This window comes from Stenotrophomonas hibiscicola ATCC 19867 (assembly GCF_000382065.1).
Taxonomy (GTDB): Bacteria; Pseudomonadota; Gammaproteobacteria; order Xanthomonadales; family Xanthomonadaceae; genus Stenotrophomonas; species Stenotrophomonas hibiscicola.
The window spans coordinates 799181-853645 of the sequence record NZ_KB907498.1 but is presented as its reverse complement, the minus strand read 5'-3'; the positions used below and the strand labels follow the sequence as shown (position 1 = coordinate 853645).

The 54465-nt window shown below is 67.5% G+C and carries 59 protein-coding genes, 1 tRNA gene and 1 pseudogene (2 of these 61 only partly in view); 30 read left to right on the top strand and 31 right to left on the bottom strand.

The features are described from left to right. The 7 genes from fabF to G370_RS0104160 all read left to right on the top strand — a co-directional run. A protein-coding gene (gene fabF / locus G370_RS0104190) for a beta-ketoacyl-ACP synthase II (RefSeq protein WP_019659496.1) crosses the window boundary here: on the top strand, positions 1 to 347 show its 3' end. Its footprint begins 916 nt before the window's first position; 347 of the gene's 1263 nt are visible here — the last part of the coding sequence; its start codon lies off the left edge, out of view; the stop codon is at positions 345 to 347. A gap of 92 nt (positions 348 to 439) precedes the next feature. Further along, positions 440 to 1804 (top strand): aminodeoxychorismate synthase component I, encoded by a 1365-nt coding sequence (locus tag G370_RS0104185; protein WP_019659495.1) that lies wholly within the window; start codon positions 440 to 442, stop codon positions 1802 to 1804. Positions 1805 to 2014: 210 nt separating this feature from the next. Further along, on the top strand, positions 2015 to 3076 hold the full coding sequence (gene mltG / locus G370_RS0104180) for an endolytic transglycosylase MltG (protein ID WP_019659494.1): 1062 nt from the start codon (positions 2015 to 2017) through the stop codon (positions 3074 to 3076). Then, entirely contained in the window at positions 3073 to 3738 is a 666-nt protein-coding gene (gene tmk / locus G370_RS0104175) for a dTMP kinase (RefSeq protein WP_019659493.1), read from the top strand. The genes mltG and tmk overlap by 4 nt, the downstream gene beginning before the upstream one ends. Beyond that, complete coding sequence (locus G370_RS0104170; RefSeq protein ID WP_019659492.1) at positions 3735 to 4691, top strand: DNA polymerase III subunit delta'; 957 nt, start codon at positions 3735 to 3737, stop codon at positions 4689 to 4691. The genes tmk and G370_RS0104170 overlap by 4 nt, the downstream gene beginning before the upstream one ends. Then, complete coding sequence (locus G370_RS0104165) at positions 4688 to 5041, top strand: PilZ domain-containing protein (RefSeq protein ID WP_005412452.1); 354 nt, start codon at positions 4688 to 4690, stop codon at positions 5039 to 5041. The genes G370_RS0104170 and G370_RS0104165 overlap by 4 nt, the downstream gene beginning before the upstream one ends. Positions 5042 to 5174: 133 nt before the next feature. Then, positions 5175 to 5249: transfer RNA gene (locus G370_RS0104160), tRNA-Val, on the top strand. Positions 5250 to 5334: 85 nt separating this feature from the next. Here the strand turns inward: G370_RS0104160 and G370_RS0104155 are convergent. Continuing rightward, a complete protein-coding gene (locus tag G370_RS0104155; protein WP_019659491.1) occupies positions 5335 to 5898 on the bottom strand; it encodes a hypothetical protein in 564 nt (187 codons plus the stop codon). A gap of 52 nt (positions 5899 to 5950) precedes the next feature. After that, positions 5951 to 6358: a hypothetical protein gene (locus tag G370_RS0104150; protein WP_019659490.1), complete on the bottom strand. Its 408-nt coding sequence runs from the start codon at positions 6356 to 6358 to the stop codon at positions 5951 to 5953. Positions 6359 to 6493: 135 nt separating this feature from the next. On the opposite strand from G370_RS0104150, the gene G370_RS1000000121570 reads away from it, so the two are divergent. The 5 genes from G370_RS1000000121570 to G370_RS0104125 all read left to right on the top strand — a co-directional run bounded on the left by G370_RS1000000121570 (position 6494) and on the right by G370_RS0104125 (position 11675). Beyond that, positions 6494 to 6637 (top strand): hypothetical protein, encoded by a 144-nt coding sequence (locus G370_RS1000000121570; protein ID WP_019659489.1) that lies wholly within the window; start codon positions 6494 to 6496, stop codon positions 6635 to 6637. 286 nt (positions 6638 to 6923) lie between these two features. Continuing rightward, positions 6924 to 7304, top strand: a complete 381-nt coding sequence (locus G370_RS0104140) for a tautomerase family protein (protein WP_019659488.1) — start codon at positions 6924 to 6926, stop codon at positions 7302 to 7304. 191 nt (positions 7305 to 7495) lie between these two features. Continuing rightward, entirely contained in the window at positions 7496 to 7891 is a 396-nt protein-coding gene (locus G370_RS0104135; RefSeq protein ID WP_019659487.1) for a DUF2946 family protein, read from the top strand. Positions 7892 to 8019: 128 nt separating this feature from the next. Then, entirely contained in the window at positions 8020 to 10158 is a 2139-nt protein-coding gene (locus tag G370_RS0104130) for a TonB-dependent receptor (protein ID WP_019659486.1), read from the top strand. A gap of 11 nt (positions 10159 to 10169) precedes the next feature. Next, a complete protein-coding gene (locus G370_RS0104125; protein WP_019659485.1) occupies positions 10170 to 11675 on the top strand; it encodes a PepSY domain-containing protein in 1506 nt (501 codons plus the stop codon). Between the two features lie 9 nt (positions 11676 to 11684). Here G370_RS0104125 and G370_RS0104120 read toward each other — a convergent pair whose 3' ends face one another. Beyond that, positions 11685 to 12818 carry an MFS transporter gene (locus tag G370_RS0104120; RefSeq protein ID WP_019659484.1) on the bottom strand — a complete coding sequence of 378 codons (1134 nt, stop codon included), beginning with the start codon at positions 12816 to 12818 and terminating at the stop codon, positions 11685 to 11687. Positions 12819 to 12829: 11 nt separating this feature from the next. After that, the gene (locus G370_RS0104115; RefSeq protein WP_019659483.1) at positions 12830 to 13606 is read right to left on the bottom strand and encodes a DeoR/GlpR family DNA-binding transcription regulator; all 777 of its coding nucleotides are present in this window, start codon (positions 13604 to 13606) and stop codon (positions 12830 to 12832) included. Positions 13607 to 13766: 160 nt separating this feature from the next. Here G370_RS0104115 and smqnr point away from each other — a divergent pair, with 160 nt between their 5' ends. Beyond that, positions 13767 to 14414 carry a SmQnr family pentapeptide repeat protein gene (smqnr, locus tag G370_RS0104110; RefSeq protein WP_019659482.1) on the top strand — a complete coding sequence of 216 codons (648 nt, stop codon included), beginning with the start codon at positions 13767 to 13769 and terminating at the stop codon, positions 14412 to 14414. Between the two features lie 3 nt (positions 14415 to 14417). Here the strand turns inward: smqnr and G370_RS0104105 are convergent, their stop codons facing one another. After that, a complete protein-coding gene (locus G370_RS0104105; protein WP_019659481.1) occupies positions 14418 to 15092 on the bottom strand; it encodes a class I SAM-dependent methyltransferase in 675 nt (224 codons plus the stop codon). Between the two features lie 98 nt (positions 15093 to 15190). Next, positions 15191 to 16570 carry an aminotransferase-like domain-containing protein gene (locus G370_RS0104100; RefSeq protein ID WP_019659480.1) on the bottom strand — a complete coding sequence of 460 codons (1380 nt, stop codon included), beginning with the start codon at positions 16568 to 16570 and terminating at the stop codon, positions 15191 to 15193. 133 nt (positions 16571 to 16703) lie between these two features. Here G370_RS0104100 and G370_RS0104095 point away from each other — a divergent pair, with 133 nt between their 5' ends. Beyond that, positions 16704 to 17603 (top strand): DMT family transporter, encoded by a 900-nt coding sequence (locus tag G370_RS0104095; RefSeq protein WP_019659479.1) that lies wholly within the window; start codon positions 16704 to 16706, stop codon positions 17601 to 17603. Positions 17604 to 17628: 25 nt separating this feature from the next. On the opposite strand, the gene G370_RS0104090 is transcribed toward G370_RS0104095, so the two are convergent. Continuing rightward, positions 17629 to 18552 carry a LysR family transcriptional regulator gene (locus tag G370_RS0104090; protein WP_019659478.1) on the bottom strand — a complete coding sequence of 308 codons (924 nt, stop codon included), beginning with the start codon at positions 18550 to 18552 and terminating at the stop codon, positions 17629 to 17631. A 106-nt stretch (positions 18553 to 18658) separates the two neighbouring features. Between G370_RS0104090 and G370_RS0104085 the strand changes: the two genes are divergently transcribed. Then, on the top strand, positions 18659 to 20176 hold the full coding sequence (locus G370_RS0104085; RefSeq protein ID WP_026346964.1) for an MFS transporter: 1518 nt from the start codon (positions 18659 to 18661) through the stop codon (positions 20174 to 20176). 279 nt (positions 20177 to 20455) lie between these two features. Here G370_RS0104085 and G370_RS0104080 read toward each other — a convergent pair whose 3' ends face one another. After that, entirely contained in the window at positions 20456 to 20860 is a 405-nt protein-coding gene (locus tag G370_RS0104080; RefSeq protein WP_019659476.1) for a GFA family protein, read from the bottom strand. 170 nt (positions 20861 to 21030) lie between these two features. On the opposite strand from G370_RS0104080, the gene G370_RS0104075 reads away from it, so the two are divergent. Further along, positions 21031 to 22005, top strand: coding sequence for an Lnb N-terminal periplasmic domain-containing protein (locus G370_RS0104075; RefSeq protein ID WP_019659475.1), 975 nt, complete (start codon positions 21031 to 21033; stop codon positions 22003 to 22005). Beyond that, a complete protein-coding gene (locus G370_RS0104070; RefSeq protein WP_019659474.1) occupies positions 22005 to 24026 on the top strand; it encodes an esterase/lipase family protein in 2022 nt (673 codons plus the stop codon). Before G370_RS0104075 ends, G370_RS0104070 begins: the two co-directional genes overlap by 1 nt. Before the next feature lie 87 nt (positions 24027 to 24113). On the opposite strand, the gene G370_RS0104065 is transcribed toward G370_RS0104070, so the two are convergent. Then, on the bottom strand, positions 24114 to 25535 hold the full coding sequence (locus G370_RS0104065; RefSeq protein ID WP_019659473.1) for an MFS transporter: 1422 nt from the start codon (positions 25533 to 25535) through the stop codon (positions 24114 to 24116). 29 nt (positions 25536 to 25564) lie between these two features. Here G370_RS0104065 and soxR point away from each other — a divergent pair, with 29 nt between their 5' ends. Then, a complete protein-coding gene (gene soxR, locus G370_RS0104060; protein WP_005415534.1) occupies positions 25565 to 25999 on the top strand; it encodes a redox-sensitive transcriptional activator SoxR in 435 nt (144 codons plus the stop codon). A 78-nt stretch (positions 26000 to 26077) separates the two neighbouring features. Here the strand turns inward: soxR and G370_RS0104055 are convergent. Next, positions 26078 to 26707, bottom strand: a pseudogene (locus G370_RS0104055) (short chain dehydrogenase); the annotation flags it as partial. A gap of 71 nt (positions 26708 to 26778) precedes the next feature. Between G370_RS0104055 and G370_RS0104050 the strand changes: the two are divergent. After that, positions 26779 to 27654, top strand: coding sequence for a LysR family transcriptional regulator (locus tag G370_RS0104050; protein WP_019659471.1), 876 nt, complete (start codon positions 26779 to 26781; stop codon positions 27652 to 27654). Positions 27655 to 27713: 59 nt separating this feature from the next. On the opposite strand, the gene proC is transcribed toward G370_RS0104050, so the two are convergent. Both proC and G370_RS0104040 read right to left on the bottom strand, forming a co-directional pair. Further along, the gene (gene proC, locus G370_RS0104045) at positions 27714 to 28535 is read right to left on the bottom strand and encodes a pyrroline-5-carboxylate reductase (protein WP_019659470.1); all 822 of its coding nucleotides are present in this window, start codon (positions 28533 to 28535) and stop codon (positions 27714 to 27716) included. 18 nt (positions 28536 to 28553) lie between these two features. Then, a complete protein-coding gene (locus G370_RS0104040; protein ID WP_019659469.1) occupies positions 28554 to 29231 on the bottom strand; it encodes a YggS family pyridoxal phosphate-dependent enzyme in 678 nt (225 codons plus the stop codon). 87 nt (positions 29232 to 29318) lie between these two features. On the opposite strand from G370_RS0104040, the gene G370_RS0104035 reads away from it, so the two are divergent. The 3 genes from G370_RS0104035 (at position 29319) to G370_RS0104025 (ending at position 32763) form a co-directional block, all read left to right on the top strand. After that, a complete protein-coding gene (locus G370_RS0104035) occupies positions 29319 to 30356 on the top strand; it encodes a type IV pilus twitching motility protein PilT (protein ID WP_006422551.1) in 1038 nt (345 codons plus the stop codon). 99 nt (positions 30357 to 30455) lie between these two features. Further along, the gene (locus tag G370_RS0104030) at positions 30456 to 31598 is read left to right on the top strand and encodes a PilT/PilU family type 4a pilus ATPase (protein ID WP_019659468.1); all 1143 of its coding nucleotides are present in this window, start codon (positions 30456 to 30458) and stop codon (positions 31596 to 31598) included. Positions 31599 to 31779: 181 nt separating this feature from the next. Continuing rightward, positions 31780 to 32763 (top strand): aldo/keto reductase, encoded by a 984-nt coding sequence (locus G370_RS0104025; protein ID WP_019659467.1) that lies wholly within the window; start codon positions 31780 to 31782, stop codon positions 32761 to 32763. A gap of 62 nt (positions 32764 to 32825) precedes the next feature. On the opposite strand, the gene G370_RS0104020 is transcribed toward G370_RS0104025, so the two are convergent. Continuing rightward, positions 32826 to 33722, bottom strand: a complete 897-nt coding sequence (locus tag G370_RS0104020; RefSeq protein ID WP_019659466.1) for a LysR family transcriptional regulator — start codon at positions 33720 to 33722, stop codon at positions 32826 to 32828. A 484-nt stretch (positions 33723 to 34206) separates the two neighbouring features. On the opposite strand from G370_RS0104020, the gene G370_RS0104015 reads away from it, so the two are divergent. Together G370_RS0104015 and G370_RS0104010 are read left to right on the top strand one after the other, a co-directional pair. Next, positions 34207 to 34419, top strand: coding sequence for a DUF4287 domain-containing protein (locus G370_RS0104015; RefSeq protein ID WP_019659465.1), 213 nt, complete (start codon positions 34207 to 34209; stop codon positions 34417 to 34419). A gap of 110 nt (positions 34420 to 34529) precedes the next feature. Continuing rightward, entirely contained in the window at positions 34530 to 35237 is a 708-nt protein-coding gene (locus tag G370_RS0104010; protein WP_026346963.1) for a YitT family protein, read from the top strand. Positions 35238 to 35322: 85 nt separating this feature from the next. Here G370_RS0104010 and G370_RS0104005 read toward each other — a convergent pair whose 3' ends face one another. Further along, positions 35323 to 35868 (bottom strand): DNA-3-methyladenine glycosylase I, encoded by a 546-nt coding sequence (locus G370_RS0104005; RefSeq protein ID WP_019659463.1) that lies wholly within the window; start codon positions 35866 to 35868, stop codon positions 35323 to 35325. Beyond that, a complete protein-coding gene (locus tag G370_RS0104000; protein WP_019659462.1) occupies positions 35865 to 37670 on the bottom strand; it encodes a DUF4153 domain-containing protein in 1806 nt (601 codons plus the stop codon). Before G370_RS0104000 ends, G370_RS0104005 begins: the two co-directional genes overlap by 4 nt. Positions 37671 to 37761: 91 nt before the next feature. Between G370_RS0104000 and G370_RS0103995 the strand changes: the two genes are divergently transcribed. From G370_RS0103995 to G370_RS0103980, 4 genes are all read left to right on the top strand, one after another. Next, the gene (locus tag G370_RS0103995; RefSeq protein ID WP_019659461.1) at positions 37762 to 38328 is read left to right on the top strand and encodes a YqgE/AlgH family protein; all 567 of its coding nucleotides are present in this window, start codon (positions 37762 to 37764) and stop codon (positions 38326 to 38328) included. Then, positions 38321 to 38815 (top strand): Holliday junction resolvase RuvX, encoded by a 495-nt coding sequence (gene ruvX / locus G370_RS0103990; protein ID WP_005415547.1) that lies wholly within the window; start codon positions 38321 to 38323, stop codon positions 38813 to 38815. Before G370_RS0103995 ends, ruvX begins: the two co-directional genes overlap by 8 nt. Positions 38816 to 38831: 16 nt before the next feature. Next, positions 38832 to 39782: an aspartate carbamoyltransferase catalytic subunit gene (locus G370_RS0103985; protein WP_019659460.1), complete on the top strand. Its 951-nt coding sequence runs from the start codon at positions 38832 to 38834 to the stop codon at positions 39780 to 39782. 246 nt (positions 39783 to 40028) lie between these two features. Continuing rightward, a complete protein-coding gene (locus G370_RS0103980) occupies positions 40029 to 40520 on the top strand; it encodes an REP-associated tyrosine transposase (RefSeq protein WP_019659459.1) in 492 nt (163 codons plus the stop codon). 153 nt (positions 40521 to 40673) lie between these two features. Here the strand turns inward: G370_RS0103980 and G370_RS0103975 are convergent, their stop codons facing one another. The 16 genes from G370_RS0103975 to G370_RS0103900 all read right to left on the bottom strand — a co-directional run bounded on the left by G370_RS0103975 (position 40674) and on the right by G370_RS0103900 (position 54074). After that, on the bottom strand, positions 40674 to 41471 hold the full coding sequence (locus G370_RS0103975) for a carboxylesterase family protein (RefSeq protein WP_019659458.1): 798 nt from the start codon (positions 41469 to 41471) through the stop codon (positions 40674 to 40676). 70 nt (positions 41472 to 41541) lie between these two features. Then, positions 41542 to 41808 (bottom strand): hypothetical protein, encoded by a 267-nt coding sequence (locus G370_RS0103970; RefSeq protein WP_019659457.1) that lies wholly within the window; start codon positions 41806 to 41808, stop codon positions 41542 to 41544. A gap of 59 nt (positions 41809 to 41867) precedes the next feature. After that, positions 41868 to 43229 (bottom strand): magnesium transporter, encoded by a 1362-nt coding sequence (mgtE, locus tag G370_RS0103965; RefSeq protein WP_019659456.1) that lies wholly within the window; start codon positions 43227 to 43229, stop codon positions 41868 to 41870. A 193-nt stretch (positions 43230 to 43422) separates the two neighbouring features. Continuing rightward, positions 43423 to 45192 carry a phosphoenolpyruvate--protein phosphotransferase gene (ptsP, locus tag G370_RS0103960; RefSeq protein ID WP_019659455.1) on the bottom strand — a complete coding sequence of 590 codons (1770 nt, stop codon included), beginning with the start codon at positions 45190 to 45192 and terminating at the stop codon, positions 43423 to 43425. Between the two features lie 2 nt (positions 45193 to 45194). Continuing rightward, positions 45195 to 45464, bottom strand: coding sequence for an HPr family phosphocarrier protein (locus G370_RS0103955; RefSeq protein WP_005408385.1), 270 nt, complete (start codon positions 45462 to 45464; stop codon positions 45195 to 45197). Then, positions 45457 to 45849 (bottom strand): PTS sugar transporter subunit IIA, encoded by a 393-nt coding sequence (locus G370_RS0103950; protein WP_019659454.1) that lies wholly within the window; start codon positions 45847 to 45849, stop codon positions 45457 to 45459. Before G370_RS0103950 ends, G370_RS0103955 begins: the two co-directional genes overlap by 8 nt. Before the next feature lie 492 nt (positions 45850 to 46341). Further along, positions 46342 to 47226 (bottom strand): RNase adapter RapZ, encoded by an 885-nt coding sequence (gene rapZ / locus G370_RS0103945; protein WP_019659453.1) that lies wholly within the window; start codon positions 47224 to 47226, stop codon positions 46342 to 46344. Between the two features lie 27 nt (positions 47227 to 47253). Then, positions 47254 to 48204, bottom strand: coding sequence for an HPr(Ser) kinase/phosphatase (hprK, locus tag G370_RS0103940; RefSeq protein ID WP_019659452.1), 951 nt, complete (start codon positions 48202 to 48204; stop codon positions 47254 to 47256). Further along, positions 48201 to 48653: a PTS sugar transporter subunit IIA gene (locus G370_RS0103935; protein WP_019659451.1), complete on the bottom strand. Its 453-nt coding sequence runs from the start codon at positions 48651 to 48653 to the stop codon at positions 48201 to 48203. The genes hprK and G370_RS0103935 overlap by 4 nt, the downstream gene beginning before the upstream one ends. A gap of 21 nt (positions 48654 to 48674) precedes the next feature. Then, positions 48675 to 48992, bottom strand: coding sequence for a ribosome hibernation-promoting factor, HPF/YfiA family (gene hpf / locus G370_RS0103930; RefSeq protein ID WP_004147311.1), 318 nt, complete (start codon positions 48990 to 48992; stop codon positions 48675 to 48677). A gap of 58 nt (positions 48993 to 49050) precedes the next feature. Next, on the bottom strand, positions 49051 to 50472 hold the full coding sequence (locus G370_RS0103925; RefSeq protein ID WP_019659450.1) for an RNA polymerase factor sigma-54: 1422 nt from the start codon (positions 50470 to 50472) through the stop codon (positions 49051 to 49053). A 39-nt stretch (positions 50473 to 50511) separates the two neighbouring features. After that, positions 50512 to 51231, bottom strand: a complete 720-nt coding sequence (lptB, locus tag G370_RS0103920) for an LPS export ABC transporter ATP-binding protein (RefSeq protein ID WP_019659449.1) — start codon at positions 51229 to 51231, stop codon at positions 50512 to 50514. Beyond that, positions 51231 to 51782: a lipopolysaccharide transport periplasmic protein LptA gene (gene lptA, locus G370_RS0103915; protein ID WP_019659448.1), complete on the bottom strand. Its 552-nt coding sequence runs from the start codon at positions 51780 to 51782 to the stop codon at positions 51231 to 51233. The genes lptB and lptA overlap by 1 nt, the downstream gene beginning before the upstream one ends. Positions 51783 to 51885: 103 nt before the next feature. Beyond that, on the bottom strand, positions 51886 to 52461 hold the full coding sequence (lptC, locus tag G370_RS0103910; RefSeq protein WP_019659447.1) for an LPS export ABC transporter periplasmic protein LptC: 576 nt from the start codon (positions 52459 to 52461) through the stop codon (positions 51886 to 51888). Beyond that, positions 52458 to 53006: a KdsC family phosphatase gene (locus G370_RS0103905; protein WP_019659446.1), complete on the bottom strand. Its 549-nt coding sequence runs from the start codon at positions 53004 to 53006 to the stop codon at positions 52458 to 52460. The genes lptC and G370_RS0103905 overlap by 4 nt, the downstream gene beginning before the upstream one ends. A 66-nt stretch (positions 53007 to 53072) precedes the next feature. Further along, complete coding sequence (locus tag G370_RS0103900) at positions 53073 to 54074, bottom strand: KpsF/GutQ family sugar-phosphate isomerase (protein WP_019659445.1); 1002 nt, start codon at positions 54072 to 54074, stop codon at positions 53073 to 53075. A 54-nt stretch (positions 54075 to 54128) separates the two neighbouring features. On the opposite strand from G370_RS0103900, the gene G370_RS0103895 reads away from it, so the two are divergent. Together G370_RS0103895 and murA are read left to right on the top strand one after the other, a co-directional pair. Continuing rightward, positions 54129 to 54359: a BolA family protein gene (locus tag G370_RS0103895; protein WP_005408396.1), complete on the top strand. Its 231-nt coding sequence runs from the start codon at positions 54129 to 54131 to the stop codon at positions 54357 to 54359. A 21-nt stretch (positions 54360 to 54380) separates the two neighbouring features. Beyond that, positions 54381 to 54465, top strand: partial view of a UDP-N-acetylglucosamine 1-carboxyvinyltransferase gene (gene murA / locus G370_RS0103890; protein WP_019659444.1) — the 5' portion only. Its footprint extends 1187 nt past the window's final position; 85 of the gene's 1272 nt are visible here — the first part of the coding sequence; it begins with the start codon at positions 54381 to 54383; the stop codon falls past the right edge of the window.

The window sequence follows — 54465 nt, the reverse complement described above, 5'->3', positions numbered from 1 at the left end:
TGGGTTACCTCAACGCGCACGGCACCTCCACGCCGCTGGGCGACCTGGGCGAGACCATGGCCATGAAGACCGCCTTCGGCGACCACGCCTACAAGATGATGGTCAGCTCCACCAAGTCGATGACCGGCCACCTGCTGGGCGCTGCTGGCGGCGTGGAAGCGATCTTCTCGGTGATGGCGCTGCAGGACAACGTCATTCCGCCGACCATCAACCTGCAGCAGCCGGGCGAAGGCTGCGACCTGGACTACGTGCCCAACGAAGCACGCCAGGCCAAGGTCGACGTGGTGATGTCCAATGGCTTCGGCTTCGGCGGCACCAACGGCACGCTGATCTTCAAGCGCGTCTGACCGAGTTGTAGCGTCGGGCCATGCTCGATGCCGCGTTCTACGGAGCCGCCGCAAGGCGGCTTCCGTGCATCTGAACCCCCGACCTGGCCGCCATGACCCACGCACCGCTGATCCACCCGCTGCCGCACCCGATCGATCTGCTGGCCCTGCAGCAGCATGACCCGGCGCGCTTCCCGCTGCTGATGGAATCCACTGCCTCGGGCACCGCCCAGGGCCGCTGGAGCCTGCTGCTGGCCACGCAGGGCGAGGGCCTGCGGCTGGACGCCGATGGCCAGGTGCGCGACTTGCAGGGTGCCGTGCAGCCCGGCACGTTCCTGCAGGCGCTGGATCGCGCCTGGCAGCACGAACGTCTGCCGCACGACGGCAGCCACAGCCTGCCGTTCCGTGGCGGCTGGGCGCTGATGCTGGACTACGAAGTGGCCAGCCAGATCGAACCGGTGCTGCCGGCGCGCGCGCGCGAGGACGGCCGCCCGACCGCGCTGGCGCTGCGCTGCCCGGCCGCGGTGCTGCACGACCACCAGAACGACGCCAGCTTCGTCATCGCCGAAGCCGGTGAGCAGACCCTGCTGGAGGCGCTGATGACCTTGGCGTCGCAGGCATTGCCGGAGGCCGGGCAGGGCTGGCAGCCGCCGCAGTCGGTCGGCGAGGATGCGCCACAGCGCTTCACCGATGGCGTGCGCCGGGTGATCGACTACCTGCGTGCCGGCGATGTGTTCCAGGTGAACCTGTCGCGGCGCTGGAGCGCGCAGTTCGCCGCGCCGGTCAGCCCGCAAGCGTTGTATGCGCAGCTGCGCCGTGCCAACCCCGCACCGTTCGCCGGGTTGTTCAGCGCGCACGGCCGCCACGTGGTCAGTTCCTCGCCGGAACGGCTGGTGTCGGTGCATGCCGGCCACGCGCAGACGCGTCCTATTGCCGGCACGCGTCCGCGCTTCGAGGGCGACGATGATGCCGCGCGCATCCAGGAACTGGTCGGCCACCCCAAGGAGCGTGCCGAGCACGTGATGCTGATCGACCTGGAGCGCAACGACCTGGGCCGTATCTGCCTGCCCGGTACCGTGGTGGTCGATGAGCTGATGACCGTGGAGAGCTACGCGCATGTGCACCACATCGTCAGCAACGTCAGCGGCCACCTGCGCCCGGAGGTCACGCCCGGCGAGGTGATCGCCGCCACGTTCCCGGGCGGCACCATCACCGGCTGCCCCAAGGTGCGCTGCATGCAGATCATCAGCGAGCTGGAGCAGGTGCCGCGTGGTGCCTACACCGGCGCGTTCGGCTGGCTGAACCGCGATGGCGACCTGGACCTGAACATCCTGATCCGCACCGCCGAAGTGGACGGCCAGGAGGTGAGCTTCCGCACCGGCGCCGGCATCGTGGTCGATTCGGACCCGGACAAGGAACTGGACGAGACCCGCGCCAAGGCCCGCGGCCTGCTGCGCGCGCTGGGCCAGCAGGGCTAGGCGTGCACCGGTAGTGCCGGCCGCTGGCCGGCAACCTCATTCATCCACGATCCACGCGATTGCCGGCCAGCGGCCGGCACTACCGTACCGGTGGGTGCCAGTGTTGTGGTGGGTGCCGACCGTTGGTCGGCACGCAGGCGCGACTCCGGTCATGACCCCAATCCACCGGCACGGTATCCTGCACGACGGAATCGAGTTCAGAGGTAGTCCATGGCGGGAGCCAAGCGCGGGTGTCTGTTCGTGGTAACGCTGGTGGTGGTGCTGGCCGCCGTCGTGGCCGGCGCGGGCGCGTGGTTCTTCTACCAGCAGACCCGGTTCGCCGATGCCCCGATCACCCCGACCGCCGAGAGCGTGGTCATCGCCAGCGGCGATGGCATGAACAGCGTGCTGCGCAAGCTGCGCGATGCCGGCGTGGACGAGGGCCAGGACACCCAGTGGCAACTGCTGGCGCGCCAGCTCGATGCGGCCGGCAAGCTGAAGGTGGGCGAGTACGCGCTCAGTGGCGAGCTGACCCCGCGCGAGCTGTTGCTGCGCATGCGCGCCGGCAAGGTGTTGCAGCACCGCGTCACCATTGTCGAGGGCTGGAACATCCGCCAGCTGCGTGCTGCACTCAAGCGCGCCGAGCCGCTGCTGCACACCACCGATACCCTGGATGACGCCGCGTTGATGCAGCGCCTCGGCTTCGGTGGCCAGCACCCGGAAGGCCGCTTCCTGCCGGAGACCTACGTCTACCAGCGCGGCGACAGTGATCTGGACGTGCTCAAGCGCGCCCACGCCGCAATGGAAAAGGCGCTGGACGAAGCCTGGGAAAGCCGCGCGCCGGACCTGCCGATCAACACGCCCTACGAACTGCTGACGCTGGCGTCGATCATCGAGAAGGAAACCGCGCTGGCCAGCGAGCGCCCGCAGATCGCCGGCGTGTTCATGCGCCGCCTGAAGATCGGCATGCGCCTGCAGACCGACCCGACCGTGATCTACGGCATCGGTGCTGCGTATGACGGCAACATCCGCCGCCGCGACCTGACCACCGATACGCCGTACAACACCTATACCCGTGCGGGCCTGACCCCGACCCCGATCGCCATGCCCAGTCGCGACGCGCTGATGGCCGCCGCGCAGCCGGCCGCCGGTGACGCGCTGTACTTCGTCGCCGTGGGCGACGGCAGCGGCGCGCACGTGTTCTCGCCCAGCCTGGAGCAGCACAACGCCGCCGTAGCCCGCTACCTGCAGCAGCTGCGCCAGCAACGTACCCAGGAGATCCCGGCGCAATGAGTCCCGCGCTGCTTCGTCACCCGCGTTTCGTCAGCCTGGAAGGCGGCGAGGGCGCGGGGAAGACCACCGCCATCAATGCCATCCGTGACTGCCTGCGCAGCCACGGCCACGAGGTGGTGCTGACCCGCGAGCCGGGCGGTACGCCACTGGCCGAGCGCATCCGCGGCCTGGTGCTGAAGCCTGATGCCGAGATCGCTGCCGAGCCGCTCAGCGCCGAAGCCGAGTTGCTGCTGGTGTTCGCCGCACGCGCCCAGCATGTGCGCCAGGTGATCCGGCCGGCGCTGCAGCGCGGTGCCTACGTGCTGAGCGATCGCTTCACCGATTCCAGCTACGCCTACCAGGGCGGCGGCCGTGGCCTGGATCCGCAGTGGATTGCCGACCTGGAGCGCCGCGCGGTCGGCCTGCTGCCGGGCCTGACCCTGCTGCTGGATGTGGATGTGGCGGTGGGCCGCGCCCGCGCGAATGGCCGTGACCTGTGGCCGGACCGCATCGAGAGCGAGCAGGACGATTTCTTCCAGCGCGTGCGCGCCGTGTTCCGCAGCCGCGCACAGCAGGACCCGCAGCGCTTCGCGCTGATTGACGCCGGCCAGGTGCAGGAACGCGTGGCCGCCGATGTGGTCGCACGTATCGAGCGTTGGCTGCAGGACGGGGAGGGCGCATGAGCACGTTTTCGCCGTGGCAGCAGCGCGCGTTCGACCAGACCGTGGCCGCGCTCGACGCCGGTCGCCTCGGTCATGGCCTGCTGATCTGCGGCCCGGCCGGGCTGGGCAAGCGCGAGGTGGCGCTGGCGCTGGCCGACCACGTGCTGGCGCAGGGTGATGCAACGCACGCCACGCGCACGCGCCAGCTGATCGCCGCCGGCACCCATCCGGACCTGCAGCTGGTCAGCTTCATTCCGAACAAGAGCGGCGACAAGCTGCGTACCGAGATCGTCATCGAGCAGGTGCGCGAGATCACCGACAAGCTGGCGCTGACCCCGCAGTACGGCGTGGCGCAGGTGGTGATCGTCGATCCGGCCGATGCGATCAACCGCTCGGCGGCCAATGCGCTGCTGAAGACGCTGGAGGAGCCGCAGCCCGGCCGCTACCTGTGGCTGATCAGCAGCGACCCGGCACGCCTGCCACAGACCATCCGCAGCCGCTGCCAGCGCCTGGAGTTCAAGCTGCCGCCCCAGCACGATGCACTGGCCTGGCTGCAGCAGCAGGGCCACAGTGAAGCATCGGCGCGCGAAGCGCTGGAGGCCGCCCGCGGCCATCCCGGCCAGGCCGACAACTGGCTGCGCGAAGACGGCCTGAGCCTGCGCCGCGAAGTCGGTCGAGATCTGGAACAGCTGGCCGCCGGCAAGACCGGTGCGGTGGAACTGGCGCAGAAGTGGTGCGGCGATGAAAACGCGGCATTGCGCCTACGCTTTGCCGCCGACCTGGCGCTGGCCCAGGCCAGCACCGATGCCTTGACCACGCCGGAGCGATTGCACAAGCTTGCAGCCTGGTTCGATGCGGCCAACCGCACCCGCGACCTGCTGCGCACCACGGTGCGTGCAGACCTTGCGGTGGTCGAGTTGCTGCTGGCCTGGAACAAGGTGAACGAGCGGCCTGCCGCAAGGGGAAATCGATGAGTGCCAGCAACGCCCGCCAGGGCATCCTGTCCCTGGCCGTGAAGGACAAGGCCGCGCTCTACAGCGCGTACATGCCGTTCGTGAAGAATGGCGGCATCTTCGTGCCCACACCCAAGCGCTATTTCCTGGGCGACGAGGTGTTCCTGCTGCTGACCCTGCCCGATTCCAGCGAGCGCCTGCCGGTGGCCGGCAAGGTGATCTGGGTGACCCCGGCCGGCGCGCAGGGCAACCGCACCGCCGGCATCGGCGTGCAGCTGGCCGACGGTGCCGAAGGCGAGGGCGTGCGCCACAAGATCGAAACCCTGCTGGCGGGCCTGACCGGTTCGGATAAGCCGACCCATACGATGTGAGGCGGTGCGGCGCGGTCCTGTAGAGCCGAGCCATGCTCGGCTCCTGTTGCCCGAAGACACCCGTGAACACGAATGTGAAAAACTGTTGACGGCCTCTGAAAAGCCCCTATAATGAGCGGCTCAGCAACACACCGGGCGGTTAGCTCAGCGGTAGAGCATTGCCTTCACACGGCAAGGGTCACAGGTTCGATCCCTGTACCGCCCACCATGTTGCAGAACGAAAGAAGCCTCCAGAAATGGGGGCTTTTTTGTTACCAGCGATCCAGCAAGATCAGCTGGAAGCACACGCCCTTTCAGCCGTGCCGCTCCAGCAACTCGCGCGCGATCATCGCCGTGGCATCCAGCAGGTCATGGCCGCTACCCGCCTGCACCACCACCGCCAATAGGCTACGGCCCACCTCGGCATTGCCGCTGGTCAGTTCCATCTCGCCCTCAAAGCACAGATCGGCCAACCATTCATGGGCCTGCTGCAGCCCGCGCTTGCGGACGCGGCGGAACTCCGCGAGCAGCTTCGCCTGGCCGGCCTCACGCTCGCCATCGGCAAGCAGGCCGATGGCTCCGCCGTGCGCTGCGCGCCAGAGGGCCGGTAGCGGGCGACCGTTCGCGTCCACCACGTCCGGCGAGAACTGCGCGCAGTACATTTCGTAGCGTTTGCCCGCTGTGCTGCGGGGCACGATGCCGGCTTCGGCCAGCAGGCGTTCGGCTTCATCCAGTGTGCTGAACTTCAGGCGCAGCAGTGCAGGGCGGCTCAGCTGTTGTGCCAGCGCGTGCTGGTTGGCAGCGAACCAGACGTTCCAGCCCACGGTTGCGCGGCCTTCCAGTGCGGCCTTGAAGTATTCCAGGTGTTCGGCGTCCATTGCAGTCTCCTGCGCTCCCTGCGCGATTGTAGCGGGAGCATATCCGGGCCGGTCAGGCGTCGCCGCCGGAGAGGCAATGATGCGCCTCGCGCACCAGTTGTCGTGCGGCCACGATCAGTCCGTCGATATGGAAGGCGCCCAACTGTTCGTCCGGGCCGCCTTCGTTGCGCGCATGGTCGGCGGCCTGCAGCAGATCGAGTACTGCGCTGAGCCCAGACATCGAGCGGCGCAGGGAGGCGTGGTTGCTGGCACCGAGAGTGAGGCTGTTGCACGGCTGTCCGTCATCACCGTCGGCATGGTTGATCGCATTGAGACGGGCGAAGAACGTGGCCGACTGCGCCGGCAGGTTCTGTTCGTTCAGTGCGCACTCGATCTCGCGTGCGAGGTCTTCGGGCACATCGGCGGCGACGTCGCCGATCAGGGTATGCAGGCGGGAATGGACGGCGGTGTGGTTGGTCATGGCGAAACCCTCACTGGCATAGGACCACCTTCCGGAGTGAAGGTGGCGGACGGTGCGGGTTGGCGTACCAAGGCAAACGAACTCCCATCGAGAAGAAGGCCTGGCGGATCTGTCGATCCCCACGCACCGGCCGCCATGGAGGCAATCGATACATTTTCTCTGCTGCGGCGCAAACCGCAGCGATGGGTGTTCATTCGTTTATTCGAGACGCCAATCCCGGCCAAGGCGTCTTGCCTCGGCATGGCGATCTTCAAGCCGGGCAATCACATCGGTCTGTAAGGGAAATTCTCAACTGTCCCTAGGCAGGCCAGACGTTTCCCGTTGTGTGTCGTCCGACACCTGCAAGTAGTGCGGCCCATCACTGATGGCGCGCATCGCCGCCCCTGCCGACCGTGCACGAGACGACTCCAGAGCGGCGCCGCCACGGCAATCGCGTCACCCCGCGCGGCGGACGCGGGACCATGCCACGCGTGGAGCCAGAGGGTTCCATCCCTGTGCTGTCCCACCGCCCCGGGCAGGCGTAGTCTCAGCCTGTCGTCGTACCCATCCACTCTGGAGTGCCACCATGCCGCTCGCCCGCATCGATCTTCGCAAAGGCAAATCCGCCGACTACCTGCAACGCGTCGGCGAAACCATCTACCAGGCCATGCGCGCGGTGGGCGTGCCGGAAAATGATCGCTTCCAGATCTTCCAGGAACACGCGCCCGGCACGCTGATCTACGACCCCGGCTACCTGGGCGTGGATCGCACCGACGACTTCATCTGCATCCAGATCACCTGGAACGAAGGGCGCACGCTGGAGCAGAAAAAGGCGTTGTACCTGGGCATTGCCGATGGCCTGCATGCGGCAGTGGGCATCCGTCGCGAAGACGTGTTCATCAATCTGGTGGAAGTGAAGCGGGAAAATTGGTCGTTTGGTAATGGTGTGGCCCAGTACGTGAGTTGATGGGCGAAAAGCATCCACGCATGGCGTGGATCTACTGAATGGAGGGCGTGCGCGGGGGAGGGCAGTCCTGCGTCACCGTGTCGCAGGGGGTAAACCCTGAACGGGGTCCAAGGTTGGCCATGGCCCCGTAGAATGGCGACGTGCGCCGTTCTGTTCTCCACCGCCGGTTCCAGGCCCTGGCATGGCTTGCCATGCTGCTGGTGCTGCTTGCCCCGCTGGTGAGCCGCTGGCTGGCGCATGGTCACGTGGCTGCCGCTGCGCCGGTGGCGGCCATGGACCACGCAATGCAGGCAGAACATGCGCAGCACGCGTTGGAAGGGCACCACGACCATCACGCGATTGCGATGCCGCACGGCGAGGCTACAAAGAAGCCCGCTGCCGATCCACACGCCGATCATGAAATGGGCGTGGACTGCGATTACTGCCTGATCGCTGCACGGCTGATCACCCTGCTGGTGGCGGCCGTGCTGCTGTTGGCGCAGATGGCACCGGTGTGCCGCGCGTTGCGCGGTGCGGTGCAGGCGTTGCCGCAACGGATCAGCGGCACATTGGGAGCGCGTGGGCCGCCGGCCTTGATGGCCGTCTGAGCCGCACGCGCGTTGCACTGAACGTTCTTCCATGAGGTTGCCGGCCACGGCCGGTGCCCGCACGCGCGTGTCTGTCCGTTTCTGATTGCTGCCTGCCATTGCGGGGTGGCCTTGCATGCCGTGAAAAAATGAAAACGAACCCCAACCCCGCGCGCCCGCGCCGGGCGACGCTGCCTGTCCTGTGCGCGTTGCTCCTGCATGCCGCGCCCCTGCTTGCCGCCGACGCGGCACCCCCGACCACGCTGGAGACCGTGCGGGTGGTCGATACTCGCAGCGGCGAGCTGTCCTCCACCGCCAGCGCCGGCTCTGCATTGGGCCTGAGCGTGCTGCAGACGCCGGCCAGCCTGACGGTAATTTCGCGCGAACAGCTGGGTCAGCGCGGCGACAGCAACCTCAACGATGCGATCAGCCGAGCGGGTGCGATCAGTGCAATGCCGCATCCGGGCAATGGCCTGAGTGCGCTGTCCAGCCGCGGCTTCACCGACGGTGCTTCGGTGATGCGGCTGTACGACGGGCTGCGACAGTACGGCGGCGTGGGCATCACCTTCCCGTTCGATACCTGGTCGATCGAGCGCATCGAAGTGCTGCGCGGCTCGGCCTCTGTCATCCATGGCGATGGTGCGATCGGCGGGGTGATCAACATCGTGCCGAAGAAGCCCACGCGCGGCGCCATCGAAAACGAGATCAGCGTAACCGTGGGCAGCGAGGACACCGCGCGCCTGGGCTTCGGCAGCGGTGGCGCGCTGTCGCCCGAGCTGGCCTACCGGCTGGATGTGAGTGGCAACTACAGCGGTGGCTGGGTTGATCGTGGGCGCAACAGCGACGCGACATTCTCCGGTGCGTTGCTGTGGCAGCCACGTGCGGACCTGCAGCTGACGCTCACCCATGCGCAGGGCTACCAGCAACCCATGCGCTACTTCGGCACGCCGCTGGTCGAGGGCCGCCAACTGGAGGCGCTGCGCCACCGCAACTACAACGTCGATGACAGCGAGATCCGCTTCCGCGACCGCTGGACCCAGCTCGACGCGCTGTGGACACCGAACGCGAACGTGGAATGGCGAACCCGCGTCTACCAGATCGACAGCCAGCGTGATTGGCGCAATGCCGAGGCCTATGTCTACAACCGCGCTACCGGCTTGATCGATCGCTCGGGCAATACCGAGATCACCCACAACCAGGACCAGACCGGACTGACCTCGACGCTGCGCGTGCAGGGAACGGCGGGTGGCCTGCAGAACAACTTCGCGGTGGGCCTGGATGCCAACCGCGCGCACTTCAAGCACACCAACAACACCTATGCCGGCAGCTCGGGCCCGGTCGATCCGTTCGATCCGGTGCCGGGCCAGTTCGCCAGCGACGCGCCGAACCTGCCGCGCTACCGCAACCGTGCCGAGCAGTACGCGCTGTTCGTGGAAGACCGGCTGGCGCTGAGCGAGCGCTGGTCGGTGCTGGGTGGCCTGCGCCGCGACCGCGCGCGCATTGATCGCACCGATCTGATCAGCGGCCAGAACGCGTTCTCGAAAACCTACAGCAGCACCGGCTGGCGTGCGGGTACGGTATTCGCGCTGCAGCCGACGCTGAGCCTGTATGCGCAGTACTCGCAGGCGGCAGATCCGGTCAGCGGGCTGCTGATGATCAGCCCCGCGAATGGAGCATTCGATCTGGCCAAGGGGCGGCAGATCGAGGTGGGCCTGAAGCAGGCCTTCGACGGTGGCGAGTGGACGCTGGCGGCGTACTGCATCCGCAAGACCGGGCTGCTCAGCCGCGATCCGCTGGTGCCGGATCGCCGCGTGCAGGTGGGCGCGCAGACCTCGCGCGGTATTGAAGCGTCGTTGACTTGGAACGTCGCGCCGCACTGGACGCTGGATGCCAACGCGACGGTGCTGAAGGCCGAATTCGAGGACTTCCTGGAAACCACGGGTTCGCCGGCGGTGCTGGTATCGCGTGATGGCAACGTGCCGCCGAACGTAGCCGAGCGCCTGGCCAGTATGAGGCTGAGCTGGCAGTTCGCACCGGACTGGAGTGCGGCGGGTGGCGTGCGTTACGTCGGCAAGCGCTACGCCGACAACGCCAACACACTGGAGCTGCCCGGCTACAGCACCACCGACCTGGCACTGACCTGGCAGGCGGCACCGCGCACGCGGCTGTCCGCGCGGTTGTTCAACGTGTTCGACAAGGCGTACTACGCCACCGCGTACTACACCAGCACGCAATGGCTGCTGGGTGCGGACCGGCGCGTCGAATTCACCGTCGACCATCGCTTCTGAGGGCGCTGGCGATGACGTTGCGTTCCACCGCCAAGCGCTGGACCTACTTGGTGCATCGCTGGCTGGGCATCGGCGGATGCCTGCTGATGCTGCTGTGGTTCGTCAGCGGCATGGTGATGCTGTTCATTGGTTACCCGAAGCTGACGCCCGGCGAGCGGCTGGCGGCGTTGCCGGTGCTGGGTGAGGCCCGCGACCTGCAGGGGCTGTCTGTACTGCCTGCCGCCGTGCAGGCCGAGCCGGAGGCCGTGGCACTGACGACGCTGCGCGGCGAGCCAGCGTATGTGGTGCGAAGCGGCGGCAACGTGGGCGCCTGGTCTGCGCGCACCGGCAAGGTTCTGCTGCCGGTGTCGGCACAGCGCGCCGAAGCATCCGCTGCGCAGTTTGCTGGCGGCCAGGCGTTCGTCGGCGCGATGCGCGTGGATGAGGATCGCTGGACGCACTCGCGCGCGCTGGACGCGCACCGGCCGCTGTACCGGGTGGAGGTAGGGGGCGCGCAGCCGGGTGACCTGTATGTGTCCTCGCACACCGGCGAAGCGGTGCTGGACGCACCGCATGTGCAGCAGCGTTGGAACTATGTGGGTGCCTGGCTGCACTGGCTGTACTTCCTGCGCATGCAGTCGGTGGACCCGGTGTGGACGTGGGTGGTGATCGTGTTGTCCGCGCTGTGCACGGTGGCCGCAGTCAGCGGCATCGTGGTCGGTGTGTGGCGCTGGCGTTTCCGTGGTCACTACCGTTCGGGTGCGAAGACGCCATACGTCGAACCATGGATGCGCTGGCACCATCTGATCGGGCTGGTGGCTGCAGCGTTCGTGTTCACCTGGATCTTCAGCGGGCTGATGTCGATGAACCCGTTGGGCGTCTTGAGCAGCACGCGCGAGGCGATCGACGGCGGACGTTATCGTGGTGGCACGGTGGCGGTGGATGGCGCATTGGGTGAACCGACGGCGCTGCTGACGGCCGTCGAGGCCGAGCGGTTTATGCCCGTGGAGATCCAGTGGCGACGCATCGGTGGCGAGCTGTTCGCGGTGCTGCTGGACGGACAGGGCGAGACCCGTATCGTGTCCGGCAGCAATGGGCATCTGCAGGTTGCGCGGTTGCTGCCGGCCGGGTGGCTGCAGCAGAAGGTGCGGGCGCTGTCGGATGCGCCCATGCAGGGGTACTGGGTCCAGCACGCAGCGGATGCGTACTTCTACCCACGTGCACCTGAAGCCATGAACGGCGCAGCGGTGCGCCGCTTCCCGGTGGCGGTGGTCGACTTTGGCGATGCCGAGGCGACGCGCGTCTATCTCGATCTGGCGACCGGCGATCCATTGCTGACGATGGGGTATCGCGAGCGGGTGGGGCGTTGGCTGTTCTGCTTCCTGCACAGCTGGGACCTGCCTGCGATGCTGCGCTTCGACACCGCCCGGTTGGCTGTTCTGCTGCTGTTGAGCGTTGCGGGCACTGCGTTGTGTGCAACGGCCACGGTGATCGGCTGCCGCCGGTTGCGGATGAAGCTGCGGCGCAGGCGGCGTTGATGCCTTGGGCTACACCCGCAGCCAACGCGTGGACATCGCCACCAGCAACAAGGCCGTGGCAACGCCGATGAATGCGGCGATCAGGCCGAAATGGTTGGCGGCGAAGCCGATCAGCGCCGGTCCGGCAAGGATGCCGGCGAAGCCCAGCGTGGAAACGGCGGTGATCGCCAGCGCACCCGGCATGCGGGTCTGGTGGCCGGCCAGCGAGAACAGCGCCGGCGCGATGTTGGCGCAGCCAAGGCCGACCAGCACATAGCCCGCCAGCGACGCCTGCCATGGCGTGACCAGGGTCAGCACCAGCACGCCAGCGGCAGCAAGCAGAGCGCCGAGAACGATCGCGCGCTGGCGGCCCACGCGCGCCACCAGTGCATCGCCGAACAGGCGGGCGATGGTCATGGTCAGGGTGAAGGTCACATAGCCGACGCCGGCGAGGCTGGCATCGACGCGACGCACATCGCTGAGGAACACCGCGCTCCAATCCAGCATCGCACCTTCGCCGAGGAACGCAACGAACGCCAGTACGCCGATGAACAGCACGATGCCGTGTGGCAGGGCCAGCATCGGTGTGTCGTGCGGCATGCGTTCGCTGTGCCAGTACGCCGCTGACAGCAGCAACGCCAGCAGCATGGCGCCGACGCCGATCAGCACCGATGCCAAGGGCGGCAGCTGTGCGGACAGCAGCACGGTCATGGTGGCCGCGCCGAGGAAGCCACCGATGCTGAAGAAGGCATGGAAGCCGGACATCATCACGCGCCGTGCTTCGCGCTCGACGATGACGGCCTGTACGTTCATCGTGCAGTCCATCGCGCCCACGGCGGCGCCGAACACGAACAGGACCAGCCCGAGTGTCCAGGCCGAACCGGCCAGTGCCAGGCCGGGCACGGTCAGGCAGATCAGCAGGCTGCTGGCCACCATCACCCGGCGGCAGCCGAGGCGCGCGGCCAGCACGCCGGACAACGGCATTGCCAGCAGCGAACCGGCACCGAGGCAGAGCAGCACCAGCCCCAGCGTGGCGTCGTTGATCCCGGTGCGTGCCTTTGCGAACGGCACCAGGGTGGCCCACAGCGCGGTGGCGAAGCCGGGAATGAAGAACGCAGCGCGGGTCGCGTGCTGTTCGGCACGCGCGCGGTTGGCAACGGACATGAGCGGTACGGTCAGGGGGGAGTGGGGTGTACCGCGATGCCTGCGGCGCGGAAGCGTGCCGCCAATGCGGGCGGTGCGGTGGTGGTCAGCACCAGGTCGTCGATCTCGTCGAGGCTGGCAATCTGCCAGTTGCCGCGTGCACCCAGCTTTTCAGTCGTTGCGGCGACGATGACACGGCTGCTGCAGGCCACCATCGCGCGCTTCAGCGTGGCTTCTTCCGCATCCATTGCCCACACGCCGGTGTCGCCGTCCACCGCGCAGGGGCCGGGCAGGTACACATCGGCGCGCAGGCGCTGCACCTGGGCCAGTGCTTCGGCGCCGACCGCGCCGCCACCGCTGGCCAGGCGCCCGCCGATCAGCTGCACCGAGGTGCCTTCAAGCAGGCTGGCGGCCGTGGCGATCTGTGGCGCGTTGGTGATCACCGTCAAGCCGAGGGCGGCCGGCAACTGCTGGGCGATCACCAGGTTGGTTGAACCAGCGTCGAGCAGTACGACCTGGCCGGGTTGCAGCAACGCGCAGACGCGGGCGGCCAGCTCGGCCTTGTCGCCGCGGTCGCGGGTCAGCCGCTCGCGCAGCGGGCGTTCCTTGGGCGGTGGCAGTACGGCGCCACCGTAGACGCGCTGGCACAGGCCCTGCGCGGCCAGCTCGCGCAGGTCGCGGCGGATCGAATCTTCGGACACGGCATAGCGGCGCGCCAGCTCGGCGGCAACCACGCGGCCCTGCTGGCGCAGTTCCTCCAGGATCTGCCGGGTGCGCTGGGCGGGGAGGGGGCTGGGATCGGAGCTCATGCTGCAAGTCTGCACGTTCGTGCATTAACGTGCAACAACGTGCATGCTGCGTTGGGGGGACGCAGGGCGGCTGGACTGCCGGTGAATCCGCCCGCGCCCACGTCTATGGATCGCCCTCGCGGCCCGGCATGATGGCGGGGCACCTGGCAGGGAATCCCTGATGTCCCCCACCGTTCACCGCAAGCTGCGCATCGGCGCGGACCAATACACCGGCCACAAAGTGGTCGACCAGCAGTTCCATGAGTGCAATTTTTCCGGTGCCGACCTGACCGCCACCGAGTTCATCAACTGCAGCTTCTACGATGCCGACAGCCGCAGCGGCTGCCGCTTCAATGGCGCCACATTGAAGGAGGCCAGCTTCCGCAGCTGCGACATCAGCATGTGCCACTTCAACTTCATCAAGGCGCTGGGCCTGGAGATCAGCGAGTGCCGCGCGCAGGGTGCGGATTTCAGCAACGCCAGCTTCATGAACCAGATCACCACGCGCAGCTGGTTCTGCAGCGCCTTCATCAAGAAGTCGAACCTGCGCTATGCCAATTTCTCGCGGGTCACGCTGGAGAAGTGCGAACTGTGGGAAAACCGCTGGGACGGTGCAAACGTCAGCGGCGCCAGCTTTGCCGGCTCGGACCTGTCCGGTGGCCAGTTCGAGGGCATCGACTGGAACAGCGCCAACTTCACCGACTGCGACCTGACCAACTCGGAGCTGGGTGAGCTGGACCTGCGCAGCACCAACCTGCGTGGCGCCACGCTGGATGTCCAGCAGGTGGCGCTGTTGATGCAGCGCATCGGCATCACGGTGGTGCCGTAGGCATCAGCCGGCGTACGCCACCCAGCCCTTGAAGCTGAAGCCCGCATAGAACAGCTCCACGCCGTCGAAGCCGGCCTCCTGCAGCAGGGCGACCTCCTGTTCGGGGGCCAGCAGCGGCAGCCGCTCGGCAATGGCGTCGATCGCGCGCTGTGCATCGGCGTGGGCAACGCCGGAGGCTTCGGCGAACGCGGCGTAGCGCTGCAACCAGCGCAGCTTGCCGGCCGGATCCTGCGGCACGCTGTGGTGCGCCACCACCAGCGGTGCGCCGGGCTGCAGGCGCCTGTGCAGCTCGCGCAGCGTGTGCAGGCGCTGCGCGGCGTCGAGGAAGTGCAGGGTCAGCAGGCAGCTGGCACCATCGAAGCGCAGATCGGGGGCATCGTCGATGTAGCCTTCCAGCAACTGCACGCGCGACATCAGCTGGCCCAGTGTCTGTTCGGCCAGGGCCAGCATCGGTGCAGCCGGGTCCACGCCCAGCAGCTGCCAGCCCGGCTGCGCCTCGGCAAATGCCTTCAGCTCCAGCCCGCCACCGGCGCCCAGCACCAGCACGCGGCCCTGCGCAGGAACGTGTTCGGCCAGCAGCAGGCGACTCATCTGCTGCAACGCGAGGAAGCCCGGCACCTGGCGCAGCGGGCCCTCGGCATAGCGGGCAACGGCCTGCGGATCGGAGAACGAAGACATGCGTGCATTCCTGCAACAGGGACATACCACTGTACCGTGGCATGCAAGTGCCTTTGCCGCGGGTCGCTCCTGCCTGCGCTGACCGGCTTGCATCCAGCTCAGCGCAACGCCCGCGCCAGCACCTGCCAGATACTCGGGTCCTGGCACTGCGAGACGTTGAAGCGCAGATAGTCGGCCGCGCGCTGCGACTGGCTGAACGCGTTGCCCGGCGCCAGCACGATGCCCTCGCGCAGGCATTGCCGCGCCAGTGCGGCGGCGTCGCGGCCGTCGGGCAGCTGGCACCACAGGAACAGGCCGGCTTCCGGCTGCAGCCACGGCGTGATGCCCAGCGCCTGCAGTTTCCGCAGTGTGTGCCGGCGTACATCGGCCAGGCGCGAACGTATCGACTGCATGTGGCGGCGGTAACCGCTATCGGTCAGCGCGATGTGCATCAACTGCGCGGCCAGATGGCCGCCGCCAAAGCTGGTCGCCAGCTTCAGGTCGGTCAGTGCCTCTATCCAGTCGTGGCGCGCAGCGATGTAGCCGCAGCGCGACGCTGCCGACAGCGTCTTGGAGAAACTGCCGACGTGGATCACCCGTGACAGTCCATCGAGCGCGGCCAGCCGCGGTGCCGGCTGCAGTTCGAAGTCGGCGAAGATGTCGTCCTCGACGATGATCAACTCGCTGCGTTCGGCCAGGCCCAGCAGGCGGTGCGCGGTGTTGGCCGAAAGCACCGCGCCGGTCGGGTTGTGCAGGCCGGAATTGGTGATGTACAGCCGCGGCGAATGCGCCTGCAGGGCTTGCGCGAACGCCTCCAGGTCCGGGCCGCTGTGCGTGTACGGCACGCCGATGGCCTGCACCTGGTGCGCCTTGAGCAGCGCGTGGTAATTGAAGTAGCTCGGGTCATCGACCAGCACGCAGTCGCCGGGCTTGAGCAGGAAACGGCAGAGCAGATCGACCGCGTGCGTACCGGATTCGGTCAGCAGGATCTGCTCCATCGGTGCATCGATGCCAAGCGAGGCGCTGCGCCTTTGCAGCAGCTGGCGCAACGCGGGCAGCCCGAGCGGGCCGGCGTAGTCCACCAGTTGCATGGCATCGGCACGCGCCAGCCCGCGCAGGCCGCGGCGCACGCCATCGTGATACAGCCAGTCACTGGGCATCCAGCCGCACCCTGGCTTGAGATCGCCCGCGGGCGTTTCCAGCGATTGTCGTGATACCCACAGCGGATCCACCGCGCGATCCAGCCGCGGCTCCATTTCGGCCAGCGCCAGCGGTGCGGCCGGGCCACTGACGTAGAAGCCCGAGCCTGCGCGTGCACTGATCAGGCCTTCGGCCGCCAGGCGCTCGTAGGCCTCGACCACGGTGGAGACTGAAACTCCCATGGTCGCTGCCTGCGCACGTACCGAAGGCAGGCGGGAGCCGGGGCCATCCACCCGTGCACTGATGCGGGTGCGGACGGTCTGGATGACCGATTCGATGCGGGTGAGCGGGCGCGGCATGGTGGAACCGTAGTGGAAGTGTGGGCAGTACAGTTACTTGCGGCTGTACTGGATTGTAGCTGGGGTCGTTCCGCGCTGGATGCTTCCATACAGGTGCAGCCGGGCATCGTCCGGCACCTTCAGGAGTACAGGCGTGGAACGGTCGGCGAGTGGTTGGATCAATGGCTTCATTGGTGTGGTGATCTTCGCGGGCTCATTGCCGGCCACCCGCCTGGCGGTGCTGCAGCTGGATGCCGGGTTCGTCACCGCCGCACGCGCCACCATCGCCGCGGTGCTCGGCCTGGGCCTGTTGTTGATGCTGCGCCAACCGTGGCCGCGGCGCGGCGACCTGCCGGGCTTGGTGGTGGTCAGCCTCGGCGTTGTGGTCGGCTTCCCGCTGCTGACCGCGCTCGCCCTGCGCCATGCTTCGTCGGCACACACCATCGTGTTCCTCGGCCTGCTGCCGTTGAGTACAGCGGTGTTCGGCGTGCTGCGCGGTGGCGATCGGCCGCGCCCGGCGTTCTGGCTGTTCTCGTTGCTGGGCAGTGCCTGCGTGGTCGGCTATGCCGCGCGCAACGGCATCGAAGCCTCTTTGCAGGCCGACCTGCTGATGCTGGCGGCGATCGTGGTGTGCGGGCTGGGCTACGCGGAAGGTGGTCGGCTCGCCCGTCATCTGGGCGGCTGGCAGGTGATCAGCTGGGCACTGCTGCTGGCGCTGCCGGTGATGCTGCCGTTGACGGTGCTGATGCGCCCGGCCTCGTTCACTGCGGTCGGTGCCTCGGCGTGGTGGGCGCTGGGCTACGTGGCGGTGTTCAGCATGCTGATCGGCTTCCTGTTCTGGTACCGCGGGCTGGCCCAGGGCGGCATCGCCGCTGTCGGCCAGCTGCAGCTGCTGCAGCCCTTCTTCGGCCTGGCCCTGGCCGCGCTGCTGCTGCACGAATCGGTCAGCCTCAGCATGGTGCTGGTGACTCTGGTCGCAGTGATCTGCGTCGCCGGCGCGCGCCGCTTCAGCCGCCAGGAAAAAGGGGACGAAAAAGGGGACGGAGGGGGTTAAGTCGTTTCAGGCACAGCAGGACCAATTACGACTTAATCCCCTCCGTCCCCTTTTCCGGGGTGCTGCGGAAAAGGTGCGCAACGGCGTAGTCGATGAACACCCGCAGGCGTGCACTGGGATGGCGCCCACCGGGCCACAGCAGCGAGAACTGCCCCTGGTGCGTGGGCAGTGTGGGCAGCACCTGTTGCAGGCGGCCATCGGCCAGCGCGTCGGCTGCGAGGAAGTCAGGCATCCAGGCCAGGCCCATGCGTCCGATCGCAGCGGCCAGCACGGCTTCCATGTTGTTGCAGGTCATCGCCGTGGGAAGGCGCGCCCCGGCGTCGCCTTCGATGCCCGGCAGCTGCCACGGATGCAGCTTTCCGGTGGTGGGGTAACGGAAGCGCAGCGCGGTATGCATGCGCAGGTCGCCCACATCGCCGGGCGTTCCATGCATCTGCAGATAGCCCGGCGCCGCACAGAGGATGAAACGAAAACCACCCAGCCGCCGTGCGGTCAGGCTGGAATCGGCCAGTTCGCCACTGCGTATCACTGCATCCAGGCCTTCGCTGACCACATCGACGATGCGGTCGTTGAAGTCCAGTTCCAGCTGCACCTGCGGATAGCGTTGCTGGAAGCCGGGCAGCACCGGCAGCAGGAAGCGGTAGCCGATGGTGGGCAGGCCGATGCGCAGCAGTCCGCTGGGGGCGTGCTGTCGCTGCGCCAGGTCCGCCTGCGCTTCGGAAAGCTCATCCAGCGCACGCCGGCAGCGTTGCAGCAGCAGTTCGCCTTCGTCGGTGAGATGCACGCGGCGGGTGGTGCGCTGGAACAGGCGCGTGCCGAGTTCCTGTTCAAGCCGGGCGATGCGCTTGCCGACGGCCGAGGCTGACAGGCCGAGTACGCGGGCGGCACCGACAATGCTGCCTGCCTCCGCGGTGCGGACGAAGGCGAGCAGGGCGGAGATGGAGTCCATGCTTGGATGATTGCGGAACATCTCGCCGCAATCAACGTCCACCGAGCCTGTTTTTCTGGAATAGCGGCCTGTCCATCATCAATGCCCCTGATGGATGGAGGCCCGCATGGCCCCGGATTCGATGCTCCCTGTACCTGTCCGCGCGCAGCAGCGCTGGGCGCTGCTTGCGGTCTGCCTGGCCGCGCTGGCGTTGCCGTTGTCCTTCTCTGCCGGTGCAGTCGCGGTGCCGGCGCTGGCCCGTTCCGCGGCGGCATCGCCCACCGCGCTGGCCTGGGTGACCAACGCCTTCATGCTCACCTTCGGGAGTCTGTTCCTCGCTGCGGGCGGCTTGGCCGATCGATATGGCCGTCGGCGGCTGTTCCTGCTGGGCACGGCGGGCTTCACCACCGCCACCGCCGCCGTCTGCCTTGCTCGCACGCTGCTATGGCTGGATCTGGCGCGCGGGTTGCAGGGCGTTGCCGCGGCGGCGGCGCTGGCGTCCGGCACGGCGCTGCTGGCACAGGCCTGGCAGGGGCCGGCGCGTGCCCGTGTCTTCGCCCTGCTGGGCACCACGTTCGGCATGGGGCTGGCGTTGGGGCCCCTGCTCGCGGGCCTGCTGCTGCAGACATTGGGATGGCGCAGCGTGTTCGCCGCGGGCGGTGTGCTCACGTTGGTGGCCTTCGGCCTGGGGGCACGCGCGTTGCCTGAAAGTCATGGCGAGCACCGACCACTGGATATCGGCGGCATGCTGAGTTTCAGCCTGACGCTGGCGGCGTTGACCCTGGCGCTGCTGTGGTCGGGCGAGTTCGGCCTGCATGCCGCGTGCGTGCAGCTGGCGCTGCTGGCGACGCTGCTGTTGGGCGGGGTGTTCGTCTTCATCGAGCGGCGGCACCCCTCACCGTTGCTGGACCTCTCACTGTTCTCGCAACCGGCGTTCCTTGGTGTCCAGTTGCTGCCGGTGGCGACCTGCTTCGGCTACGTGGTGCTGCTGGTCGTGTTACCTCTGCAACTGCTGGGCGTGCATGGCCAGAGCGCGACGCTGGTGGGACTGCAGATGATGGCCCTGTCCGCGCCGATGCTGGTGCTGCCGATGCTGGCCGCGCGCTGGGCGGAGCGCGTTGGAAGTGCGCGGCTGTGCACGCTGGGCCTGCTGGTCTGTGCCTCTGGTCTGTACCTGCTGTCGCGCCACGCATCGCATCCGTCGCCGTCGCAGTGGGTGCCGTTGCTGATGCTGATCGGCGCAGGAACGGCCTTGCCGTGGGGCTTGATGGATGGGCTGTCGGTCAGCGTGGTGCCGGTACAGCGTGCGGGCATGGCCGCTGGCATCTTCGGAACCGTGCGGGTGGCCGGTGAAGGCATCGCATTGGCCGCAGTCATTGCCTTGCTTGCGCTGCTGATCGGCCATCAGCTGCAGGGCGCGTCGCCGGCATCGCTGGCGCGTGCCGGTGCCTATCTGGCCACGGGGGCGCGGGAACAGGCGCAGGCACTGCTACCGGCGATGAGCCGCATGCAGCTGCAGCACCCCAGTAGTGAGGCGCTGGCAACACTGCTGCGTGTACTGGCGCTGCTGACCGCCGCATGTGCTGCGTTGTTGCACCTGTTGCTGCGGAAACGTAAAGACGCGGTGGTCGGGCGTACTGCGTAGCAGGCTCATCGCCCGCCTTCGCCGTCATCCCGTTGTCGTCTTCCGCTCACGCCGCCCATGCCCACCCGGGTCTAGTGTTGATCGTCCCCGTCCCCCACGGAGACCCGCCATGTGGCTGCTCGACCATCTCTGGCCTGGCCGTCGACCGCTTCCTCCCCCGGCCGCGGATGCGCCGCAGGCACCGCCGCGCCGGCCCTGGCTGAAACGCCCTGCGCGGGCCGGGCGCAGCGGCATGGCGCCCTGGCAGAAGGTCGCCACGCCGCCGCGGCGCACGCGCCACTAGCCGGCGCGGTCTGACGGGTGGTTGACCCCGTCGCTGACCGGAATGACCCCCAGCGCGAACGGATCAATGCCCTCCAGGCAGGCCACGTTGTAACCGTACTGGTCCGGGTTGGAGCGGCGCCGGTGATGGGTGTAGATGCCGCACACGCCGCAGAAGTAGTGCTCGGCCACATGGGTGTTGAACTGGTACTTCTGCAGGTGATGCTGCCCGCGCACCACCTGCAGGCCCTGGCGGGGGACGCTGGCGGCGATGGCACCCCGGCGCCGGCACATCGAGCAGTCGCAGCGGCGGGGATCGACGATGCCGTCCGGCAGGTCCAGCAGCAGCTCGACCGTGCCGCAGTGGCAGGTTGCGCGGTGCCGGGGTTGGACCGGAACGCCGGCCACGGAAGTGATGCCCATCATTGCTCCTGTGTGATCCATCTGGCCGTGCGGCCGCCGGAGACGGTGCGCCGGCGTGCCTGAACGGGCCGTAGATGCCACGGTGAACCCGCTTGTGGCTAACTATGCGGCTTCGGGACCGCGACAGGATGCCAGTGAGAGCCGCAGGACGTTGGATGACAGGAAGTGCCATGGCGCTGGCGGCGTTGTGGGTGACCGGGCTGCTGGCCTATCAGGTGCCGGGGCCGGGCTGGCTGGCCAATGGCGTTGCGGCGCTGTGGCTGCTGGTTGCGCTGTGGGCGTCGTGGCAGGTCGCGCGTGGCCGTGGCCATCGTCGCCTGGGCATGGCGTTCGGCGCGTCGCTGGCGCTGGCCGGCCTGTGGTGGCTGCTGCTGACCCCGCGCCAGGACCGCGTATGGGCCGATGACGTGGCCCAGCGCCTGCATGTGGTGTCCTTCGACGGGCGCCACGTGGTGCTCGACAACGTGCGTGATTTCACTTGGCGCAGCGAAACCGACTACGACGCGCACTGGGTGCGCCGCGCGTACGACCTGGACCAGTTGCGCTCGGCCGACCTGGTGCTGTCGTACTGGATGGGCCCGGCGATCGCCCACACCCTCATCTCGTTTGGCTTCGAGGACGGTCGCCACGTGGTGTTCTCGCTGGAGATCCGCAAGGAACGCGGCGAATCGTTCTCGGCGCTGGGTGGCTTCTTCCGCAAGTTCGAGATGACCCTGGTGGCCGCGGAGGAGACCGACATCATCCGCACCCGCACCAATGCGCGTGGCGAGGATGTCTACCTGTACCGCCTGCACGGCATGGACCGTGCGCAGCTGAAGGAGCTGTTCGCCGCGTACATCGCGCAGGCGCGCGAACTGGATGCGAAGCCGGGCTTCTACAACACACTCACCAGCAACTGCACCACGATCGTCTTCGATCTGGCCCGCCAGATCGCGCCGCGCCTGCCGCTGGACTACCGCCTGCTGCTGTCCGGGTATCTGGCCGAGTATGCGCAGGAGGTCGGCGCACTCACCCCAGGCGTGCCTTATGCCGAGCTGCATGACAAGGGCCGCATCACCCAGCGTGCGTTGGACCTGGGCAGCGGCGACCACTTCTCCACCGTGATCCGCCAGGGCGTACCTGGCACCGAGCAGGACCCGCAGTAATGACTCGACTCCTCCTGATCCGCTGGCAGCGTGCGCTGCCGGTGTTGTTCGCCGCCTTCCTGCTGCTGGGCAGCAGTGGTTGCGCGATGGTCACCGTCAAGCAGGTCAAATCCAGCGATTCGCTGGTCAACAAGCGTGCCGACGTGCTCAATACCGGCAAGCTCAGCCCCGCTGCGCGCGAGACGCTCAGCGCGGCAGGCCTGGACGAATCGCAGTGCGAGAAGGACTTCCTGGTCTGCCGCAGCACGCTGCTGATGACCGACGATCTCAATGTCGAGCAGCGGCTGTCGGCGCTGTCCGAACTGTGGGTGAAGGCCGCGCTGGCGCTGACGCCGAAGAAGACCGCAGCCGGTGATCCGCCGATGAGCGACGCAGCGCTGGACGCCTGGCTGGAAGCCGCGCGCTACGCCTATGCCTACCTGTTCTACAGCGGCCGCTCGCCGTCCGACCGTGCCTTCGAGGACCGGCAGACACAGGTGCGCGACTACTACAACTACGCCGCCGAGAAGGCAGCGGTGGTGCTGTTCGTGCGTGCGCGCGCCGCTGCGTTGGCTGGCGAGGACTACACGAAGCCGATCGCGGTTGGCAGCTGGTCGCTGGCCTCCAACTACCAGCAGCTGAACCTGAAAAGCATTCCCGCGCAGCTGGTGCCGGCCGGCACGGTCAGCTTCGTTGGGCTGCGCAGTACTTATCGCCGTGATGGCTTCGGTGCCGAGCTGGTGATGGTGATGGACCCGCCGAAGCTGGTCGCACCCGTAGTCGCAGCGGATGGCCCGAAGGCCGAAACGGCAGCGGATGATGGCGATGACGAGCGCCGTGGCCGTCGCCACCGGCATGACGATTCGGTGCCCGAGTTCAGCGAGATGTCCTCGATCAACGTCACCGCGTTGCTGCGTTTCGAAGGCAGCAGCCTGGACGATGTGATGCGGACGCGCCGGGTTGAACTGGATGCCTATTCGCCGGAAGCCACCGAGCGCATCACCCTGCACGGCGAGCAGGTGCCGCTGGCCGGCAATTTCACCGCAGCCTACGGCCTGTGGCTTGCCCAGAGCGGCTTCGCCCGGCAGTCACTGCGCACCCTGTTCGGCATGAGCGAGGGCATCGGCGAGCCACACATCTACCTGATGCAACCGTGGGACCCGAACCGCCGCATCATCTTCATGCTGCACGGCCTGGCCAGCAGCCCGGAAGCCTGGGTGAACCTGGCCAACGAGATCATGGGCGACCCCGAACTGCGCCAGCAGTTCCAGGTGTGGCAGGTCTATTACCCGACCAACGCACCGATCGCGCTGAACCGCTACGAGATCGCCAACGCGTTCAACGACACGCTGAAGCACTTCGATCCCACTGGCAGCACGCGTGCATCGAAGGACATGGTCTACATCGGCCACAGCATGGGCGGCGTGCTCGCGCGGCTGCTGGTGAGCGAATCCGGTGACGTGCTGTGGAACGACCTGCTGGCCAACTATGACCTGAAGGGCGAGCGTCTGAAGCGCGTGCAGAACAAGCTGGGGCCGTTGCTGCATTTCAAGGCACAGCCGAACGTGGAGCGCGCGATCTTCATCGCCGCTCCCCACCAGGGCACGGACATCGCCGGCAACAAGGTCGGGCGCCTGCTGGGCCGGCTGGTGCGCCTGCCACTGACCATCCTCGGCAAGTTCGAGGACGTGTTCATGGCGCTGGCGCAGGCCGAGCAGCAGGTCGATGGCACGGCCAAGCCGAAGATTCCCAACAGCATCGACAACCTCAAGGCCAGCGATCCGTTCGTCAAGGCCGCAGCGCAGCTGCCGATCGAAGCGGGACTGAAGTACCACTCGATCATCGCCCAGCGCAAGCCGGAGCTGCCGGTGGACAAGTCCGATGACGGACTGGTGCCGTACTGGAGTGCGCACCTGCCGGGTGCACAGTCGGAGAAGGTGATCATTTCCGGCCACAGCGTGCAGGAGACCCCGCAAGCGGTGCTGGAAGTGCGGCGCATCCTGCACCGGGATATCGATGACGTGGGGACGGGGACCCGGTAGTGCCGGCCGCTGGCCGGCACTCTCCGCGCACGCGGGAATCCCGTGATGGTGCCGGCCAGCGGCCGACACTGCCGAAACCGGGCGACGCTACACCCGCCGCGCGATCACCGCGGCCAGCACCGCCAGGCCGAAGGTGATCGCCAGGCACAGCAGGTAGCCGGTGTGCGGCGCGCTTTCCACGAACAGCGCGAACAACGCACCGGAGACCGCCAGCGCGGTGGTCACCGACAGGGCCTCGCTCAGCTGCAGGGCCGACGTGTTGGCACCCTGCTCATGCGCTGCTGACAGCGAAAGCGTGAGTACCGAGAGGCTGGCGTAGATCATGCCCATGCCGAAACCGGTGACCGTCCAGCCCACCAGGGCCACCGGCAATGGCACTGCATTGAACAACACCGCAAGCGTTGCGGCGATGCCGACCGTCATCATCGCCGTGCCGACGCGCAGCAGATGCTGGCGTGACCAGCCGCGCTGCTGGTGACCCTGCAGCCAGGAGCCGGCGAACCAACCGAGTGCGCCGAGGCTGAGCACCGCGCCGGCCCAGCTGGGCGGGAGCCCGCGTTCGCGCTGCAGCAGCAGCGGCAGGTAGGCTTCGCAGGCGAAGAATGCGGCAGCGGCGATGCCGCGCAGTGCGATCACGCTGGGCAGGCCCCTGCGCAGGATCAGCGTTCCGGCCGGCAGCAGGCGATGCACGCATAGCAGCAGCGCCAGCATCGCCACGCCGATGCAGAGCAGGGCGGTCGGACCGTGCTGCTGGCCGCCGAAGTACAGCAGCAGCGCCGCCAGCGATGCACCACTGGCCCAACGTACGACGTTGCCGCGCCCCTCGTCGTCGTTGCTGTCGGCGGAGGGCTGCATGCGCGCCAGCGCAGGCCGCAGCAACAGGGCAGCAGGGACTGCCAGCAGCGGCACCGCCAGGAACACCCAGCGCCAGCCGAGATGCTGGACGATCAGGCCGCTCAGCGCCGGGCCGACCATCGAGGGCACCACCCAGCCCGCCGAGAATGCCGCGAACACCTTCGGCCGCAGGTGCTCGGGGTAGCTGCGGCCGACCATCACGTACAGCGAGACCGAAATCGCGCCCGCACCCAGGCCCTGCAGCAGGCGCCCGGCCACCAGCATGCCCATGCGCACGGCGAAGCCGGCCAGCAGCAGGCCCAGCACGAAGCAGGCCAGGCCGTACCACAGCGGCCGTGCCGGGCCCTGGCGGTCGGCCCAGCGTCCGGCCAGGGTCATGCCGATCACGCTGGTGGCCAGTGTGCCACCGAAGGCCAGCGCATACAGGCGCAGGCCGCTGAGTGCTTCGGCCACCGTGGGCATCGCGGCCGCGACGGCCAATGCTTCGAAGGCGTGCAGCGCGACCAGCGCGACCATGCCGAGGGTGGTGGCGCGGTAGCGCGCGGACAGGATCGATGTGTCAGCCGGCAGGCGGGTGTCGGCGGGAGAGAGGGTCGGGGTCATACCGGTCAGGGGCGGGCCGCGCTTGTCAACGGGCGGCGAAGATAGCAGCATGCCACCTCAACTATAGTTGAGGTCAAGCAATGGCATCCCAGGAACTCAGCGTTGGCGAGGTCTCCCAGCGCAGTGGCGTGGCCGTTTCCGCACTGCATTTCTACGAGCGCAAGGGGCTGATCAGCAGCCTGCGCACCTCGGGCAACCAACGCCGTTACAGCCGCGACGTGCTGCGCCGGCTGGCGGTGATCCGCGTTGCGCAGCGGGTGGGCATGCCACTGGAAGCGGTCGGCCGCGCCTTCGAGAGCCTGCCTGAAGGCCGTGCACCGACCAAGGCTGACTGGGCCAAGCTGTCCGCGCGCTGGCGCACCGAGCTGGAAGAGCGCATCCACATGCTGCAGCTGCTGCGCGATGAACTGACCGGCTGCATCGGCTGTGGCTGCCTGTCACTGCAGCATTGCCGCCTGGCCAATCCCGGCGACGTCCTCGGCGAACGCGGCGATGGCCCGATGCGCTGGGAATGAAAAAGGGGACGCGCTCCCGGTAGCGCCGGGCCATGCCCGGCGGACGAAAACGACTTGATCCCCTCCGTCCCCTTTTTCTTACCAGACCGTGATGGTTTCGCCGCTCTGGATGCCTTCCACCGCGCGCTGGAAGGCCAGTGCCGCGCGCTGTGCGCTTACCGCTTCGAAGCCCGGGAAGTAGGGGCCGTAGGCGGCCATCGATTCGATCAGTACGTTCGGGCTGACCACGTTGATGCGCAGGCCGCGCGGCAGCAGCTCCAGTGCGGCGGCGCGCACGAAGCCTTCCAGTGCGGCATTCACTGCGGTGGCGTTGACGCCGTCGCGGATCGGCTGCGCGCTGATGATGCCGCTGGTCAGGGTGATCGAGCCACCGGCATTGAGGTGGTGCTGCGCGGCCAGTGCCAGCCGCACCTGTCCCAGCAGCTTGTCCTGCAGGCCGATAGTGAACTGCTCGGGCGTCATCTCCTGCAGCGGTCCGAAATGCACCGAGCCGGCGGTGGAGATCACCGCATCGACTGCACCGGTACGCGAGAACAGTTCGGCGACGCTGGCGTCATCGGTCAGGTCCACGCGCAATTCGCCGCTGCTGCGGCCGGCGGCGAGAATCTGATGCTGTTGGCCGAGCTGGCGGGCGACTGCCTGGCCGAGGGTGCCGCTGGCACCGACGAGGAGGATCTTCATGGCGGTTCCTTGCGTGAGGGTGTGAGCGCAGTCTGCGCCGTCACATTGGGGTTAGGTAAGCGGCGTATGATTTGCAGATTCCTAACTTTGGATTAGCAATGGATACCCTTCGCTGCATGCAGGCCTTCGTCGCCGTGGCCGAGCGCGGCAGCTTTGCCGGGGCCGCCGAACAGCTGCAGGTGTCGGCGGTGATGGTGGGCAAGTACATCCAGCAGCTGGAGGCGCATCTGGGCACCGCGCTGCTGCAACGGAACACCCGCCGCCAGCGCCTGACCGAAGCCGGCAGCGCCTATCTGGCCGGATGCCGGCAGGTGCTGGAGCAGGTGCAGCAGGCCGAGGCCGATGTGGCCGGTCTGCAGGTACAGCCACGTGGCCTGCTGCGGGTCAGTGCGCCGACCACCTGGGGCAGCTGCGTGCTGGCGCCGCAGCTGGCCGGCCTGCTGCGCGCACAGCCGCAGTTGAATATCGAGCTGGACCTGAGCAACCGCCGCGTGGATCTGATCGAGGATGGTTTCGATGTGGCGATCCGGGTCGGGCCGCTGCCATCGCAGGAACTGGTGGCGCGGCCGCTGCCGCCGTATGCGATGAGCCTGTGTGCGTCACCGTCGTACCTGCGCAGGCGCGGCACGCCGCGTACGCCCGCCGATCTGGCAGGGCATGACTGCCTGAGCCATCTGGCCTGGCGCGGTGGCCACGGCTGGCAGCTGGCCAACGGTGAACAGGTGGACTGGGAAGCGCGCCTGACCTGCAACGATGGTTTCGCGTTGCGCGAAGCTGCCGTTGCAGGAGCGGGTCTGGTGCTGCAACCGACGGCGCTGCTGGCTGGCGAAATTGCTGCCGGGCGCCTGAAGCCGCTGCTGCGCGACTACCTGCCCGAGGCGCGGCCGATGCACCTGATCTACCTGCCCGACCGCAGGCCACGCCCGCGGTTGCAGTGCTTCGTGGATTTCGTCATGACCACGTTGGGGCAATGAGCATCCACGCCATGGGTGGATGATGGTAGGTGCCGACCGTTGGTCGGCACACATCGGGATCAATCATTCGCCGCAGACAATTCCTGCCCGCGCACCTGCGCGGCGCGCAGCGCCGTGTTCACCAGCGCCTCGAAGCCACCGGCCTGGAAGCTCTCGATCGCGGCCTGGGTGGTTCCGTTCGGCGAGGTCACGCGGCGGCGAAGCTCGGCCGGGCTTTCGCCGGCTTCAGCCAGCATCCGCGAGGCACCCAGCAGGGTCTGCACCACCAGCGTGCGCGCGGCGTCGGCCGGCAGGCCCTGGGCAATACCCGCCGCTTCCATCGCTTCGGCCAGCAGGAAGACATAGGCCGGTCCACTGCCGGAGACCGCAGTCACCGAATCCATCAGTACCTCGCTCTCGATCCACACCGTGCGCCCGGCGCTGGCCAGCACCTGTTCGGCCTGCGCGTGTTGCTGCGGATCCACCGAGGGCGTGGCATACAGGCCGGTCACGCCAGCGCCGAGCAGGGCAGGGGTGTTAGGCATCGCGCGCACCACTGCCAGGTCGCCCCCCAGCCAACGCTGCAGCTGCGCACTGGTGATGCCGGCAGCGATCGACACCACCAGCGGCCGGTGTGCCTGGGCCAGTGCCTGCAGCGACTGGCAGACCTCACGCAGCACCTGCGGCTTCACCGCCAGCAGCCAGGTGCTGCCCTGTGCGGCGGCATCGGTGGCGTTGTCGTGCACCTGCACGCCGAAGTCGGCAGCCAACGACTCGCGCAGCGCTGCAACCGGTTCGGCCACATGGATATGCGCGGCCGGCACGCCCTGGCGGATCAGGCCGGCGATCAGGCTGCGCGCCATGTTGCCGCCGCCGATGAAGGTGATGGAATCAGCTGCCATGGACGTCTCCTTTGAAAATCAGGCCGGGCGCGGGCGCGCGCCGAACAGGGCGGTGCCGATGCGCACCAGGGTGGCGCCCTCGGCGATGGCTTCGGCGTAGTCGCTGCTCATGCCCATCGACAGCGTGTCGACCTGCGCGTGCTGGGCGGCCAGCGACTGGAAAAGTGTGCGCATGCGCACGAATGCATCCCGACGACGCTCGGCGTCGGGCCATGGCGCGGGAATCGCCATCAGCCCGCGCAGGCGCAGGGCAGGCTCGGCGGCAATTGCCGCAGCCAATGCATCCACGTCTTCCGGTGCACAGCCGTGCTTGCTGGATTCATCGTCGATGTTGACCTGGATCAGCACATTCAGCGGGCCGCGTGCGGCCGGGCGATGGCGCGCCAGCGCCGTTACCAGCTTGGGCCGGTCCACGCTCTGCACCCAGTCGAAGTGGGTGGCCACGGCATCGGCCTTGTTCGACTGCAGGTGGCCGATCAGGTGCCATTCCAGCGCCAGGTGCTGCAGCGCCTGCATCTTTGCCAGCGCTTCCTGCACATAGTTTTCGCCGAAGGCCTGCTGGCCCTGTGCGGCCAGCGCGGTCACGGCCTCGGCCGGTTGGGTCTTGGACACGGCCAGCAGGCGCGGATCGGGCCGGCCGGCCGCCTCGGCGGCGGCATGCAGGTTGCTCAGGATCTGGGGCAGGGGAGTGGCCACGTAACGCGTTCCATTGAATCAGGAGGCTATACTGCCGCCCGGGGAAAGATCCTTCCAGTCGAAGCCGTTATTGGGGAGTAGCCGCTCATGGATATCGCCGAACTGCTGGCGTTTTCCGTAAAGAACAAAGCGTCCGACCTGCACCTGTCTGCAGGCCTGCCGCCGATGATCCGCGTGGACGGCGATGTTCGCCGGATCAACATCCCGGCCCTGGACCACAAGCAGGTCCACGCGCTGGTGTACGACATCATGTCCGACAAGCAGCGCCGCGATTACGAGGAATTCCTCGAAGTGGACTTCTCCTTCGAGATTCCGTCGCTGGCGCGCTTCCGTGTGAACGCGTTCAACCAGAACCGTGGCGCCGGTGCGGTGTTCCGTACCATTCCGTCCGAGGTGCTCACCCTTGAGGACCTGGCCTGCCCGCCGTTGTTCCGCGAAGTGATCCAGCAGCCGCAGGGCCTGATCCTGGTGACTGGTCCGACCGGCTCGGGCAAGTCGACCACGCTGGCGGCGATGATCGACTACATCAACAAGAACGAATACGGCCACATCCTCACCGTCGAGGATCCGATCGAATTCGTGCACACCTCGCAGAAGTGCCTGATCAACCAGCGCGAAGTGCACCGCGACACGCATGGCTTCAATGAAGCGTTGCGCTCGGCACTGCGCGAGGACCCGGACATCATCCTGGTCGGCGAACTCCGCGACCTGGAAACCATCCGCCTGGCACTGACCGCTGCGGAGACCGGCCACCTGGTGTTCGGCACCCTGCACACCAGCTCGGCGGCCAAGACCATCGACCGCATCATCGACGTGTTCCCCGCCGGCGAAAAGCCGATGGTGCGCTCGATGCTGTCCGAGTCGCTGCGTGCGGTGATCTCGCAGGCGCTGCTGAAGAAGGTCGGCGGTGGCCGCACCGCAGCGTGGGAAATCATGGTCGGCACGCCGGCCATCCGCAACCTGATCCGCGAGGACAAGGTGGCGCAGATGTACTCGGCGATCCAGACCGGCCAGCAGTACGGCATGATGACCCTGGACCAGCACCTGCAGGACCTGGTCAAGCGCAGCCTGATCACCCGCAACCAGGCCCGCGACTACGCCAAGGACAAGCGCCTGTTCGAGTAAGGCAGGGCAGCCACGGGCGGCGCGTGCAATGGCGTGGCCGCTCCGTGTTGTTTCCTCCACCGACCGTTACCTGGTAAACCGCTTTTCCGGGAGCCTGCCGTGAACACCACCGCGACCACCATCGATTTCACTTCGTTCCTCAAGCTGATGGCGCACCAGCGCGCCTCGGACCTGTTCATCACTGCGGGCATGCCGCCGGCGATGAAGGTCAACGGCAAGATCTCGCCGATCACGCAGACCCCGCTCACGCCGCAGCAGAGCCGCGACCTGGTGCTCAACGTGATGACCCCTGCGCAGCGCGAGGAGTTCGAGAAGACGCATGAATGCAACTTCGCCATCGGCCTGTCCGGTGTCGGCCGCTTCCGCGTCAGCTGCTTCTACCAGCGCAACCAGGTCGGCATGGTGCTGCGTCGCATCGAGACGCGCATTCCGACCGTGGAAGAGCTGAGCCTGCCGCCGATCATCAAGACGCTGGCGATGACCAAGCGCGGCATCATCCTGTTCGTTGGTGCCACCGGTACCGGCAAATCGACATCGCTGGCGGCGATGATCGGCTACCGCAACCAGAACTCGACCGGCCACATCATCACCATCGAAGATCCGATCGAGTTCGTGCACAAGCACGAGGGCTGCATCATCACCCAGCGCGAGGTCGGCATCGATACCGACAGCTGGGAAGCGGCCCTGAAGAACACCCTGCGCCAGGCGCCGGACGTGATCATGATCGGCGAGGTGCGTACCCGCGAAGGCATGGATCACGCCATCGCGTTCGCCGAAACCGGCCACCTGGTGCTCGCCACGCTGCATGCCAACAATGCCAACCAGGCGATGGATCGCATCATCAACTTCTTCCCGGAAGACCGCCGCAACCAGCTGCTGATGGACCTGTCGCTGAACCTCAAGGGCGTGGTCGCGCAGCAGCTGGTGCCGTCGCCCGACGGCCGCTCGCGCAAGGTGGCGATGGAGATCCTGCTGGGCACGCCGCTGGTGCAGGACTACATCCGCGACGGCGAGATCCACAAGCTGAAGGAAGTGATGAAGGACTCGGTCCAGCTGGGCATGAAGACCTTCGACCAGAGCCTGTTCGAGCTGTACCAGGCCGGCGAGATCAGCTACGAGGACGCACTGCGCTACGCCGACTCGCAGAACGAAGTGCGCCTGCGCATCAAGCTCAGCCAGGGCGGCGACGCGCGCACGCTGTCGCAGGGCCTGGATGGGGTGGAGATCTCCGAGATCCGGTGACCTGGCGATGTGTAGAGTCGACTGTCAGGAAGCGCAGTCGACTAACAGTCGACTCTACCCGTCGACTCTACTGGGCGCGTAGGCGATTGATGAATTCCAGTCATGACCGACTGTCGTCCAACCGGCTCAATCCATCGCCGCTGCAGGCGTATCGTCAGCACTCCCCCTCTGGAGTACGACGATGCAGACACGTGAACTCGGCCGCAGCGGCCTGAAGGTTTCCGCCCTGGGCCTGGGTTGCATGGGCCTGACCCATGCCTACGGCCAGCCGGTCGAACCGAGCCAGGGCATCGCCCTGCTGCACGCTGCCGTCGAGCGCGGCGTGACCTTCTTCGATACCGCCGAAGTGTACGGCCCGTACACCAACGAAGACCTGCTCGGCCAGGCCTTGGCGCCCTACCGCGACAGGCTGGTGATCGCCACGAAGTTTGGTTTCAGGGACGCGCGCACCGATGCCGGCCTGGACAGCCGCCCGGAGAACATCCGCGCCGTGGCTGAAGCCAGCCTCAAGCGCCTGCGTACCGACCATATCGATCTGTTCTACCAGCACCGCGTCGACCCGAACGTGCCGATCGAGGATGTGGCCGGCACCGTGCGCGACCTGATCGCCGAGGGCAAGGTCGGCCACTTCGGCCTGTCCGAGGCCAGTGCTGCCACCGTGCGTCGCGCGCATGCGGTGCAGCCGGTGGCTGCGGTGCAGAGCGAGTACTCGCTGTGGTGGCGCGAACCGGAGCGTGAACTGCTGCCGACGCTGCAGGAGCTGGGCATCGGCTTCGTGCCGTTCAGCCCGCTGGGCCGCGGCTTCCTGACCGGTGCGATCAACGCCGACACCACCTTCGACGCCAACGATTTCCGCAACAGCGTGCCGCGTTTCGAAGTGGAAGCGCGTCGCGCCAACCAGGCGCTGGTGGATCGCATCAGCACGATCGCGGCGGCGCGGGGTGCGACCCCGGCGCAGGTGGCGCTGGCCTGGCTGCTGGCACAGGCGCCGTGGATCGTGCCGATCCCAGGCACCACCAAGGTCCATCGCCTGGAGGAAAACCTGGGCGCGGCCGACCTGCAGCTGGCACCGGAGGAGCTGCAACGCATCGCACAGGCGCTGGACGAAGTGTCGATCGTCGGCGAGCGCTACAACGCGCAGCGCGCCGCCCAGGCCAAGGGCTGATCAACAGCTGGGTGCGGAACGTTGGTGGTGGGTGCGGACCGTTGGTCCGCACTCCTTGATCCTCACCCCATCGGCCCACGCAGCGCATCAAGCACCGTCCGCATCGCCACGGTCACGTGGCGGCGCGAGGGGTAGTACGCGTAATAGCCATCGAAGTGCGGGCACCAGTCGTCCAGCACCGAAAGCAGGCGGCCATCGTCCAGCATCGGCTGTACCTGGTCCTCCGGCAGCCAGGCCAACCCGCTGCCTGCCAGCGCGGCGGCGCGGGTCATGCCCATGCTGTTGAAGATCCACTGGCCGCTCACACGCACGCTCAGTTCATTGCCGTCCTGGCCGAAATCCCACGGCATCAGCCCGCCATGCGTGGGCAGGCGCAGGGTGACGCAGTTGTGCCCGGCCAGGTCGTCCGGGTGCCGCGGCACCAGGTGCTGGCGGAAGTAGCTGGGCGCCCCGACCACGCGCATGCGCAGCGGCGGGCTGATCGATACGGCGATCATGTCGCGCGCCAGCCGCTCGCCCAGGCGGATGCCGATGTCGTAGCGCTCGGCCACGATGTCGGCCAACCCGTAGTCGGCCGCCAGTTCCACCTTCAAATCCGGATACTGCTGCAGCAGCGGCGCCAGCCTGGGCCAGGCGATGTACTCGGCGGCGTGGCCGGTGGCATTGATGCGGATGGTGCCGGCCGGGCGTTCACGGTACTCGGTCAGCGCGGCCAGCCCATCCTCGATCTCGGCCAGGCGCGGGGCCAGCGTTTCCAGCAGGCGGGCGCCGGCTTCGGTGGTGGACACGCTGCGGGTGGTGCGGGTCAGCAGGCGCACGCCCAGGCGCTGCTCCAGTCCGCGCATGGCATGGCTGAGCGCGGACTGGGACACGCCCAGCTGGGCGGCGGCCTTGGTGAAGCTGCCCTCGCGGGCAACGTGGACGAAGGCCTGCAGGTCGTTGAGGTTTTCGCGGGGCATGAGGGGATGATACGGCCGGGCTGCGCCCGGCAGCTGCCGAATCAACGTCAACGGCAACGTCAAAAGCTGGCTTCCCGTGGGAGGCGGGGTGGCTCAGGTTGCGGGGGACGGCGCAAGTCCCCCTCCGGGGCCCGGCCCAGCCGCTGGCGGCTGTGGTTTCGGGCGCTTGCGAAGCAGTGCTTCGCAAGCAAAGCGCCCTCACCCATGTAGCCTCGGTCGCGCTTGCTCGTGTGCGCTGTCCTGCGCACACGGCAAGACCGGGGTTGGGCGTCCTGCCCAACCCGTCCGAGGCATGCCTCGGGCCCATGGCGCTCACGCCCCCGCAACCTGAGCCACCCCGCCTTCGACAATTTCCCGCGAGCTGTTGGAACGGCATTCTGCTTTGGTGGGTGCCGACCGTTGGTCGGCACTGGGTCGGACGTGAGGGGATGTCGATTTCAGGGACTGTGGTTCGTCGAATGAATGACTTCAACAGGAGCTGCAGATGAGCACTGACACCAAGCCGAAAGGCCCGGCCTCGTACTTCCCCTCCATCGAGAAGACCTATGGGCAGCCGGTCGCCCACTGGCTCGGGCTGCTGGCAGGGAAGAAGGGCCTGAAACACATGGAACTGGTCAGCTTCCTGAAAAGTGAGCATGGGCTGGGCCATGGCCATGCCAACGCGCTGGTGGCGCACCATCTGGCCGGCAAGGGCTGAGCAGCGGCGGGCCCGGGGCAGGGCGGGGCGCATTCAGCTGAACGATTTCATCTGCAACTGTCATGCAGTTCGTGTCTAATACCGCTCCCCACCCGCTGTTCCCCACCCGCATGTCCCTTCCTTCCCATGGCCCCGCGCCGTGCGACGACGCTGACGGCCACCTGGTCACCGCCGGTCCGCTGACCCCGCCGCCCGACAGCGCCGGCACCACCGCCGACGACAAAGCGCTGCGCCACTCGATCGCCGAGGACGTGCAGGGCATGGTGCTGGCCACGATGGTGGCCTCGCTGGGCCTGGCCATCTTCGCCAAGGGCGGGCTGATGATCGGCGGCATGGCGGGCATGGCGTTCCTGCTGCACTACGCGATGGGCTGGAACTTCGGCCTGGTGTTCGTGCTGGTCAACCTGCCGTTCTACTGGGTGGCGCTGCGGCGCATGGGTTGGGAATTCACCCTGAAGACCTTCGCTGCGGTCACCGCCTGTGGCGTGTTGACCGACCTGCTGCCGCGCTGGATCGACTTCTCGCACATCCACCCGCTGTATTCGGCGATCGTCGGTGGCGCGTTGTCCGGCCTGGGCATCCTGTTCTTCATCCGCCATCGTGCCAGCCTCGGCGGCATCGGCATCCTGGCGGTGTACCTGCAGCGCACCCGTGGCTGGAGCGCGGGCAAGGTGCAGATGTCCTACGACGCCTGCCTGATGGCGGCCGCGTTCTTCGTGCTGTCGCCTTCCAAGGTGCTGTACTCGGCCATCGGCGCGGTGGTGCTCAGCCTGGTGCTGATGTTCAACCACCGCCCCGGCCGCTACATGGGCGTGTGATCGCGCTCTCCGCGTTCGCCGGGCATGGCCCGGCGCTACTACGTGGCGGTTCCGGTAGCGCCGGGCCATGTCCGGCGGCCGTCCTTCAACGTACGGTGGCCTGCAGCCACGGCGGCGACAGCGTCAACAGCCGCGCGTGCACCGGGCAATCCTCGGCGTGCGCACCGGGCAGGTAGCCCAGGCTCATCAGGAATTCGCCGGTGATCTCGCCGCCGGTGAAGCGGAACGTCTTCTTGAACAGCTTCACCCAGTCGGCCTTGCTGCGCGGGTGGTGTGCATCCAGCCACGCCGCGAAGCTGCCATGGCTGGCCCGCAGCTGCTGGATCACCTGCGCGTTGTGGATCGCCGCCAGCACCTTCAGCCGGTTGCGGATGATGCCCGCGTCCGACAGCAGGCGCGCGATGTCCTGCTCGGCGTAGGCCGCCACGCGGTCCACATCGAAGCCGTCATAGGCTGCGCGGAAGCCCTCGCGCTTCTTCAGGATCGTTTCCCAGCTCAAACCGGCCTGGTTGATTTCCAGTACCAATCGCTCGAACAGTTCACGCTCGTCCCGCTGCGGGAAGCCGTACTCGTTGGCGTGGTAGTAGTCGTGCACCGGATGGCCGGGGGCAATCAGGCAGTAACCGCTCATGGGGAAGGCTCGTTGGATTCGGATTCGGATTCGGATTCGGGTTCGGGATCGATGGCCACTGCAGGGTGCCCGCCGATGGACAGCATCGGCCAGCGCGGTGGCACGAGCGTGAGTTTGCCGTTACGCAGGGCCTGGTTGATCGCCTCGGCCGGGCCGCTGACGGTGCCGAACAGCGCACCGGCCCGGCGCCACTGGGAATCGCTGCCACGTGCGTACAGCACGCAGTCCGGTCCACGGTGGGTGTACAGCTCGCACAGCAGCACTTCGCCGGTACCATCACTGTCCAGGTCGCGATGCACGACCAGGCAGTCGCGCTCGCTCTGTGCGCAGGATTCGCCATTGATCGATCGGGTGGCCAGAGCTTTCCACCAGTCGTCCGGTGGCGAGCTGGATCCGGCGGCCAGCTTCAGCGCGCGCCGCAGGGCGGCGACGTCCTGCGGCCCCTTGTCGAGGCGGTGGCCGTCGTCCCAGCGGGAGGTACGCGCCAGTGCTGCCGCGACCACCTGTGGCGCATTGGCATCGGCGATGATGGCCGGATCACGCTGCAACTCGCGCAGCGCCTGCACGCCACGGCGGCCAAGATCGAAGCGCAGCACGTTGACGTCACTGCTGGTGATCGCCGGCGGGTCCGCGCGCAGGCGCTCCAGCTGGCTGGACAGGGTCAGCCGCACCGGGTCCAGCAGGGGCGAGTTGCCCAGCAGGGCCAGTGCGAGCACCACCCAGCACATCCAGCGGTTGACCGGTTCCAGCGCCTGCAGCCAGCGGCCCTGGCGACGCAGTACCGCCAGCGCATAGCCCAGGGCATAGCCGGCCACGGCCAGCGCGATCAGCAGTGCCCAGAACCGGTCCACGGTCCAGCCGTACTGCACCACGCGCAGGCCCAGCGCATACAGCGCCAGCGCGGCGTAGACCGGCAGCGCCAGCAGGCTGGCCTCGACCAGACGGCGCAGCACGAGAGGGTACGGCGGGGAGTCTTCCCCCTGCTGGTAGACCGCATTGGTGAACGTCACCAGCAGCAGTGACACCACCACCAGCAGGCTGGCGGCCGAACGGGTCTTCCACAGTGGTTCCAGCCCGGCAAGCGGCAGGCTCAGCACGAACAACACGGCGATGAACGAGAGCAGTGGCAGCAGGCCGCGGCAGATCGCGAACAGCACCTGGCGGGTGATCTGGATCGCCCGATGCTGGGTGCGCCCGATCAGCACGCCAAACCCGGCCAGGCTGCCGGTGGCCAGTGCGATGAAAGCATCCTGGCGGAACAGATCGCGGAAGAAGGTGACCTCCAGCAGCTGGAACAGCGCCGCCCACAGCCACAGCAGCAGCCAGGTCAGCCCGGTGAACAGCGCCGCCAGGGCCAGGGTCAAGCCGTTCTGCCAGGCGCGCTCGAACAGCTCGGGGTAGCTGGCGCGCCACTGACCGTGCTGCAGCTGGAACTGCCACCATGGCAGGGCCACGAACACCGCCACCACCATTCCCAGGGTCAACGGAAGCTGCAACGCGCCCGATTCCAGTGCGGCCTCGCCATTGAGGTTCCAGCCGATCCAGGCGGCCAGTGCCAGCACCACCACCGAGCCGAGCGCCGCCTGCAGCCACAGGCGGCGTTGGCCCAGCTCGACCAGGCTCAGCGCCACCGCGCTGGGAATGGCCAGCACCCAGGCGTACCAGCAGTAGCGCCAGCCGATATCGCGGAACGGCCACGCATCGGACAATTCCTGCGCGGCATACAGCATCAGACCCTGCAGCAGGGCGATCAGGACGATGGCGCTGCGTGCCGGCAGGGTCAGGGGCGATGAAGACTGCATCGATGACCTTCCATGGCAAAGCACCATCCTAGCCCATCGCGGTTCGGCGCCATCGCGCGACCATCCCGCCCCCAGCAGGTAGAATGGACCCATGCCTGTAATGCCGACCTCCCTTGCCGATCACCTGCTCGTCGCGCTGCCGTCGCTGCTCGACGCGACCTTTGCCCGCAGCGTCGCGCTGATCTGCCAGCACGACGAGAACGGGGCGATGGGGGTGCTGGTCAACCAGCCGTCCGAGTACACCCTGGGCGAAGTGCTCGCGCAGATGGACATCGCCACCGGCGATGGCGAGCTGCAGGCGCGCATGGTGCTCAACGGTGGCCCGGTGCATCCCGAACGCGGCTTCGTCATCCATGACGACGCGCGGGCGTGGGATTCCAGCCTGACCGTGGGCGACGGCCTGTACCTGACCACCTCGCGCGACATCCTCGAAGCGATGGCGCGCGGCGAAGGCCCGGCCAATGCCGTGGTCACCCTTGGCTGTGCCGGTTGGGGTGCGGGGCAGCTGGAAACCGAGCTGTCCGAGAACAGCTGGCTGACCGTGCCGGCCGATGCCGAGCTGGTTTTCCAGCTGCCGCTGGAGCAGCGCTGGCAGGGCGCGGCTGCGCGCATCGGCGTGGATCTGTTCCGGCTGACCGACTACAGCGGCCATGTCTGAGCCGGCCGCGCCCGCACCGGTTCCTGCTGCCCCGGCGATCCGCCGTGACGGCACCGTTCTGGGTTTCGATGTCGGCTCGCGACGCATCGGCGTGGCCATCGGCAGTGCTTTCGCCGCCCATGCGCGCGCGGTGGCCGTGGTCGATGTGCACGGCAACGGCCCGGACTGGACCGCGATCGAGCGCCTGCTCAAGGAATGGAAGCCCGACGGCCTGGTGGTCGGCGATCCGCTTACGCTGGACGGCCAGGACCAGCCCAACCGCAAGCGCGCGCAGGGCTTCGCCCGCCAGCTGCGGGAACGTTTCAAGCTGCCCGTGGTGATGATCGACGAGCGTTCCAGCTCGGTCGAGGCCGCACGCCGCTTCGCCGTCGAGCGCGCCGAAGGACGCAAGCGCCGCCGCGATGCGGCCGCCCTCGATGCTGTGGCCGCGGCGGTGATCATCGACCGCTGGCTGTCCTCCCCCGACGACGCCACCCCCATTCCCTGACTGCACGACTCCCGCCATGACTGCCCAGCAAATCGATGCCTCCGGACGCCTGCGCCACCTGCTGACCCTGGAGGGCCTGCCGCGCGAAACACTGCTGCAGTTGCTGGACCGGGCAGGGCAGATCCGTGACGCCGCAGTCGGCCGTGTCGGCAACAAGCGCCACGTGCTGGCCGGTTCTGCGGTATGCACGCTGTTCTTCGAACCGTCCACGCGCACCCGCAGCTCGTTCCAGCTGGCCGCGCAGCGCCTGGGCGCCGATGTGCTGAACTTCGACGCGTCGACCTCGTCCACGCGCAAGGGCGAAACGGCCTGCGACACGTTGCGCAACCTGGAAGCAATGGGCGTGCGCGGCTTCGTGGTGCGTCACCCCGATGACGGCGCCGTGGCCGCGCTGGCCGAGGCGGCGGGCGAGGGCACCGCACTGATCAACGCCGGCGACGGCCGCAGTGCGCACCCGACCCAGGGCCTGCTGGACATGCTGACCCTGCGCCAGGCCAAGGGCCCGGATTTCTCGAAGCTGAAGGTGGTGATCGTCGGCGACGTGAAGCACTCGCGCGTGGCGCGCACCGACCTGCATGCGCTGCGCACGCTGGGGGTGGGCGAGATCCGCGTGTGCGGCCCGCAGTCACTGCTGCCGGACGACGAGACCCTGAAGGGCTGCGTGGTCGGCGATGATTTCGATGCGATGCTGGAAGGCGCCGACGCGCTGATGATGCTGCGCCTGCAGCGCGAGCGCATGGAAGAAGGCCTGGTGCCGTCGCTGGAGCAGTACCACGCCCAGTACGGCCTGACCAACGAACGCCTGGCCCGTGCCGGCAAGGACGCTGCGGTGCTGCATCCGGGCCCGATCAACCGTGGCGTGGAAATCACCGATGACGTGGCCGACGGCCCGCAGTCGTGGGTGCTGCGCCAGGTCGCCAACGGCGTCGCGGTGCGCATGGCCGTGCTGGAAACCTTGCTGGGCTGACCACTTTGGTGGGTGCCGACCGTTGGTCGGCACGGCTGATCTGTCCTCATCCGACCCGGTGGGTGCCGACCGTTGGTCGGCACGGCTGATCTGTTCTCAGCCGATCCGGTGGGTGCCGACCGTTGGTCGGCACCGAACCATCAGTGCGGTGAAGTGCGGGCCTGGCCATTGAATGGTTCCGGGCCTACCTGTACTGACGTGGTTGCCCGATAGAAGAGGGATACCGGCAGGCGCACGCTTGGGCCCATGAACCGCGCACGCCTACGCCTTGGCCGTCATTCCCGGATCGGGCAATCCTACATCCTGACCACCGTCACCCAGGAACGTCGACGCTACTTCGATGATGCCACTGCGGCACAGGAGGTGATGGATGTGTTCCGTCGCATTGATGATGATGGCCTGACGCACTCACTTGCCTATGTGGTCATGCCGGACCACATCCATTGGCTTGTGGAGATCCGTGCGTTCTCGCTGGACTACATCATGCAACGCTTCAAATCGAGCAGTGCATTGCGGATCAACCGCATGCTGGGTAAGACAGGACCATTTTGGCAATCGAGCTATCACGATCACGCCATGCGTTCTGAAGAATCACTGTTTCGCCATGCGATGTACATCGTCGCCAACCCGGTCAGGGCGAACTTGGCGAGCTGCGTGGGAGAGTATCCGTATGCCTGGTGCCGATGGGAGATCGATGGGAGGTACCAAGCAATGGATTACCCCGAAGCGGAGAGATAGTGCCGACCAACGGTCGGCACCCACCAATACCCAAGCCGACCAACGGTCGGCACCCACCAATACCCAAGCCGACCAACGGTTGGCATCCACCAATACCCAAGCCGACCAACGGTTGGCATCCACCCACAGATGTTTCCCAGCAGAAGCTATGGCTCAGCGCTTCTGCGCGAACATCCATTCCCACATCGCCGGGTCGGCGTAGGTGGCGTCCCAGGCATTGTGGTTGCCTTCCGGGTATTCGGTGTAGCGCACGTCACGCGCGTTGGCGTTCTGGAATGCGGCGTGCAGCCGGCGGTCGTCATTCGGCGGCACCACGTCATCCAGCGCGCCATGGAAGATCCAGATCGGCGTCTGCCGCAGGCGCTGGGCAATGGCCGCATACGGGTCGGTTTCACCGGCCACCTGTTCGACGAACAGGGTCGGACGTACCGCGCGCGGGGCCAGCACCGCGCCGCACACCGGCACGATCGCAGCAAATCGGTGCGGGTTGTCCAAGGCGATATTCCAGCTGCCGTAGCCACCCATCGACATGCCGGTCAGGTATTGCCGCGCCGGATCGGCACCGAACTCGGCGATCGCTGCATCCAGCGCGGCCAGGGCCACACGGTTGTTGCGCCCGCTCCATTCCCCGCGTCCCGGCGCCTGCGGAAATACGGCCAACGCAGGGAAATCGGCGGCCTGCTCGCGCAGGTACGGTCCCAGCCCCGCGTGGGTCTGCTTCACGCCATCGGCGCCGCGCTCGCCCGAACCGTGCAGGAACAGCACGACCGGCAGTGAGCCCGGTGTACGCGCCGATGCGGCCGGAATGAATACCTGGTAGTAGGCCGTCTCGCCATCCACCTTCACGGCGCGGGCTTCGAAGCGACCCCGCGCGCCATCCGGCAGCGACGTGCAGCCGCTCATCAACAGAAGGGCCAGCAGTGGCAGCCAGCGCGACAGCAAACGGACCATGGGGTTTCCCGAAGTGGCGAGATCGCCTGCATCGTAGTCCGCTGTCGCCAGCGCGGCATCGTGCGCCGCGTCACTGCGGGCGCGGGAAGCTGGCAATGATGTCCAGTTGTTCCTGCGCTTCGGCATTGCCTGCCGCCGCCGCAGCCTGCACCTGCGCCATATCCGGGTGCAGGACCACCAGCAGCGGGTTCTCGCAGACCGGGCAGTCATACTCGGTGGCGTCCTCGTCCAGTTCCATCTCCATGGCGCGCGAGCTGCCCTTCCACTCGCAGGCCGGGCAGGTGTGCTGCTGGTCGCGCCAGCCGGGCTGGAAATAGTTTTCGATCGTTGTTGCCATGGGTGTTCCGGTTGGGTGGAGTCAACGACCCGCGTGGCGGGGGCCGATCCTCGATGCGGTCAGTGCAGCAGCACCAGCGTGGCCAGGCCGAGGAAAGTGAAGAAGCCCATCGAGTCGGTCACTGCGGTCAGGAAGATACCGCTGGCCAGCGCTGGATCGAAGCCGAAGCGTTTCAGTGTGAGCGGCACCAGCACGCCGGCCAGCGCTGCGAACAGCAGGTTGCAGGTCAGTGCGATGGCGATCACCGCAGACAGCCCGGGTGAATGGAACCAGGCCAATACGATCAGGCCCAGCACCGAGCCGAGCATCACGCCGTTCAGCAGCGCAACACGCACTTCCTTCCACAGCAGGGTGCGCGCGTTGGAGGCGCCCACCTGGCCCAGCGCCAGGCCGCGCACCATCAGCGCCAGCACCTGGGTGCCGGCGTTGCCACCGAGGCCGGCCACGATCGGCATCAGCACCGCCAGCGCCACCAGCTTGTCGATGGTGCCCTCGAAGTGACCGACCACGCTGGAGGCCAGGAAGGCCGTGCACAGGTTGATCGACAGCCACATCAGGCGGCGGCGCATGGCGCGCCAGACCGGGCTGAACAGGTCCTCGTCCTCGTCCAGGCCGGCGGCGCCCAGCGCCTGGTGCTCGGCCTGGCCACGGATGATGTCGACCACGTCATCGATGGTGATGCGACCAACGAGGATGTTGTTCTCGTCCACCACCGGTGCGGAGATCCAGTCATGGTCGGAGAACTGCCGCGCGACTTCCTGGTCGCTCTCGCCGACGTCGATGGCCGGCTGCTCGTCGTCGATCAGGCGGTTGATCGGGGTGGTGTCCTCGTGGGTCACCAGTGCCGCCAGCGACACCCGGCCAAGGTACTGATGGCGCCGGCTGACCACGAACAGGTGGTCGGTGTGGTCCGGCAGTTCGCCGCGCAGGCGCAGGTAGCGCAGCACCACGTCCACGTTGACGTCGGCGCGCACGGTCACCACGTCCGGGTTCATCAGGCGGCCGGCACTGTCCTCGGGATAGGACAGCACCTGTTCCAGGCGCTCGCGGTTCTCGCGGTCCATCGACTTGAGGACTTCGTCGATGACCGTATCGGGCAGGTCTTCGACCAGGTCGGCCAGGTCGTCGATGTCCAGGTCTTCGACCGCGGCGATGATTTCGTCCGGGTCCATGTCCGCGAGCAGGCTCTCGCGCACGTCGTCGCCGACGTGGACCAGCACCTCGCCGTCATCTTCCGGATCGACCAGGCCCCACACCACCTCGCGCTTGCCCGGCGGCAGCGATTCAAGCAGGTTGCCGATCTCGGCCGGGGCCAGGGTGTTGACCAGGCGACGCACCGGGCCCAGCCGACCGCTGTCCAGTGCGTCGGACAGCATCCGCAGTTGGCGCGCAGTCTTGTCGTGGCGTACGGCTTCAGCCATCGCAGCTCCCGCGGGATAAGAAAAGCCGCGATCCCGGCAAGGATGCGGCAACAGGGGTGTTCAGCGCGTCATTATCGCAAGGGGATGTTTCAACGCATAGCCGAGGGCGGTGGTTGCGCCGGCCGCTGGCCCGCAATCGTCCCCATCGAAGTCCACGAGATTGCCGGCCAGCGACCAGCACTACCCTCGGCAGTCAGGCCGTTTCGGCCACCAGCGCCAGCCAGCGCTCGATCGCGCGGCGGTCGCGTGCGGCCAGCAGCTTCGGCGCGCGCGCGCGCAATGCGGCCAGATCGGCATCGCGGATCGCACGGCGCACTTCCAGCAGCGTGCCGGGGTGCAGGCTGAACTCGGTCAGGCCCAGCGCCAGCAGCAGCGGGGTCATCCGTGCGTCGCCGGCCATCTCGCCGCAGACCGCCACCGGGATGCGGTGACGCGCGCCCGTCTCGATCACCATCTGCAGCAGTCGCAGCACGGCCGGATGCAGTGGCGAATACAGTTCGCCCAGTGCCTCGTTGTTGCGGTCGGCGGCCAGCAGGTACTGCACCAGGTCATTGGTGCCGATCGACAGGAAGTCGACCAGGTCGATGAAGCTCTCCAGCGCCAGTGCTGCCGCAGGAACTTCGATCATCGCGCCCAGCGGCACGTGGTCGGACACCATGTGGCCCTCGCCGCGCAGCTGTTCGGTCAGCTTGAGCATGCGCCGGCGCACCGCCAGCAGTTCCTCGCGGGTGCTGACCATCGGCACCAGCACGCGCAGCTTGCCGTAGGCGGAGGCGCGCAGGATCGCGCGCAGCTGGGTATCGGCCACCTTCGGCCGTGCCAGCGACAGGCGTACGCCGCGCAGACCCAGGGCGGGGTTCTCTTCATTGCTGAGGGTCAGGCCGGTGCGGTCGGCCTTGTCCGCGCCCAGATCGAGCGTGCGGATGGTGACCGGTCGCCCGCTCATGCCCAACGCGGCATCCCGGTAGGTCTGGAACTGTTCTTCTTCATCCGGCAGCTCGTTGCGCTGCAGGAACAGGAACTCGGTGCGGTACAGGCCCAGTCCCTGCGCGCCCAGCGCGTGCGCTTGGGTGACGTCTTCCAGCGATTCGGCATTGGCCAGCAGGGCGATGTCGACCTGGTCGCGGGTGCGGCTGGGCTTGCTGCGCAGGCGGCCGAGCTCGCGCTGCTCGCGCGCATGCTCCTTCAGGCGCGCGCGATAGTCACGCAGGTTGTCGGCCTGCGGGTTGGCGGTGATGCTGCCGTCGGCGCCATCGATGATCAGCACGTCGCCATCGGCGATGCGGCTGAGCAGCTGCGGAACGTTCACGATCAACGGCAGATGCAGGCTGCGCGCCAGGATCGCGCTGTGCGACAGCGCGCTGCCGGCGGCGGTGACGATGCCAACCACGCCCTGGGCCTGCAGCTGGGCCAGTTCGGACGGGGCGATGTTGTCGCAGACCAGGATCTCGCCGGCCAGGCCCTTCATCACCGGCGCGCGTTCAGGCTGCAGGAACGCGTGGATGCGGCCGATGACATGGTCCAGGTCGTCCATGCGGCTCTTCAGGTAGGCATCGTCCATGCCATCGAAGACCTTGGCCAGGCGGTCACGCTGCAGGCGCAATGCGTAGCCGGCACTGTAGGGACCGCTGCGGATCAGCTCGTCCAGCCCGAACAACAGCTCGGGATCGTCCAGCAGCAGCGCGTGCAGGTCCAGGAACTCGCCCACTTCCTGGTTCAATGCGCCATGCAGGCGCTGGCGCAGTTCGTGCATTTCCGTGCGCGCGGCATCCACCGCACGATGCAGGCGGGCCAGCTCGGCCTCGACCTGGTGGGCGCCGATGCGTTGCTCGGCCACCTCCAGCGCATGCGGCAGGCGTACCCGTGCGCGGCCCATCGCCGCGCCACGGGCAGCACCGTGCCCAGCCAGCAGCTGGACCGGCCGCTGGCCGGAAGGAACCTGGCCGGCGCGCGCGCGCGGCACGCTCAGCTGTCCTCGTCGAAGCGGCGCTCGAACAGACCGACCACCGCTTCCATCGCGGCGGCTTCGTCCTCGCCGTTGATGCGCACCGTGACCGGAGTGCCCTGGCCGGCGGCCAGCAGCATCACGCCCATGATGCTCTTGGCGTTGATCTCACGGCCCTTGGCGGCCATGGTCACGTTGCAGCGGAACGGCGCCAGGGTCTGCACCAGCTTGGCGGTGGCCCGGGCGTGCAGGCCCAGGCGGTTGCTCACGGTGAGTTCTCGTTCAAGCATCGTCGACTATCGCTCCATTACGGGTGCCCGCCGCGGCTGTGGCGGGCAGTTGATCCAGTCCCTGTTCCGGATAATTCATCACCCGCAGCAACATCGGCAGGCTCAGCGCCGATACCCGGCGAACCGGGGTCCCCAACCGGGCCAGCTGCCCGGCTAGGTTGGCGGGGCTGGCGCCGTACAGGTCGGTCAGGATCAGCACGCCATCCCCTGCATCGACCCGCCGCAGGGCGGCCGAGGCGAGCGGGAGCAGGGCGTCCAGGTCTGCGTCGAACGGTACTTCGAAAGCTTCGGTTTTCAGCGGCAATTGCCGCAGGAGCCGGGTCGCCACCTCAAGCAGGGCGGGCCCGACCCCCGGATGTGTTACGAGGAGAATGCCACAGGTCATTACTGCACGTTAACAGGTCAAGGTGAATTGGCGATAGCAGCAGATGGGGGGCACTGTGTCCCGTATTCAGCGTTGCTCGCAAGGGGAGCCTTTCCGTTGAGAAAGAGATCCGACCCCATCCGTTTTTCGATGCCTGACAGCGATTCATCCACGCACGCGTGGATCCATCGTGTCGACCAGGGTCGACACCCACCAGCAGCAGAAATCTGTCAGAGGTGGGGCGGTGTGGGTCTGCAGGACCGTTGGCGCCATGGATGGCGCCATCGAGCCCCCAGGGGTGAGGGCGCTTTGCTTGCGAAGCACTGCTTCGCAAGCGCCCGAACGCCCAGCCGCCAGCGGCTGGGCCGGACCGCGGAGCGGGGTTTACGGCGTGTCCTGCAGATCCACACCGCCCCGTCATCCCACGGAATGCCGCTTCTGCTGTTGCTGTTGCTGTTGCCGGCCAGCGGCCGGCACTACCGGCGGGTGCCGGGCGCAGCCCGGCCGACTCTCTCAATCCTGTTCGCGGTGATACGTGGCCACATCTTCCCAGCCCATCTCGCGGGCATGCCGGGCCAGGCGCTCGGCCAGGAACACCGAGCGGTGCTTGCCGCCGGTGCAGCCGAACGCCACCGTCACGTAGCTGCGGGTGCCATCCCCCAGTTTCGGCAGCCACGTATCGAGGAAATCCATCAGCTGGGCCAGGTAACGCTGCACGTCCGGCTGTGCTTCCAGATAGTCGCGTACGCCCGGTTCGCGGCCGCTCAGCGCACGCAGATCGGGGTCCCAGTGTGGATTGGGCAGCACCCGCGCATCGAATACGAAGTCCGCCTCGGCCGGCACGCCGCGCTTGTACGCGAACGATTCGAACAGCAGGGACAGTCCGGTGGCATGGTCCAGCGTGAACTCGGTGATGATCCGCCGCCGCAGCTGATGCACGTTGAGGTTGCTGGTATCGATCACCGCATCGGCCTCGCGGCGCAGCGGTGCCGTCAATTCACGTTCGCGTGCGATCGCTTCGGGCAGCGACAGGCCCAGCTGGCTCAGCGGATGACGGCGCCGGGTGTCGGCGTAGCGCTTGAGCACAGCCTCATCGCTGGCCTCGAAGAACAGTACCTTCACTTCCACGCCGGCGTCAGTGGCCAGCTGCCGCCAGTTGCCCAGCTGGCTCAGATCGGCCTGTCCGCGAACGTCGATGCCCACGGCCAGGCGGCGCGGCGCGCTGCCGTCATGGTTGGCCAGCAGGCTGCGCACGAAGTCGGGCAGCAGATTGATCGGCAGGTTGTCCGAGCAGTAGTAGTCCTGGTCCTCGAAGGTCTTCAGGGCGACGGATTTACCCGAGCCGGACAGGCCGCTGACGATGATCAGGGTCGGGGCGGAGGGGGTGACGGTGCTCATGGACAGGCTCTTCGAGGGGCAGGGAAATCAGGGTGTTCGCCGTTCCAGCAGGTTGCTGTGGCGGGCGATGAACATAGCCGCCGGGTCGATGCCCTTGGTGCGCAGGATGTGCAGGCGGGTCGCGGCTTCGGTCAGTACGGCCAGGTTGCGGCCGGGCATCACCGGCAGGGTGATCAGCGGAACGTCCAGGTCCAGCACATGGCGGGTGCCCGAATCGCCGGTCAGGCGTTCGTAGCCATGTGGGGTGGGTTCGGTCATCGGCTTGGTCAGGTGGACGATCAGCCGAAGGTACTTGTTCTTCTTTACAGCCGTGTCGCCGAACATCTCGCGCACGTTGAGCACGCCCAGGCCGCGCACTTCCAGCAGGTCCTGCAGCAGTTCGGGGCAGGTGCCGTCGAGTACGTCCGGGGCGATCTGGGTGAACTCGGGGGCATCGTCGGCGACCAGGCGATGGCCGCGGGTGAGCAGCTCCAGCGCCAGCTCGCTCTTGCCCGATCCGGCCTCGCCGGTGATCAGCACGCCGATGGAATAGATCTCCATGAACACGCCGTGCAGGATCACCCGCGGCGCCAGCGTACGCGCCAGATGGTAGGACAGGTGGTTGAGCAGTTCGTGGCCGCGCTTGGGCGAGAGCCACAGCGGCGTGCCGGATTCGTCAGCAGCGGCGCGGAGGTCTTCCGGGCAGGGCTGGTTGCGCGTCAGCACCAGCGCCAGCGGGTGCGACTGCATGATCTTTTCGATGGTCTCCCAGCGCTGGCGTGGTTCCAGTGCATCCAGCCAGGACAGTTCCTCGGTGCCCAGGATCTGCACCTTGTTGGGATAGATCGCGTTGAGGTAGCCGGCCAGCGAGGGACGCCGCGAGACGGTATTGCCGGCCTCCAGCTCGCGCTTCTCACCGGACTTGCCGGCGGCCCAGCGCAACCCCAGCCGCTCGCGCTGCTGTTCGAACAGTTCACGGGCGGTGATGCTGGTATTCATGCGGCACTCGCAGGAGGGGTCATGTCCAGCGCCTCGCGCAGCGCCCGGGCATCGCCCGCTTCGCGCAGGGCCTGGCGGATGTCCGGCGCGGAAAACAGTTCGGCCAGCTCGGACAACAGCATCAGGTGCTGGTGGGTGTAGTGGGCGGGGACGGCCATGGCGAACACCAGGTCCACCGGTTCGTCGCCGCCGAAATCGACCGGGGCGGCCAATCGCAGCAGGGCGCCACGGGGGCGATCAAGGGTAGGCGCGCGGCCGTGGGGGATGGCGATGCCGTGGCCGATCGCGGTGCTGCCCAGGGCTTCGCGCTGGCACAGGTTCAGGTAGATCTGTTCGGCATTGGCCTGGCGGCAGGCCAGCAACCCGGCGGCGGCCTGCAGGACGCTGTCACGGTCGGTGGCCGTGCAGAGCTGGGTCTGCACGGCCGCCAGGAGGTCAGTCAGGGGCATGTCTGCGGGGAACGGTGGCGATCAGCCACCATTGTCGCCCACCGGCAGCGGCGCGTGCTGCTGTTTTTTCTCCTTGTGCTTGATCACCAGGCGGTCAAGCTTGTCCGCAAGCAGGTCGATCGCGGCATACATGGTCTGGGCATTGGCCTCCGCGTGCAGGGTCTGGCCCGGGATGTTGAGGCTGGCGTCGACATGGTGTTCGGTCTTCTGCAGCTTGAGGGTCACCCGCGCTTCGCAGTGCTGGTCGAAGTGCTTTCCGATCCGGGCCAGCTTTTCCTCCACATAGGACTGCAGGGCCGGGGTGACTTCGACATCTTTGCCAAACGTTTCGATGCGCATCGGGTTTCTCCTGTGTTCGGATGTGCCAATGAACCTCTCCGCCGGGCGCGGCGGCGCGTCAAGCGATTCTGACCCTTTCGTGCGAGGCGGAAATGTTCATGGCTTCACGATACTTCGCCACGGTGCGCCGCGCTACTGGGATTCCCGACGATTTGAGCAGGTCAGCCAGCTTGGCGTCAGAAAGCGGCTTGCGCGGATTCTCATCGTCGATCAGGCGCCGGATCATCGCCTGGATGGCGGTGCTGGACGCCTCGCCGCCGCCGTCGGTATCGATGCCGGAGGCGAAGAAGGCCCGCAGTGGCAGGGTGCCGCGAGGGGTGCGCACGTGCTTGCGGGCGATCGCACGCGACACCGTGGATTCGTGCAGGCCCAGTTCGGTGGCAATCTCGCGCAGGGTCAGTGGGCGCAGCGCCTGCTCGCCGAATTCAAGGAAGCCGGCCTGCTGCAGGATCAGGCTGCGCACGACGCGCAACAGCGTTTCGCCGCGCTGCTGCAGGCCTTTCAGCAGCCAGCGTGCTTCCTGCAGCTGGGCACGCAGGTAGCCGGCATCGGCGTCGCCGCAACGCCGGATAAGCTGTTCGTAGCCGCGGTGGATCACCACCTTCGGCCCGGCATGCGCGGCCAGTGCAGCGCGCCACACGCCGTTCTGCCGCCATACCACCACGTCCGGCACCACGTAAGTGTCCTGCGACAGCGGTGCGATCTGCGTGCCCGGGCGCGGGTCCAGCGAGCGCAGCAGCGCGACGGCAGTCTCGACCTCGTCCATCGGTTGCTTCAACTCATGAGCAAGCCCGGCGACGCCACTGCGTGGCAGCCGTTCCAGCGGGCCTGCGGCAATCTGTCGCGCCAGCGCCAGCCCGGGCGTTTCGCCGGGCAGCACATCCAGCTGCAGCAGCAGGCATTCGCCCAGCGTGCGTGCAGCCACACCCACCGGATCGAAGCGCTGGATGCGATGCAGCACGGCGAGGATCTCGTCCTCGCCGGCGTGGATCGCCGGCAACAGGGTGTCGGCGATGTTGCCCAGCGGTTCGCGCAGATAACCGTCATCGTCCAGTGCATCGATGAGCGCGGCACCGATGCTGCGATCACGTGGGGACAGATGCGACAGATGCAGCTGCCACAGCAGACGGTCGGCCAGCGTTTCGGTTTCGGCTACGCGCTCGGCGGCGCTGCCATTGTCGTCGTCATCGTCGAAGCTGCCGCCGCTGCCGGACGCGTTCCAGTCCAGTTCCGCCGGCGCCCAGTCGTCGCCGGCATCGGCGCGTTCTGCGGGCGCATCGTTGCCGTTGTCGTCGCCTTCGCCGGCAGGACTGCTGCTGTCACTGCTGTCGGCCCAGTCCAGCAGCGGATTGCTTTCCACCGCCTGCGCGATTTCCAGCTCCAGCTCGGTGGTGGACATCTGCAGCAGCTTGATCGCCTGCTGCAACTGGGGCGTAAGCACCAGTTGCTGTCCCAACGATGTCTGCAGCCGAGTCTTCATGCCTGTGCCGAAAGGAAGGAAAGGGACCCGGCGACTGCTTCACAGCTTGAAGGAATCCCCGAGGTAGACGCGGCGTACATCGGCGTTGTCCAGGATCGCTTCCGGCGAACCCTGGGCCAGCACGCTGCCCTCGGCGAGGATATACGCGCGGTCGCAGATACCCAAGGTCTCGCGCACGTTGTGGTCGGTGATCAGCACGCCGATGCCACGCTGCTTGAGATGGGTGACGATGCGCTGGATCTCGCCGACCGAAATCGGATCGACACCGGCGAACGGCTCGTCAAGCAGGATCAGGCGCGGCTGCGCTGCCAGGGCGCGGGCGATCTCGCAGCGGCGGCGTTCGCCACCGGACAGGCTGGCGCCAAGCTGGTCGGCAACATGGCCCAGCTGCAGTTCGTCGAGCAGGCTGTTCAATTCGCGCTCGCGGCCGGCCGCATCCAGGTCTTCGCGCAGCTCCAGCACCAGGCGGATGTTGTCGGCCACGGTCAGCTTGCGGAATACCGACGGTTCCTGCGGCAGATAGCCCACGCCCTGCTTGGCGCGGGTATACATCGGGTCGCCGGTGATGTCCTTGCCGTCGAGCACGATGCTGCCAGCGTCAGCCGCAACCAGGCCGACGATCATGTAGAAGCAGGTGGTCTTGCCGGCACCGTTGGGGCCCAGCAGGCCGACCACTTCGCCGGCGTCGAGGGTCAGCCCGAAATCCTTGACGACTTCGCGCTGCTTGTACTTCTTGCGCAGGCCCTTGGCGACGAGCATTACTTCCTGCTCCCGGCCGGCTGCGCCGGCGTGGTGGCCTTGGGCTGTGCCGCAGGCGCGGCCGGGGTCTTGTTCTTCGGCGGGATGACGGTACGCACACGGCTGCCGTCACCACCGGAGTTCATTTCGCCGGTGCGGGTGTTGTAGACCATGCGCTGGCCGGCATTGGTGCCGCGCGCGCTGGTGACCTTGTAGTTGCCGGTCAGGGTAATGATCTCGGTCTTGATGTCGTAGTCGATGCGGTCGGCAACGGCATCCATCCAGGTGCCGTCATCGAGCTGCTGCTTCATCTTGGCCTGCTTGCCAGTGAACACCGCGCGCACGGCTTCGCCATCCTTGAGGTAGATCTCGGCCTCGGACGAGCGCAGGTCCAGCGTGCCCTGGGTGATGATCACGCCCTGCGACAGCACGGTCTTGCCGTCGCCGGTGAGCGTGCCGGACTGGGCGCCGGAATCGATGTGCATGTCTTCGTTGCGGTCGGTGGACTTGGCGAAGGCGGCGCTGGGGACAAGAAGACCGAGCGCGAGTACGGCGGCAAAGGAAATCTTCATCGGGGTCCGTTCTACCGGTGGGGGCCTCCCGGGCGGGCCGGGGGCGGAGGGTGGGGCTGCCGGCCCTGCGCCTGTCCGGAGACGTCGCGGGCTGGCGGCGGAATCAGCGTTTGGGCGTGTAACGGCCCTTGGACTGGCTGAGGAAATGATACGTGTTGTTCTTCGAATCCACTTCGAAGCCGACGCCGGACTGTTCCATGCCCGGGCGGGTCATGGTCACCAGGGCGTCGGTGCGGGCGCGGTTCTCCTTCGGGAACACGTCCAGATGGTCGGTGCGGAAGGTGGTCGGCACCACGCCCGGATCGGCCGGGCTGTCGCCGGCCACATTGCCGCGCAGCTTCATCTGGTCGCCCTTGGCGCTGAGCCAGCCGGTCTCGGCACGCAGGGTCCAGTGCTTGCCATCCTTGTCCGGCATCTCGAACAGCGGTGTGGCGATGTTGATGGTCTGGTCGCCACGCTGGCGCTCCAGCCGCGGCGCACGCAGGGTGGTCGACTCCTTGCCGTGCTCATCCAGGGCCACGATCTGGAAGTCGTGCAGAACGTAGTCCACACCCGGCTCCTGGCTGTCGTTGGCCGGGCCCTTGTCGCGGTTGCGCAGGGCGGCCCAGCTGCTGAGCAGCGCCGCCAGCAGCAGGCCGACGCCCAGCAGGGTGCGCCAGTTCAGTGTCGGCAGGCTCATGCGCCGAACCTCGCCAGCACCGCATCTACGTGGCCCTGTGCGGCCAGCAGGATGTCGCACAGTTCGCGGGCGGCGCCACGTCCGCCGTCGGCGCGGGTCTGCCAGTGCACGCGCTCGGCGATCCACGGGTGGGCGTTGGCCGGGGCCACTGCCAGGCCGACCGCGCCCAGCGGCGCCAGGTCCGGCAGGTCGTCGCCCATGAAGGCCACCTGCTCCAGGCCGACGCCGTGCTGCGCGCACAGCGCCTGCACGCTGGCCAGCTTGTCGCCCACGGCGATCTGGGTGTCGATGCCGAGGTCGGCGCCGCGCTTGAGCGCGGACTGGCTGTTGCGCGCGGTGATCAGCACGGGGTGGATACCGTGCTGCTGCAGCAGTTTCAGGCCCAGGCCATCCTGCACGAAGTACGCCTTGCTCTCGTTCCCTTCCTTGTCGTAGTACAGCCGACCGTCAGTGAGGGTGCCGTCCACGTCGAAGCAGGCCAGGCGGACGCGGGCCGCAGCGGCATGCAGGTGGGCAGGGAAGGCGGGCAGCGGGGACCAGGGCATCAGGGCAGCAGGCTCGGTGGGGTCGGGTGGGGCATTACAGACTGAATGGGGTCTACGGACTGTCGGTTAAACCACCCGGGCCCGCAACAGGTCATGAATGTTCAGGGCGCCTACCGCACGGCCCTGGTCATCGACCACGATCAGGCCGTTGATTTTCTGGGTTTCCATCTGCCGCGCGGCCTCTACGGCCAGCTGGTCGGCCCCGATGGTGCGCGGGTTGCGGGTCATCACGTCGGCGATCTTCGCGGTGCGCACGTCCAGCGCGCTGTCCAGCGCGCGGCGCAGGTCGCCGTCGGTGAACAGGCCGATCAGCACGCCATCGGCGTCGACCACGGCGGTCATCCCGAGTCGCTTGCGGCTCATTTCCACCAGCGCCTCGCTGAGGCTGGCGTCGGCACCCACGCTGGGCAGGTCCTCGCCGCTATGCATGACGTCGGTGATGTGCAGCAGCAGGCGGCGGCCGAGGCTGCCGGCCGGGTGCGAGCGGGCGAAATCGTCGGCGGTGAAGCCGCGCGCGTCGAGCAGGGCCACGGCCAGCGCATCGCCCATCGCCAGCGAGGCGGTGGTGCTGGAGGTCGGCGCCAGCGCCAGCGGGCAGGCCTCGGCCGGCACGCTGACGTCCAGGTGGATATCGGCGGCGGTGGCCAGGCTGGACTGCGGGCGGCCGGTCATGGAGATCAGCAGGTTGCCCTGGCGCTTGAGCACCGGCAACAGCATGAGCAGCTCGTCCGACTCCCCCGAATAGGAAAGCGCCAGCACCACATCGTCCTCGGTGATCATGCCCAGGTCACCGTGTCCGGCCTCGCCAGGGTGCACGTAGAACGCCGGGGTGCCGGTGGAGGCCAGGGTGGCGGCGATCTTGCGGGCGATGTGCCCGGATTTGCCCATGCCGGTGGCCACCACACGCCCGCGGCTGGCCAGGATCGCCTGGCAGGCCTGCTGGAAGGCCTCGCCGAGGCGGTCAGCCACGGCCTCCAGCGCCTGCCGCTCGATCTCGAACACGCGGCGGCCACTGGCGATCAGGCCGGCAGGGTCGGCAGAACGGGGGGGCAACAGGGATTCGGCCATGCGGACGCCACGCAGCGGAAGTAGAATGGACGCACATTTTATTAGGAAAGCCCGTTGGACGCCGACACCATCCGCAATCTGATCGAAACCGGCCTGCCTGGCGCCCGCGCCGACGTGCAGGGCGACGATGGCGTGCATTTCGAAGCGACCGTGGTCTGCGAGGCCTTCGCCGGCAAGATGCCGCTGGCCCGCCACCGCATGGTGTATGCCACGCTGGGCGACCTGATGGGCGGCGCGATCCACGCGCTGGCGCTGAAAACCGTGACCCCGGCCGAAGCCGGCTGAACCGCAGAAGATTCCCAATACATGGCCAAGATCGTTGTGACCGGCGGCGCTGCGCTGCACGGTGAAGTGAGCATCTCCGGCGCCAAGAACGCCGTCCTCCCCATTC

Excerpts from the sequence above, each read along its gene's own strand:
- G370_RS0104185 (WP_019659495.1), top strand. The coding sequence starts at position 440 with ATGACCCACGCACCGCTGATCCACCCGCTGCCGCACCCGATCGATCTG.
- mltG (WP_019659494.1), top strand. The coding sequence starts at position 2,015 with ATGGCGGGAGCCAAGCGCGGGTGTCTGTTCGTGGTAACGCTGGTGGTG.
- tmk (WP_019659493.1), top strand. The coding sequence starts at position 3,073 with ATGAGTCCCGCGCTGCTTCGTCACCCGCGTTTCGTCAGCCTGGAAGGC.
- G370_RS0104170 (WP_019659492.1), top strand. The coding sequence starts at position 3,735 with ATGAGCACGTTTTCGCCGTGGCAGCAGCGCGCGTTCGACCAGACCGTG.
- G370_RS0104165 (WP_005412452.1), top strand. The coding sequence starts at position 4,688 with ATGAGTGCCAGCAACGCCCGCCAGGGCATCCTGTCCCTGGCCGTGAAG.
- G370_RS0104155 (WP_019659491.1), bottom strand. The coding sequence starts at position 5,898 with ATGGACGCCGAACACCTGGAATACTTCAAGGCCGCACTGGAAGGCCGC.
- G370_RS0104150 (WP_019659490.1), bottom strand. The coding sequence starts at position 6,358 with ATGACCAACCACACCGCCGTCCATTCCCGCCTGCATACCCTGATCGGC.
- G370_RS1000000121570 (WP_019659489.1), top strand. The coding sequence starts at position 6,494 with ATGGAGGCAATCGATACATTTTCTCTGCTGCGGCGCAAACCGCAGCGA.
- G370_RS0104140 (WP_019659488.1), top strand. The coding sequence starts at position 6,924 with ATGCCGCTCGCCCGCATCGATCTTCGCAAAGGCAAATCCGCCGACTAC.
- G370_RS0104135 (WP_019659487.1), top strand. The coding sequence starts at position 7,496 with ATGCTGCTGGTGCTGCTTGCCCCGCTGGTGAGCCGCTGGCTGGCGCAT.
- G370_RS0104130 (WP_019659486.1), top strand. The coding sequence starts at position 8,020 with ATGAAAACGAACCCCAACCCCGCGCGCCCGCGCCGGGCGACGCTGCCT.
- G370_RS0104125 (WP_019659485.1), top strand. The coding sequence starts at position 10,170 with ATGACGTTGCGTTCCACCGCCAAGCGCTGGACCTACTTGGTGCATCGC.
- G370_RS0104120 (WP_019659484.1), bottom strand. The coding sequence starts at position 12,818 with ATGTCCGTTGCCAACCGCGCGCGTGCCGAACAGCACGCGACCCGCGCT.
- G370_RS0104115 (WP_019659483.1), bottom strand. The coding sequence starts at position 13,606 with ATGAGCTCCGATCCCAGCCCCCTCCCCGCCCAGCGCACCCGGCAGATC.
- smqnr (WP_019659482.1), top strand. The coding sequence starts at position 13,767 with ATGTCCCCCACCGTTCACCGCAAGCTGCGCATCGGCGCGGACCAATAC.
- G370_RS0104105 (WP_019659481.1), bottom strand. The coding sequence starts at position 15,092 with ATGTCTTCGTTCTCCGATCCGCAGGCCGTTGCCCGCTATGCCGAGGGC.
- G370_RS0104100 (WP_019659480.1), bottom strand. The coding sequence starts at position 16,570 with ATGCCGCGCCCGCTCACCCGCATCGAATCGGTCATCCAGACCGTCCGC.
- G370_RS0104090 (WP_019659478.1), bottom strand. The coding sequence starts at position 18,552 with ATGGACTCCATCTCCGCCCTGCTCGCCTTCGTCCGCACCGCGGAGGCA.
- G370_RS0104085 (WP_026346964.1), top strand. The coding sequence starts at position 18,659 with ATGGCCCCGGATTCGATGCTCCCTGTACCTGTCCGCGCGCAGCAGCGC.
- G370_RS0104080 (WP_019659476.1), bottom strand. The coding sequence starts at position 20,860 with ATGGGCATCACTTCCGTGGCCGGCGTTCCGGTCCAACCCCGGCACCGC.
- G370_RS0104075 (WP_019659475.1), top strand. The coding sequence starts at position 21,031 with ATGGCGCTGGCGGCGTTGTGGGTGACCGGGCTGCTGGCCTATCAGGTG.
- G370_RS0104070 (WP_019659474.1), top strand. The coding sequence starts at position 22,005 with ATGACTCGACTCCTCCTGATCCGCTGGCAGCGTGCGCTGCCGGTGTTG.
- G370_RS0104065 (WP_019659473.1), bottom strand. The coding sequence starts at position 25,535 with ATGCTGCTATCTTCGCCGCCCGTTGACAAGCGCGGCCCGCCCCTGACC.
- soxR (WP_005415534.1), top strand. The coding sequence starts at position 25,565 with ATGGCATCCCAGGAACTCAGCGTTGGCGAGGTCTCCCAGCGCAGTGGC.
- G370_RS0104050 (WP_019659471.1), top strand. The coding sequence starts at position 26,779 with ATGGATACCCTTCGCTGCATGCAGGCCTTCGTCGCCGTGGCCGAGCGC.
- proC (WP_019659470.1), bottom strand. The coding sequence starts at position 28,535 with ATGGCAGCTGATTCCATCACCTTCATCGGCGGCGGCAACATGGCGCGC.
- G370_RS0104035 (WP_006422551.1), top strand. The coding sequence starts at position 29,319 with ATGGATATCGCCGAACTGCTGGCGTTTTCCGTAAAGAACAAAGCGTCC.
- G370_RS0104025 (WP_019659467.1), top strand. The coding sequence starts at position 31,780 with ATGCAGACACGTGAACTCGGCCGCAGCGGCCTGAAGGTTTCCGCCCTG.
- G370_RS0104020 (WP_019659466.1), bottom strand. The coding sequence starts at position 33,722 with ATGCCCCGCGAAAACCTCAACGACCTGCAGGCCTTCGTCCACGTTGCC.
- G370_RS0104015 (WP_019659465.1), top strand. The coding sequence starts at position 34,207 with ATGAGCACTGACACCAAGCCGAAAGGCCCGGCCTCGTACTTCCCCTCC.
- G370_RS0104010 (WP_026346963.1), top strand. The coding sequence starts at position 34,530 with ATGTCCCTTCCTTCCCATGGCCCCGCGCCGTGCGACGACGCTGACGGC.
- G370_RS0104005 (WP_019659463.1), bottom strand. The coding sequence starts at position 35,868 with ATGAGCGGTTACTGCCTGATTGCCCCCGGCCATCCGGTGCACGACTAC.
- G370_RS0104000 (WP_019659462.1), bottom strand. The coding sequence starts at position 37,670 with ATGCAGTCTTCATCGCCCCTGACCCTGCCGGCACGCAGCGCCATCGTC.
- G370_RS0103995 (WP_019659461.1), top strand. The coding sequence starts at position 37,762 with ATGCCTGTAATGCCGACCTCCCTTGCCGATCACCTGCTCGTCGCGCTG.
- ruvX (WP_005415547.1), top strand. The coding sequence starts at position 38,321 with ATGTCTGAGCCGGCCGCGCCCGCACCGGTTCCTGCTGCCCCGGCGATC.
- G370_RS0103985 (WP_019659460.1), top strand. The coding sequence starts at position 38,832 with ATGACTGCCCAGCAAATCGATGCCTCCGGACGCCTGCGCCACCTGCTG.
- G370_RS0103980 (WP_019659459.1), top strand. The coding sequence starts at position 40,029 with ATGAACCGCGCACGCCTACGCCTTGGCCGTCATTCCCGGATCGGGCAA.
- G370_RS0103975 (WP_019659458.1), bottom strand. The coding sequence starts at position 41,471 with ATGGTCCGTTTGCTGTCGCGCTGGCTGCCACTGCTGGCCCTTCTGTTG.
- G370_RS0103970 (WP_019659457.1), bottom strand. The coding sequence starts at position 41,808 with ATGGCAACAACGATCGAAAACTATTTCCAGCCCGGCTGGCGCGACCAG.
- mgtE (WP_019659456.1), bottom strand. The coding sequence starts at position 43,229 with ATGGCTGAAGCCGTACGCCACGACAAGACTGCGCGCCAACTGCGGATG.
- G370_RS0103955 (WP_005408385.1), bottom strand. The coding sequence starts at position 45,464 with ATGCTTGAACGAGAACTCACCGTGAGCAACCGCCTGGGCCTGCACGCC.
- G370_RS0103950 (WP_019659454.1), bottom strand. The coding sequence starts at position 45,849 with ATGACCTGTGGCATTCTCCTCGTAACACATCCGGGGGTCGGGCCCGCC.
- rapZ (WP_019659453.1), bottom strand. The coding sequence starts at position 47,226 with ATGAGCACCGTCACCCCCTCCGCCCCGACCCTGATCATCGTCAGCGGC.
- hprK (WP_019659452.1), bottom strand. The coding sequence starts at position 48,204 with ATGAATACCAGCATCACCGCCCGTGAACTGTTCGAACAGCAGCGCGAG.
- G370_RS0103935 (WP_019659451.1), bottom strand. The coding sequence starts at position 48,653 with ATGCCCCTGACTGACCTCCTGGCGGCCGTGCAGACCCAGCTCTGCACG.
- hpf (WP_004147311.1), bottom strand. The coding sequence starts at position 48,992 with ATGCGCATCGAAACGTTTGGCAAAGATGTCGAAGTCACCCCGGCCCTG.
- G370_RS0103925 (WP_019659450.1), bottom strand. The coding sequence starts at position 50,472 with ATGAAGACTCGGCTGCAGACATCGTTGGGACAGCAACTGGTGCTTACG.
- lptB (WP_019659449.1), bottom strand. The coding sequence starts at position 51,231 with ATGCTCGTCGCCAAGGGCCTGCGCAAGAAGTACAAGCAGCGCGAAGTC.
- lptA (WP_019659448.1), bottom strand. The coding sequence starts at position 51,782 with ATGAAGATTTCCTTTGCCGCCGTACTCGCGCTCGGTCTTCTTGTCCCC.
- lptC (WP_019659447.1), bottom strand. The coding sequence starts at position 52,461 with ATGAGCCTGCCGACACTGAACTGGCGCACCCTGCTGGGCGTCGGCCTG.
- G370_RS0103905 (WP_019659446.1), bottom strand. The coding sequence starts at position 53,006 with ATGCCCTGGTCCCCGCTGCCCGCCTTCCCTGCCCACCTGCATGCCGCT.
- G370_RS0103900 (WP_019659445.1), bottom strand. The coding sequence starts at position 54,074 with ATGGCCGAATCCCTGTTGCCCCCCCGTTCTGCCGACCCTGCCGGCCTG.